At 49.5% G+C, this 57,671-nt stretch carries 55 protein-coding genes and 1 pseudogene (2 of these 56 cut by a window edge); 27 read left to right on the top strand and 29 right to left on the bottom strand.

Features of this window, described 5'->3' with window-relative positions; all coding sequences use genetic code 11:
- From BSPA111_RS01005 to fabI, 3 genes are all read right to left on the bottom strand, one after another.
- Positions 1–1,859, bottom strand: the 5' portion of a protein-coding gene (locus tag BSPA111_RS01005) for an exoribonuclease II (protein WP_183269361.1). It extends 76 nt beyond the left edge of the window; 1,859 of the gene's 1,935 nt are visible here — the first part of the coding sequence; its start codon is at positions 1,857–1,859; its stop codon lies beyond the left edge, outside the window.
- 95 nt (positions 1,860–1,954) lie between these two features.
- Entirely contained in the window at positions 1,955–3,118 is a 1,164-nt protein-coding gene (locus tag BSPA111_RS01000) for a carboxymuconolactone decarboxylase family protein (protein WP_183269360.1), read from the bottom strand.
- A 228-nt stretch (positions 3,119–3,346) separates the two neighbouring features.
- A complete protein-coding gene (gene fabI, locus BSPA111_RS00995) occupies positions 3,347–4,138 on the bottom strand; it encodes an enoyl-ACP reductase FabI (protein WP_183269359.1) in 792 nt (263 codons plus the stop codon).
- A gap of 249 nt (positions 4,139–4,387) precedes the next feature.
- On the opposite strand from fabI, the gene BSPA111_RS00990 reads away from it, so the two are divergent.
- Positions 4,388–4,798 (top strand): SRPBCC domain-containing protein, encoded by a 411-nt coding sequence (locus tag BSPA111_RS00990; protein WP_221200550.1) that lies wholly within the window; start codon positions 4,388–4,390, stop codon positions 4,796–4,798.
- Positions 4,799–4,881: 83 nt separating this feature from the next.
- Here the strand turns inward: BSPA111_RS00990 and sapF are convergent, their stop codons facing one another.
- From sapF to pspF, 6 genes are all read right to left on the bottom strand, one after another.
- Positions 4,882–5,688 carry a putrescine export ABC transporter ATP-binding protein SapF gene (gene sapF / locus BSPA111_RS00985; protein ID WP_183269358.1) on the bottom strand — a complete coding sequence of 269 codons (807 nt, stop codon included), beginning with the start codon at positions 5,686–5,688 and terminating at the stop codon, positions 4,882–4,884.
- Positions 5,688–6,680, bottom strand: coding sequence for a putrescine export ABC transporter ATP-binding protein SapD (gene sapD / locus BSPA111_RS00980; protein ID WP_183269357.1), 993 nt, complete (start codon positions 6,678–6,680; stop codon positions 5,688–5,690). The genes sapF and sapD overlap by 1 nt, the downstream gene beginning before the upstream one ends.
- Positions 6,680–7,570: a putrescine export ABC transporter permease SapC gene (sapC, locus tag BSPA111_RS00975; protein ID WP_183269356.1), complete on the bottom strand. Its 891-nt coding sequence runs from the start codon at positions 7,568–7,570 to the stop codon at positions 6,680–6,682. Before sapC ends, sapD begins: the two co-directional genes overlap by 1 nt.
- Positions 7,557–8,522 carry a putrescine export ABC transporter permease SapB gene (gene sapB, locus BSPA111_RS00970; RefSeq protein WP_183269355.1) on the bottom strand — a complete coding sequence of 322 codons (966 nt, stop codon included), beginning with the start codon at positions 8,520–8,522 and terminating at the stop codon, positions 7,557–7,559. The genes sapC and sapB overlap by 14 nt, the downstream gene beginning before the upstream one ends.
- On the bottom strand, positions 8,519–10,171 hold the full coding sequence (gene sapA, locus BSPA111_RS00965; RefSeq protein ID WP_183269354.1) for an ABC transporter substrate-binding protein SapA: 1,653 nt from the start codon (positions 10,169–10,171) through the stop codon (positions 8,519–8,521). Before sapA ends, sapB begins: the two co-directional genes overlap by 4 nt.
- 250 nt (positions 10,172–10,421) lie before the next feature.
- A complete protein-coding gene (pspF, locus tag BSPA111_RS00960; RefSeq protein WP_183269353.1) occupies positions 10,422–11,420 on the bottom strand; it encodes a phage shock protein operon transcriptional activator in 999 nt (332 codons plus the stop codon).
- A 171-nt stretch (positions 11,421–11,591) separates the two neighbouring features.
- Here pspF and pspA point away from each other — a divergent pair, with 171 nt between their 5' ends.
- The 7 genes from pspA (at position 11,592) to tyrR (ending at position 17,651) form a co-directional block, all read left to right on the top strand.
- Entirely contained in the window at positions 11,592–12,263 is a 672-nt protein-coding gene (pspA, locus tag BSPA111_RS00955) for a phage shock protein PspA (RefSeq protein ID WP_139876487.1), read from the top strand.
- Positions 12,264–12,318: 55 nt separating this feature from the next.
- Positions 12,319–12,546, top strand: coding sequence for an envelope stress response membrane protein PspB (gene pspB / locus BSPA111_RS00950; protein WP_183269352.1), 228 nt, complete (start codon positions 12,319–12,321; stop codon positions 12,544–12,546).
- Positions 12,546–12,905 (top strand): envelope stress response membrane protein PspC, encoded by a 360-nt coding sequence (pspC, locus tag BSPA111_RS00945; protein ID WP_183269351.1) that lies wholly within the window; start codon positions 12,546–12,548, stop codon positions 12,903–12,905. Before pspB ends, pspC begins: the two co-directional genes overlap by 1 nt.
- Before the next feature lie 196 nt (positions 12,906–13,101).
- Positions 13,102–13,320, top strand: a complete 219-nt coding sequence (pspD, locus tag BSPA111_RS00940; RefSeq protein WP_183269350.1) for a phage shock protein PspD — start codon at positions 13,102–13,104, stop codon at positions 13,318–13,320.
- A gap of 122 nt (positions 13,321–13,442) precedes the next feature.
- Positions 13,443–14,840 (top strand): YcjX family protein, encoded by a 1,398-nt coding sequence (locus BSPA111_RS00935; protein ID WP_183269349.1) that lies wholly within the window; start codon positions 13,443–13,445, stop codon positions 14,838–14,840.
- Positions 14,837–15,898, top strand: coding sequence for a YcjF family protein (locus BSPA111_RS00930; RefSeq protein ID WP_183269348.1), 1,062 nt, complete (start codon positions 14,837–14,839; stop codon positions 15,896–15,898). Before BSPA111_RS00935 ends, BSPA111_RS00930 begins: the two co-directional genes overlap by 4 nt.
- 190 nt (positions 15,899–16,088) lie before the next feature.
- Entirely contained in the window at positions 16,089–17,651 is a 1,563-nt protein-coding gene (gene tyrR / locus BSPA111_RS00925; protein WP_183269347.1) for a transcriptional regulator TyrR, read from the top strand.
- Positions 17,652–17,685: 34 nt separating this feature from the next.
- Here the strand turns inward: tyrR and tpx are convergent, their stop codons facing one another.
- A complete protein-coding gene (gene tpx / locus BSPA111_RS00920) occupies positions 17,686–18,192 on the bottom strand; it encodes a thiol peroxidase (RefSeq protein ID WP_183269346.1) in 507 nt (168 codons plus the stop codon).
- A 141-nt stretch (positions 18,193–18,333) separates the two neighbouring features.
- On the opposite strand from tpx, the gene ycjG reads away from it, so the two are divergent.
- Complete coding sequence (gene ycjG / locus BSPA111_RS00915; protein ID WP_183269345.1) at positions 18,334–19,299, top strand: L-Ala-D/L-Glu epimerase; 966 nt, start codon at positions 18,334–18,336, stop codon at positions 19,297–19,299.
- Positions 19,300–19,315: 16 nt separating this feature from the next.
- Here the strand turns inward: ycjG and mpaA are convergent, their stop codons facing one another.
- Positions 19,316–20,023, bottom strand: a complete 708-nt coding sequence (gene mpaA / locus BSPA111_RS00910) for a murein tripeptide amidase MpaA (protein WP_183269344.1) — start codon at positions 20,021–20,023, stop codon at positions 19,316–19,318.
- 278 nt (positions 20,024–20,301) lie between these two features.
- Here mpaA and BSPA111_RS00905 point away from each other — a divergent pair, with 278 nt between their 5' ends.
- Positions 20,302–21,921 carry an ABC transporter substrate-binding protein gene (locus BSPA111_RS00905; RefSeq protein WP_183269343.1) on the top strand — a complete coding sequence of 540 codons (1,620 nt, stop codon included), beginning with the start codon at positions 20,302–20,304 and terminating at the stop codon, positions 21,919–21,921.
- Positions 21,922–21,994: 73 nt separating this feature from the next.
- On the opposite strand, the gene BSPA111_RS00900 is transcribed toward BSPA111_RS00905, so the two are convergent.
- Together BSPA111_RS00900 and BSPA111_RS00895 are read right to left on the bottom strand one after the other, a co-directional pair.
- A complete protein-coding gene (locus tag BSPA111_RS00900; protein WP_034455468.1) occupies positions 21,995–22,093 on the bottom strand; it encodes a YoaK family small membrane protein in 99 nt (32 codons plus the stop codon).
- Positions 22,094–22,100: 7 nt separating this feature from the next.
- On the bottom strand, positions 22,101–23,195 hold the full coding sequence (locus BSPA111_RS00895) for a GGDEF domain-containing protein (RefSeq protein WP_255459237.1): 1,095 nt from the start codon (positions 23,193–23,195) through the stop codon (positions 22,101–22,103).
- Positions 23,196–23,412: 217 nt separating this feature from the next.
- Here BSPA111_RS00895 and zntB point away from each other — a divergent pair, with 217 nt between their 5' ends.
- Positions 23,413–24,396, top strand: coding sequence for a zinc transporter ZntB (gene zntB, locus BSPA111_RS00890; RefSeq protein WP_183269341.1), 984 nt, complete (start codon positions 23,413–23,415; stop codon positions 24,394–24,396).
- A gap of 497 nt (positions 24,397–24,893) precedes the next feature.
- On the opposite strand, the gene ttcA is transcribed toward zntB, so the two are convergent.
- The 4 genes from ttcA to BSPA111_RS00870 all read right to left on the bottom strand — a co-directional run bounded on the left by ttcA (position 24,894) and on the right by BSPA111_RS00870 (position 29,316).
- A complete protein-coding gene (gene ttcA, locus BSPA111_RS00885; protein ID WP_183269340.1) occupies positions 24,894–25,829 on the bottom strand; it encodes a tRNA 2-thiocytidine(32) synthetase TtcA in 936 nt (311 codons plus the stop codon).
- Between the two features lie 406 nt (positions 25,830–26,235).
- Positions 26,236–26,526, bottom strand: a complete 291-nt coding sequence (locus tag BSPA111_RS00880) for a Bor family protein (protein WP_183269339.1) — start codon at positions 26,524–26,526, stop codon at positions 26,236–26,238.
- Between the two features lie 117 nt (positions 26,527–26,643).
- Complete coding sequence (locus tag BSPA111_RS00875) at positions 26,644–27,840, bottom strand: DUF2235 domain-containing protein (RefSeq protein ID WP_183269338.1); 1,197 nt, start codon at positions 27,838–27,840, stop codon at positions 26,644–26,646.
- Between the two features lie 33 nt (positions 27,841–27,873).
- Positions 27,874–29,316 carry a lytic transglycosylase domain-containing protein gene (locus tag BSPA111_RS00870; protein WP_183269337.1) on the bottom strand — a complete coding sequence of 481 codons (1,443 nt, stop codon included), beginning with the start codon at positions 29,314–29,316 and terminating at the stop codon, positions 27,874–27,876.
- 202 nt (positions 29,317–29,518) lie between these two features.
- Here BSPA111_RS00870 and dbpA point away from each other — a divergent pair, with 202 nt between their 5' ends.
- Together dbpA and cybB are read left to right on the top strand one after the other, a co-directional pair.
- Positions 29,519–30,892: an ATP-dependent RNA helicase DbpA gene (gene dbpA / locus BSPA111_RS00865; protein ID WP_183269336.1), complete on the top strand. Its 1,374-nt coding sequence runs from the start codon at positions 29,519–29,521 to the stop codon at positions 30,890–30,892.
- A gap of 282 nt (positions 30,893–31,174) precedes the next feature.
- Positions 31,175–31,705, top strand: coding sequence for a cytochrome b561 (cybB, locus tag BSPA111_RS00860; protein WP_183269335.1), 531 nt, complete (start codon positions 31,175–31,177; stop codon positions 31,703–31,705).
- Positions 31,706–31,758: 53 nt separating this feature from the next.
- On the opposite strand, the gene BSPA111_RS00855 is transcribed toward cybB, so the two are convergent.
- The 3 genes from BSPA111_RS00855 to BSPA111_RS00845 all read right to left on the bottom strand — a co-directional run bounded on the left by BSPA111_RS00855 (position 31,759) and on the right by BSPA111_RS00845 (position 33,676).
- A complete protein-coding gene (locus BSPA111_RS00855) occupies positions 31,759–32,031 on the bottom strand; it encodes a hypothetical protein (RefSeq protein ID WP_183269334.1) in 273 nt (90 codons plus the stop codon).
- A gap of 65 nt (positions 32,032–32,096) precedes the next feature.
- Entirely contained in the window at positions 32,097–32,432 is a 336-nt protein-coding gene (locus tag BSPA111_RS00850; protein WP_183269333.1) for a DUF1883 domain-containing protein, read from the bottom strand.
- Between the two features lie 275 nt (positions 32,433–32,707).
- Entirely contained in the window at positions 32,708–33,676 is a 969-nt protein-coding gene (locus BSPA111_RS00845) for a glycosyltransferase (protein WP_183269332.1), read from the bottom strand.
- 527 nt (positions 33,677–34,203) lie between these two features.
- Between BSPA111_RS00845 and BSPA111_RS00840 the strand changes: the two genes are divergently transcribed.
- The 6 genes from BSPA111_RS00840 (at position 34,204) to BSPA111_RS00815 (ending at position 39,395) form a co-directional block, all read left to right on the top strand.
- Entirely contained in the window at positions 34,204–34,473 is a 270-nt protein-coding gene (locus tag BSPA111_RS00840) for a hypothetical protein (RefSeq protein ID WP_183269180.1), read from the top strand.
- A 936-nt stretch (positions 34,474–35,409) separates the two neighbouring features.
- On the top strand, positions 35,410–35,787 hold the full coding sequence (locus BSPA111_RS00835; RefSeq protein WP_221200549.1) for a RidA family protein: 378 nt from the start codon (positions 35,410–35,412) through the stop codon (positions 35,785–35,787).
- Entirely contained in the window at positions 35,784–36,443 is a 660-nt protein-coding gene (locus tag BSPA111_RS00830) for a transcriptional regulator (RefSeq protein WP_255459195.1), read from the top strand. Before BSPA111_RS00835 ends, BSPA111_RS00830 begins: the two co-directional genes overlap by 4 nt.
- Entirely contained in the window at positions 36,430–37,245 is an 816-nt protein-coding gene (locus BSPA111_RS00825; RefSeq protein ID WP_183269331.1) for a PhzF family phenazine biosynthesis protein, read from the top strand. Before BSPA111_RS00830 ends, BSPA111_RS00825 begins: the two co-directional genes overlap by 14 nt.
- A 313-nt stretch (positions 37,246–37,558) precedes the next feature.
- Positions 37,559–38,161, top strand: a complete 603-nt coding sequence (locus BSPA111_RS00820) for a TetR/AcrR family transcriptional regulator (protein ID WP_183269330.1) — start codon at positions 37,559–37,561, stop codon at positions 38,159–38,161.
- A gap of 79 nt (positions 38,162–38,240) precedes the next feature.
- Positions 38,241–39,395 (top strand): MFS transporter, encoded by a 1,155-nt coding sequence (locus BSPA111_RS00815; RefSeq protein WP_183269329.1) that lies wholly within the window; start codon positions 38,241–38,243, stop codon positions 39,393–39,395.
- A 58-nt stretch (positions 39,396–39,453) separates the two neighbouring features.
- Here BSPA111_RS00815 and BSPA111_RS22550 read toward each other — a convergent pair.
- Positions 39,454–39,561, bottom strand: a pseudogene (locus tag BSPA111_RS22550) (hypothetical protein); the annotation flags it as partial.
- Between the two features lie 503 nt (positions 39,562–40,064).
- Between BSPA111_RS22550 and BSPA111_RS00810 the strand changes: the two are divergent.
- From BSPA111_RS00810 to BSPA111_RS00795, 4 genes are all read left to right on the top strand, one after another.
- A complete protein-coding gene (locus BSPA111_RS00810) occupies positions 40,065–41,582 on the top strand; it encodes a DUF1254 domain-containing protein (protein WP_183269328.1) in 1,518 nt (505 codons plus the stop codon).
- Between the two features lie 26 nt (positions 41,583–41,608).
- On the top strand, positions 41,609–42,901 hold the full coding sequence (locus tag BSPA111_RS00805; RefSeq protein ID WP_183269327.1) for a DUF1254 domain-containing protein: 1,293 nt from the start codon (positions 41,609–41,611) through the stop codon (positions 42,899–42,901).
- Positions 42,902–43,101: 200 nt separating this feature from the next.
- Entirely contained in the window at positions 43,102–43,377 is a 276-nt protein-coding gene (locus tag BSPA111_RS00800) for a metal/formaldehyde-sensitive transcriptional repressor (protein ID WP_183269326.1), read from the top strand.
- 48 nt (positions 43,378–43,425) lie between these two features.
- Positions 43,426–44,544, top strand: a complete 1,119-nt coding sequence (locus BSPA111_RS00795) for an S-(hydroxymethyl)glutathione dehydrogenase/class III alcohol dehydrogenase (protein ID WP_183269325.1) — start codon at positions 43,426–43,428, stop codon at positions 44,542–44,544.
- 65 nt (positions 44,545–44,609) lie between these two features.
- Here BSPA111_RS00795 and BSPA111_RS00790 read toward each other — a convergent pair whose 3' ends face one another.
- Complete coding sequence (locus BSPA111_RS00790) at positions 44,610–44,960, bottom strand: helix-turn-helix domain-containing protein (RefSeq protein ID WP_183269324.1); 351 nt, start codon at positions 44,958–44,960, stop codon at positions 44,610–44,612.
- A 123-nt stretch (positions 44,961–45,083) separates the two neighbouring features.
- Here BSPA111_RS00790 and BSPA111_RS00785 point away from each other — a divergent pair, with 123 nt between their 5' ends.
- Entirely contained in the window at positions 45,084–45,827 is a 744-nt protein-coding gene (locus BSPA111_RS00785) for an SDR family oxidoreductase (RefSeq protein ID WP_183269323.1), read from the top strand.
- 61 nt (positions 45,828–45,888) lie between these two features.
- Here BSPA111_RS00785 and BSPA111_RS00780 read toward each other — a convergent pair whose 3' ends face one another.
- Positions 45,889–46,134 carry a DUF2554 family protein gene (locus tag BSPA111_RS00780; protein ID WP_183269322.1) on the bottom strand — a complete coding sequence of 82 codons (246 nt, stop codon included), beginning with the start codon at positions 46,132–46,134 and terminating at the stop codon, positions 45,889–45,891.
- 209 nt (positions 46,135–46,343) lie between these two features.
- Entirely contained in the window at positions 46,344–46,673 is a 330-nt protein-coding gene (locus BSPA111_RS00775) for an SMR family transporter (RefSeq protein WP_183269321.1), read from the bottom strand.
- 328 nt (positions 46,674–47,001) lie between these two features.
- Between BSPA111_RS00775 and nrfB the strand changes: the two genes are divergently transcribed.
- The 3 genes from nrfB to BSPA111_RS00760 are packed head-to-tail and all read left to right on the top strand — an operon-like array spanning position 47,002 to position 52,870.
- Positions 47,002–49,227, top strand: a complete 2,226-nt coding sequence (gene nrfB / locus BSPA111_RS00770) for a cyclic di-3',5'-guanylate-activated glycosyltransferase NrfB (RefSeq protein ID WP_183269320.1) — start codon at positions 47,002–47,004, stop codon at positions 49,225–49,227.
- On the top strand, positions 49,224–52,004 hold the full coding sequence (locus BSPA111_RS00765) for a tetratricopeptide repeat protein (RefSeq protein WP_183269319.1): 2,781 nt from the start codon (positions 49,224–49,226) through the stop codon (positions 52,002–52,004). Before nrfB ends, BSPA111_RS00765 begins: the two co-directional genes overlap by 4 nt.
- On the top strand, positions 52,004–52,870 hold the full coding sequence (locus BSPA111_RS00760) for a DUF4434 domain-containing protein (RefSeq protein WP_183269318.1): 867 nt from the start codon (positions 52,004–52,006) through the stop codon (positions 52,868–52,870). Before BSPA111_RS00765 ends, BSPA111_RS00760 begins: the two co-directional genes overlap by 1 nt.
- A 1-nt stretch (position 52,871) precedes the next feature.
- On the opposite strand, the gene BSPA111_RS00755 is transcribed toward BSPA111_RS00760, so the two are convergent.
- The 5 genes from BSPA111_RS00755 to BSPA111_RS00735 form a co-directional block, all read right to left on the bottom strand.
- Positions 52,872–52,994 carry a DUF2474 domain-containing protein gene (locus tag BSPA111_RS00755; protein ID WP_183269317.1) on the bottom strand — a complete coding sequence of 41 codons (123 nt, stop codon included), beginning with the start codon at positions 52,992–52,994 and terminating at the stop codon, positions 52,872–52,874.
- A complete protein-coding gene (cydB, locus tag BSPA111_RS00750) occupies positions 52,994–54,007 on the bottom strand; it encodes a cytochrome d ubiquinol oxidase subunit II (protein WP_183269316.1) in 1,014 nt (337 codons plus the stop codon). The genes BSPA111_RS00755 and cydB overlap by 1 nt, the downstream gene beginning before the upstream one ends.
- The gene (locus BSPA111_RS00745; RefSeq protein ID WP_183269315.1) at positions 54,007–55,407 is read right to left on the bottom strand and encodes a cytochrome ubiquinol oxidase subunit I; all 1,401 of its coding nucleotides are present in this window, start codon (positions 55,405–55,407) and stop codon (positions 54,007–54,009) included. Before BSPA111_RS00745 ends, cydB begins: the two co-directional genes overlap by 1 nt.
- Positions 55,408–55,556: 149 nt before the next feature.
- Positions 55,557–56,477, bottom strand: coding sequence for a LysR family transcriptional regulator (locus tag BSPA111_RS00740; RefSeq protein WP_183269314.1), 921 nt, complete (start codon positions 56,475–56,477; stop codon positions 55,557–55,559).
- Positions 56,478–56,513: 36 nt separating this feature from the next.
- On the bottom strand, positions 56,514–57,671 hold the 3' portion of the coding sequence (locus BSPA111_RS00735) for an MFS transporter (protein ID WP_183269313.1). It continues 396 nt past the right edge of the window; only the last 1,158 of its 1,554 coding nucleotides appear in the window; the start codon falls outside the window, past its right edge; it ends in the stop codon at positions 56,514–56,516.

The following is a 57,671-nucleotide window of genomic DNA, read 5'->3' as shown; positions in this document are numbered from 1 at the left end:
ACTTTGAATGCGACTTCACCTTTGATTTGAACCGTGCCACTTTCCTGGCTGCAAACCAGTTCGTCACGAACGGCGTGCAGGAACGGGGCAGGGATAAAAGCAACCGCGCCGTTATCAACCAAGCGAACACGCATCCCGCCACGGCTGACATCAATGATTTCAGCAGCAAATCGAGTATCCGTTCCAGCTTTGTCTTTCAGGAAGCGAGCATATAACCAATCACCGACATCACGTTCTGCCATGCGGTTCAGGCGGCGACGCTCAGCCATCTGTACGGTAATTTCATCCTGTGGACGTGCTGCGGTTTCACCTTTGATGATCGCTTTTAACAGGCGGTGGTTGATCATGTCGCCGTATTTACGAATAGGTGAAGTCCAGGTTGCATAAGCTTCCAGGCCAAGACCGTAATGCGGGCCAGGCTCGGTGCTGATTTCAGCAAACGACTGGTAGCGACGAATGCGGCTGTCCAGGAAACTGGTGGGTTGTGCATCGAGCTCACGGCGCAGTTTGCAGAAGCCGTTCAGGGTCAGCACTTCTTGCGCATCAACTTCCAGTCCATGGCCTTGCAGCATGGTTGCGAGTTGTTCAGTATTCGCTGGGTCAAAACCGGTATGGACGTTATAAACACCGAAACCGAGTTTTTCACGCAGCACAATTGCTGCGCAGACGTTGGCGGCAATCATTGATTCTTCAACGATGCGGTTCGCGATACGACGTGGCTCCGCGACGATATCCAGCACTTCGCCTTTTTCACCCAATACAAAGCGGTAATCAGGGCGATCTTTGAACACCAGCGCATGGGTACGACGCCAGTCAGCACGACTCTGGCAAACACGCTCTAACAGACGGATTTGCTTAGCGATAGCCTCGCCTGGTGGCTGCCAGTCGCCTTTTTCTTCCAGCCAATCGGAAACATCGTCATAAGCCAGTTTGGCTTTTGATTCGATAGTGGCCACGAAGAAGTTAATTTGATCGTCAATCGTGCCGTCTTGCGCGATAACCATGCGGCAAGCAACGACAGGACGCGTGACATTTGGACGCAATGAACACAAGTCGTCAGACAACTCGCGTGGTAGCATCGGGATGTTAAAGCCCGGCAAGTAGTTGGTGAACGCGCGAACTTTAGCAATATTGTCAAGCTTGCTGCCTTCAGCAATCCAGGCAGTAGGGTCGGCTATAGCAACAGTCAATTGCAACTTGCCATCGGCAAGCTCTTCCACGAACAGCGCGTCATCCATATCTTCGGTGCTGGCGCTATCAATGGTAACGAAATCCAGGGCGGTTAAATCTTCACGCACCAGGCCTTCATCCAACATTTCAGTCGCTACACCGTTAGGGGCTTCGCGCTCCAGATTGTGGCGTGACAGTGTCACCCACCATGGCGCAAGGTGATCGTCGCCGAAGGTGATGAACTGCGTCAATTCAGCGTAGAAACCACGGTCGCCTTTAAGCGGGTGGCGCTTCATTTCTGCAACGGCCCAGTCACCATTCTGGAAATCATGCGTCACGTTACGATCGGCGCGACACTGAATCGCATCGCGTAATAACGGATGATCCGGCACGATAGACAGGCGGTCGTCTTTACGTTGTACACGGCCAACAAACCGGCTGAGGAACGGTTCGATAAGCTCTTCTGGCTCAGCGGTTTCGCGGTCCTTGTCGGTGTGAATCACCGCGCTCACGCGGTCACCATGCATCACTTTTTTCATCTGCGGCGGCGGAATAAAGTAACTTTTCTGGGCATCCACTTCGAGGAAGCCAAAGCCTTTTTCCGTGCCTTTAACCACGCCTTCAACACGTGGAGTTTGGGAATGCAGTTGCTGTTTAAGCTGCGCGAGCAGCGGGTTATCCTGGAACATGTTTTTTAGTTTTCGTGGCCAAAAGAGCGGCTGACAGTTTTACGCGAAACCACCCTTTGCGGCAAGTGATGATTACCCTAAAAGCATGGGATATCCTATGCCTGGATGGCATTTCCCAGCCCAATTTTTAGTCGATTTAGCCAACCGTATAATGCAGAACACACCAGCAATCGCAATGCCTCATTCTTGCTAAAACCTTGCTCGAATAAGGGTTGAAGCTGGGCGGCGCTGAAACTACCCGGTGCGCGAGTTAATACACGTACAGCCTGAATAATTGCACGCTCCCGAGGATGATTGTGACTCCAGGCCTGTAACGCACGTTCCCCATTGCGTATCGCCTCGGGCAGAGCATTTTCCCCATGCCAGTGATCCGTCGCATCGCTAAAACAACTGACACTGCCGTTTATGCGCGCCGTCAGCAGGTTCACCAGCACGAGATCGTCATGAGTTGCTGCATTGGGTGGGAATAACAGGTGGGTTAGCTGACTCAGGACAGAAAGCGGCGGCGCATCATGAGCCAGCAGCCAACTCAGTGGGTTTAAAGCACGTTGTGCCAGGCTAACGTTCACCACTTCCAGTTGATATGTGTTCGCGTAACGTTGCTCGACAGGCGGTAATCCGGGCTGCCACAATTTATCCCCCTCAAGAAATAACTCCGCAGTGGCATCCTGTTGGGTATCAAGCCCGGGAATCCAGCGTACAGGTAGGCCCTGATGCGCATGGAAGAGAGCAATCACACGCGCCTGAAAGCCGATAAACCCGATCAACTGGTTAAAAGTCACTATGTCATTCACCGATAGGGCAACTTCATCGAGCTGTTGACGCGAAATATCATCAATCAATGTTGGCTGGCTGGCCAACTGGCGTGCGTACTGGGTAATTTGTGTCAGGCGGCGATTGCTTTCACGCGAGGAGTCAGGCCCTGGTTGTGGGGCAAGTCGCGCTGCGTAATGGTTACAAAGCCGCTGCACGCCATACACCTGTGCAACCGTAAGTGCGGTACTCAACCGGTCATAACTGCTTAGGGTGTGTAAACGGGTGACAGGGCTGTTGTCAGGCAGCAGAGCGTCTGCGGCATCACGAGCCACGGAAAGCCAGGCAGCTTCTGCTGCGCGTTGTTCAGCACTCAATTCCAGGTCGAGTAAAAAACGGTCTTCGAGGTAAGCGGCCTCGGGAACTAGCGGTAATACGGCGTCACTGCGGCTGGACTGAGTCTCATGATACCAGTGGCCTTTGCCAGAGATTCGGCGTTGTTCCATGGTCGTTCCTTGGTCAAAGAGTTTACAAGCCTGGGGGAAAACCCTGACGGCCTGATTCGCTGCTTTATCCTGGCGTAAGCGTGGGAGGCGACAAAAGAATGATCGGTGATAATAAATATCGGAAAGGTATAACTAACAGAAATTTGTCGTGCAGAGGGGCGGATGAAAAGGGGGGAGTGGCGTGATGATAACGGGGCGGACTGATGTCCACCCGCGTTGCGAACCGAATTAGTCTTTCAGTTCCAGTTCATTCATTGCAGCGATGCTGAAACCGCCGTCAACGTGCAGAACTTCACCTGAAACACCGGCAGACAGATCTGAACACAAGAACGCTGCGGAGTTACCCACATCTTCAATGGTCACAGTACGACGAATCGGGGTAACCGCTTCGCAATGTGACAGCATTTTACGGAAATCTTTAATGCCAGACGCGGCCAACGTACGGATTGGACCCGCAGAAATGGCGTTTACGCGCACACCTTCAGGACCCATCGCGTTCGCCATGTAGCGCACGTTAGCTTCCAGAGACGCTTTAGCCAGACCCATCACGTTGTAGTTAGGGATTGCACGTTCAGCACCCAGGTAAGACAGAGTCAGCAGAGCAGAACCTGGGTTGAGCATTTCGCGGCAAACTTTAGCCATCGCGACAAAGCTGTAAGAGCTGATGTCATGAGCGATTTTAAAGCCTTCACGGGTAACCGCATTCACGTAGTCGCCATCTAACTGGTCGCCAGGTGCGAAACCGATAGAGTGAACGAAGCCGTCAAACTTCGGCCAGGTTTTAGCCAACTCAGCAAACATTGCGTCGATGCTCGCATCTTCAGCCACGTCGCACGGCAGCACCAGGTTTGAACCCAGATCAGCTGCGAAGCCTTCAACACGGCCTTTCAGTTTTTCATTCTGGTAAGTGAAAGCCAGTTCAGCCCCTTCACGGTGCATCGCCTGTGCGATACCGTAGGCAATGGAGAGTTTACTGGCGACGCCAGTGATCAGAATGCGCTTACCGGTAAGAAAACCCATAGCTTTGAATCCTTATAGTTTCTGCTTATTTTATGACTGTAAAATCATTAAGTTACGATTGATTAGTCACAATTTTTCAACACGAAAGTGAAATTATATCCCACTCGGCGTCTGTTGTGTCACCTTATTTTTACGACCCTTACTGACTGGTTATCACGTCACCAGAGGTCGGAACAGCCAGAGTATGATTAACGTACTACGCTTTAGGGGATAATTTTTGTGTCCTGGTCACCCAGCATGTGGAGCGTAATGATGAAGATCAATGTCGAAACACGGGTTGACGCGCCCGTTGAGAAGGTTTGGCAGGCTTATATCGATCCGGAAGCCATTAAGCAGTGGAATACCGCATCTCCCGACTGGCACACGCCGACGGCAGAAGTAGATTTTCGTGAAGGTGGGCCATTCTCATTTCGCATGGAAGCCAAAGACGGCAGTATGGGTTTTGATTTTGCAGGTGTTTATACCCAGATTGTGCCGTATGAATTAATCGAATATCAGTTTGGTGAAAGAGAAGCGCGGATCGAATTTACGCCAGCAGAACACGGCGTTGATGTGCGTCTGGAATTCGACCCTGACGGCCAATATCCCGTTGAGCATCAAAAGAATGGTTGGCAGGCGATTCTGGATAATTTTGCGCGCTATGTTGAGGCGCAGTCCTAATGTTTGCAGGGAGGATAGTTTTATCCTCCCTGCAAACCGTCTGGCGTATGCCGGGTGAGCGAAGCGTCACCTGGAATTAATCGTTACCGGTCTTTGCGCCACGCATCTGCCGTCAGTGCCTCGCCAAAGTGGCTGGCAATCAGGCGTTTGGTCAAATCGTGGAGCGGGGAGGCGAGAACATCAGCAGTACTTCCTCGTTCCACCACTTCGCCCTGATGCAACACCATCACCTGGTCGCTGATGTGTTTCATCATGCCGATGTGCTGCGTCACGTAGATGTAGGCTATGCCCTGTTTTTCCTGAAGTTCTAACATCAGATTAATCAACTGCGAACGCATCGACATATCGAGCGAGGCGAGCGCTTCATCGGCAATAATGACTTTCGGACGCAGTATTAATGCCCGGGCCAACCCCAAACGCTGCTTTTGCCCAGGAGCAAGCATGTGCGGATAATAACTGGCATGGTCCGGAAGTAACCCCACCATTCTTAGCGTCTCGATAATCTGCTTCTGGCGCGCTTCCGGCTCCAGGTTGGTGTTCAGACGCAGCGGGAAATCGAGGATCTGTGAAATGCGCTGGCGGGGATTCAGCGAAGTGCTGGGATCCTGGAAAATCATACGAATATGCTGGCTTCGGTAGGTGTAGTCACCGTAATGCAGCAAATGGTCGTTAATGACCACTTCTCCCGTCGTCGGCTCCACCATGCCCGCGAGCATTTTAGCCAGCGTGGATTTGCCTGAGCCGTTTTCGCCAATAATCGCCAGCGTTTGTTTTTCACGTAAGGTGAAACTCAACGGTTTTACTGCGTCGACGTGCTGACGACGGAACAGGCCCGTGCGGTAACGAAACGTTTTACTTAAGTTACGGACTTCGAGTAGCGTTTCGACCATTACTGACTCTCCATATTCAGCGGGAAGTGGCAGGCATAAAGATGTGTTTTAGCCCCGGTCAGGCGAGGTGTTTCGATGCATTCACGTTGCGCATAAGGGCAACGAGGCCCGAGTCGACAGCCCATCGGCAGATGTTCCAGTAACGGGATAGCACCAGGCATCGTATTCAAGCGGCTTTTATGCGGCATTGAACGACCAAAGTCGGGAATGGCACGGATAAGCGCCTGAGTATACGGGTGATGCGGGGTGGTAATCAGTTCTTCACTGGGCGCACTTTCCACCGTTTGTCCGCAGTACATCACGTTAATTCTATCCGCCCACTGGCTCAGCATTTGCAAGTCGTGGCTTATCAGCAAAATTGTCGTGTTGTTGTACTGATTCAGGCGCGTCAGCAATTTGAAAATCTGCAATTGCGTCGTCGGTTCCATGGCGTTTGTCGGCTCATCGGCAATCAACAAACGTGGCTGGTTTGCCAGCGCAATAGCGATCATCACCTTCTGACACTCACCGTCTGTCAGTTCGTAGGGATAACTGCGCATTGCATCTTTATGGTCTTTAATTCCGACGCGGTGTAACAGTTCGATGGCTCGGCGTTTACGCCAGCCAAAACGTTTCCACCAACGGCCTTTAAACGTCCAGCCGGGGATGTTTTGCATCAACTGGCGACCCACGCGCTCGGAAGGGTCTAAACAGGATTGTGGTTCCTGGAAGATCATCGAAACGTTATGTCCAACCAGACGTCGGCGCTCTCGTCCGCTCAGGCGTAACAAGTCGATGTCATCAAAACGCATACGGTCCGCGGTGACGCGCCAGTTGTCTTTCGTGACGCCGCAAATCGCTTTTGCAATCAGGCTTTTGCCGGAGCCGGACTCACCCACCAAACCGCGGATTTCCCCTTCATTCAGGGTCATACTGACACGGTCAACGGCCTTGACCCACCCCTCGGAAGTCATAAATTCGATGGTGAGATTTCGGATATCAAGTAATGGCATTATTGCACCCCCGCATTGATTGCGCGGCGTAATCCATCGCCCAGCAGGTTGACCAGTAACACACTGATCATTATAGCAACTCCGGGCAACATCACGGTCCAGGGCGCCACATAAATCAACTCCAGTGCATCACCCAACATCGCGCCCCATTCTGGCGATGGAAGCTGGGCCCCTAAATCGAGAAAACCTAACGCAGCAATATCCAGAATGGCCATGGAGAGTGCGCGGGTGATTTCGGTAATCAGGATTGAGGCGGTATTTGGCATGACCGCAAACCACAGAATATTGAGCGTTGAAGCGCCGTCCAGACGAGCGGCAACGACGTAATCTTTTTCCAGTTCGTCATGCACGGCACTATAGACCGAACGCACCATTCGCGGCAGCAGCGCCAGCCACACGGCAAACATGGCGTGAACCAAATGCGGGCCAACAAACGCCACGACGATGATGGCCAGCAGAAGGGTAGGAATCGATAACAACGTATCCAGAATGTGGTTCAGAACCGCAGAGCGCAGGCCATGTGTGGAGCCTGCAATGACACCCAGAATGATCCCGAATACGGCAGCGGCCAGCGTCACAACAAACGCGCCACCGACGGTCGGCGCCGCACCACTTAACAAGCGGCTTAATACATCGCGCCCAAGGTCATCCGTACCGAGGAAGAACGACACATCGCCATAGCGTGACCAGGACGGTGGTAACAACTGATAACCCAGGAATTGCTGGTCGATCCCATAAGGGGCGAAAACGCTGCCAAACACGCACAACAGTACCAGCGCGCCGCAACCATACAGGCCAATCATCGCCGTGGTGTCGCCGTAAAATTTTCGCCAGGTCAGTCGCAGCGTACTCGGCGGGCGCTTCTCGCGATAGACGCTATCGTAAGGCATACCATTCCTTATGTGTCAGTGGGTTAGCCATAGCCCCCAAAATATCGGAGATAACGTTCACGATGATTACCAATGAACCAATGACCATCACGCCAGCAGAAATGGCCGTGTAGTCTTGTTGACGAATGGCGTTGATAAGCCATCGTCCAAGCCCCGGCCAGCTGAACACCACTTCGGTGATCATCGCCAGCGTTAACATCGTTGAAAACTGTAACCCCAGACGCGGGATCACCGGAGGCAGCGCATTGTGAAGCACGTGGCGATGCAAAATGGTCAGTCGCGATAAACCGCGTGTCGCCGCCGCTTTAATATAGTTTTGGTCAAACACGTCAATGGTGCTGAGGCGCATTAAACGAATCACTTCAGTGGTCGGGGCGACGGCAAGGGTGGCGACCGGTAAAATCATATGGCGTATGGCGCTGATGATCATTTCGTCACGATACGGCGAGTCAGATAGCCAGGCGTCAACCAGCGCAAAGCCAGTGACCGACTTCACTTCATAGAGTAAATCGAAACGGCCTGAAACGGGTAGCCAGCCTAACGTCAGTGAGAAAAACATCGTCAGTAGCAGCGCAAACCAAAATACCGGAATCGAAAAACCGACCAGCGCCAGAGCACTGATAAGCTTATCCTGCCATTTGTTATGCATGATCCCGGCCAGCATCCCCACAGGAATACCGATGAGCAGTGCCAGGCCAAATGCCAGAAAACAGAGTTCCATGGTAGCTGGGAACACGATACTCAACTGTTCGTTAATCGACTGACCATTAATACTTGATACGCCGAAATCCCAGTGCAGGATACTTTCAAACCAGAACACCCACGCGTTCCACAGCGACGCTCCTTGCAATGGTGCGTGCGGCGTGAAGTAGTTGAGGCTAAAGCCAATAAAGGTCAGAAAAAACAACGTCACCAGCAGCAACAGCAGGCGGCGCAAGGTATAGATGATCATGGTTTTTTCACCTCAACATTTTCACGGAAAACACCCGCAAACGATGCGTTACCAAACGGACTCAGCACCAGCCCTTTAATGTCGTAGCGATAGGCTTGCAGGCGCAGCGATGATGCCAGAGGCAGCACCGGTAACTGCTCTGCCAGAATATCCTGCGCTTCCCGATAAGCCTCAATACGCGACGCCAGTTGTTGAGAAGACAACGCTTTTTGCAGCACTTCATCAAATTCAGGATTACACCAGCGAGCATAGTTGGTCTGCGAACGAATCGCTGCGCAACTTAGCATCGGGCGAAAGAAGCTATCCGGATCGTTACTGTCAGTGGCCCAGCCCGCGAGGGTAAGGTCGTGGTTCATATCCATCAAACGAGCTTCCTGGAAGCGACCTTCGACCGGCACAATAATCACTTTCACGCCAATTTGGGCCATATCCGCCTGAATAAGCTCTGCCGTTTTCAACGGACTTGGGTTCCACGCCTGCGAGCTGGTTGGCACCCACAAGCGCAACTCCAGATTATTGATCCCCAGCGCTTTTAATTGCTGACGGGCTTTGGCGGGATTGTATTCGGTGATTTTGGAGTCGCTGTCATAGGCCCATGATGCGCGAGGCAAAATAGACGCGGCAGTTTCAGCGGTACCGTAGTAAATCGACTGCATCAGGCGCTGGTTATTAATCGCCAGTGCCAGCGCATGGCGAACTTCAGGATTATTTAATGGCGCTTTATTGGTATTGAACGCCAGATAAGCAATATTCATCCCCGGACGCAACGTAAGACGCAAACGCGGATCATCACGCAAAATCGTCAGCTGGCTGGCGGCAGGATAGGCGAGTACATCGCATTCGCCGGTGATAAGTTTCGACAAGCGTCCCGTACCGCCCGAGCCCAAATCCAACACCACTTGCGGCATTAACGGCACGCCGCGCCAGAATTTAGGGTGACGCGCGAGGCGAATATACTGCCCGGAACGATATTCGCTAATCTGGAACGGGCCGGTGCCAACCGGTTCGCGGTCCATCATCTCTTTTCGATCGGACTTAGCCAGTTGCGCGGCGTATTCCGCAGACATAACGGATGCGTAATGCGTTGCCATGTGCCACAGGAACGACGCATCTGGTTTTTCAAGACGGAACTCAACGGTATTGCTGTCCAGTTTACGGATGCTTTTTACGGAGTCCGGGAACTGAAGGCTGTCAAAATAAGGGTAATTGCCGCCGTTTACGCTGTGCCAGGGGTGGTTGCGGTTAAATACACGCTGGAAACTGAACACCACATCATCAGCATTAAGTGCACGAGTCGGTTTAAACCATGGTGTCGTCTGGAATTGAACATTAGGGCGTAGATGGAAACGGTAGGTTGCGCCGTTATCCAGCACTTCCCAGCTTTCGGCCAACTCAGGTACAAGGCGGTAAGTATAAGGATCAACATCTAATAACCGGTCATACAACTGTGCGGCAAGGGTGTCCACAGTCAACCCGCCGCTCGCCATCTGCGGATTAAAGGTGTTGACCTGACCGCTGACACAATAAACAAATCCGCTGTTACGGATATCTGCTGGCTTTTGGACAGGTGTTACCGCTGGGGGAGCAGCAAAAGCTACGCCACTCAGGCAGCTAACTGCCAGTAACAGGGAAGATACAATTGCGCGCATAAGTTTTTGAGTTTTCACGGGTGATAGCCAAAGTGTATCGTACTCTTGAGGGCTTCCCAAAATATGTCAGGCTATTTTGCTTTTTTTATAAACAATGCCTGCAAAAAAGGCAGGGGAATGCTGTTTTTTACAGCGTTTACGGCCTTCAGTGAGCCACTTCAAGCCGCATCGTTTGGTGAATAAAACGGCGTAACGCTCCACGAAAACAAAAGCTGAGTTGGCCAGCCATTCGTACGCTGGCTCATTTTTATCAGGATTCAGATTGCATAATCTGGTGTTTTTTGAGCAAAGCACGCAGTTGATGGTAAGTCAGTCCGAGCAAATCAGCGGCCTTACGCTGATTAAATCTCGCCTCTTTGAGGCTTTGTTCCACCAGCATTTTCTCTTGTTCATTTTGCCAGGCACGCAAATCCATCGGTAAAATCAGTGGGTTTTTATCATTCTGCGCGGACGGGGCGGGTTGCCGTGCAAACGGGTCAAGAATGACGTCGTCAACGGGCTCATCGCTTGTGCCATGGCGATAAACTGAACGTTCCACCACGTTTTTCAGCTCACGAATGTTGCCAGGCCAGCGGTAATTAAGCAGCGTTAATTGCGCTTGCTCAGTAAATCCGGGGAACAGGGGCAGTTGTAGCTCGCGGCACATCTGAATCGCAAAATGCTCGGCCATTAACATGATGTCGGGCTGGCGCTCGCGTAATGGTGGGAGTTTGACGACATCAAATGCCAGTCTGTCGAGTAAATCGGCGCGGAACTTGCCTTCCTCTGCAAGTTTTGGCAGATCAGCGTTGGTTGCGCAAACCAGACGCACATTCACCTGTAACGGCTGACTCCCGCCGACACGCTCCAGTTCGCCATATTCCACCACGCGTAGTAGCTTTTCCTGCACCATCATTGGCGCGGTTGCCAGTTCATCCAGAAACAGCGTACCTCCATCGGCACGTTCAAAACGTCCCGGATGACGTTTTTGCGCACCAGTAAAGGCACCTGCTTCATGCCCAAACAGCTCGGAATCCAGCAAATTATCATTCAGAGCTGCGCAGTTAAGTGAAATAAACGGCCCTTGCCAACGGCGCGACAGGAAGTGAAGGCGGTTAGCAATCAACTCCTTACCGGTACCGCGCTCACCAATCACTAACACGGGCTTTTCAAGGGGGGCCAGCCGCGAGACTTGTTCCAGAACCTCAAGAAAACTGTTTGCCTCGCCAATCAGGTTATCTTTGCTATCTGCCATGATTAAATTAACCAATAGTTAGTGAATTTAACCACTATAACCGTTATGAATGATGAGTCAAATTTAATCATTTTCTTTAAAATCAATGAAATAAAAAGTTGGCATGCCCATTGCAGTGTGTAATTCGTGAAACTGTTTTGAGCAAGGTGCCAGGCACCTGAAATAATGACTAAAGAGGATTGAATTATGGGTATTTTTTCTCGTTTTGCCGACATCGTGAATGCCAACATCAACTCACTGCTTGAGAAAGCAGAAGACCCGCAGAAGCTGGTGCGCCTGATGATTCAGGAAATGGAAGACACGTTGGTTGAAGTACGTTCAACCTCAGCACGTGCGTTGGCTGAAAAGAAACAGCTTTCCCGTCGTGTAGAACAAGCGACCGCACAGCAAGCTGAATGGCAGGAAAAAGCGGAGTTGGCGCTGCGTAAAGATAAAGAAGATTTGGCTCGTGCAGCGTTAATCGAAAAACAAAAAATGACCGACATGATCGCCACCCTGGAAGATGAAGTGGTACATGTTGATGAAACCCTGGCGCGTATGAAAAAAGAGATTGGCGAGCTTGAGAATAAACTCAGCGAAACCCGCGCGCGCCAGCAAGCATTGACGCTGCGTCATCAGGCGGCATCTTCTTCCCGTGATGTTCGCCGCCAGTTAGACAGCGGAAAAATCGACGAAGCGATGGCACGTTTTGAATCCTTCGAGCGCCGTATCGATCAGATGGAATCTGAAGCGGAAAGCCACAGTTTTGGCAAACAAAAGAGCCTCGATTCGCAGTTTGCTGAACTTAAAGCAGACGATGAAATCAGCGAACAACTGGCTGCGCTGAAAGCTAAAATGAACAATCAGGATCGTGGTTAATTTTTAGCAACTGCGGCGTATGCCGCAGTTCGCCTGACTTGTAAAAGGAGTACACATGAGCGCGCTTTTTATTGCCATCCCGTTAACGATTTTTGTGTTGTTTGTCGCCCCCATCTGGCTGTGGTTGCATTACAACAACCGCGCTGAAAACGGCGGGAATCTTTCTCAGGGCGAACAACAACGATTGGCACAACTGACTGACGATGCTCGTCGTATGCGTGAACGTATTCAGGCGCTGGAGCAGATCCTGGATGCAGAACATCCGAACTGGAGAGACAAATAATGGTTAATTCATTTTCCGGTCGTAAATTATGGCGTATCCCAGAAAAAGGGATGGTGAAAGGGGTGTGTGCCGGTATCGCACAATACCTTGATGTTCCGGTGAAACTGGTACGCCTGATTACTTTTTTAGCGATGATTTTTGGCCTGTTCTTTTTTGTCATCGTGGCCTACATCGCCCTGACTTTCATTCTTGATCCTATGCCTGCGGGTGCAGACCAGGTAAAGCCGCAACCGACTAGCCGTGATTTACTCGACGAAGTCGATGCCCAATTAGCGGCGGGTGAACAACGTTTGCGTTCTATGGAGCGCTATATAACCTCTGATACTTTCACGTTACGTAGCCGTTTTCGTCAGTTGTAAACCATCCTCACCCTAACCCTCTCCTTGAAGGAGAGGGAATAGACCGGATTTCTCCCTTGAAGGTGAGAGGACGTACATTTTTCTCCCTTGAAGGTGAGGGGATGTACATTTTTCTCCCTCTCCTGGGGGAGAGGGCCGGGGTGAGGGCGACCAGGCAAGATCACAGCACCATTTCAACACTCGGAGACTCAATCCCATGGCAACATTTCGCACCACGGCGCAGAAAGCCAAACCCGGCCTGAAAATTGTCGGCAAATTAGTGTTGCTGACGGCCCTGCGTTACGGTCCGGCAGGTGTCGCGGGATGGGCGGTTAAGTCCGTTGCGCGTCGTCCGCTGAAAATGCTGCTGGCGCTGACACTCGAACCACTACTTGCCCGTGTTTTACGTAAAATGTCGGCGCGCGTTGCAAAGTAAGCTTTTCTCCACGTTTTTGATTTCCCATTCATTTGTCATTGATTCGGCATTAACAACCCATATTTATTACAATCAATGAAGATTCTCCTCAGTTGAGGGCGACGATCGCAACCAGGATGCATATGAAAAGAATCAAAAATGAATTTAATGCCCTGATGAACCGGGGTGTGGACAGACATTTACGCCTTGCCGTTACCGGTTTAAGCCGTAGCGGCAAGACGGCATTTATCACCTCGATGGTGAATCAATTATTAAGCGTGCATAACGGTGCGCGTTTACCACTGCTAAACGCGGTGCGAGAAGAACGCTTACTCGGCGTAAAACGCGTGCCGCAGCGGGATTTAGGCATTCAGCGTTTTACTTATGATGAAGGCCTGGCGCAGCTTTATGGCTCACCGCCGAGCTGGCCGACGCCAACCCGTGGCGTCAGTGAAATGCGCCTGGCACTCCGCTATCGCTCAAACGACTCGCTGCTACGCCATTTTAAAGACACCTCAACGTTGTATCTGGAGATAGTCGACTATCCAGGCGAATGGTTGTTGGACTTACCGATGCTGGCGCAAAATTACCTGTCATGGTCGCGCCAGATGACCAGCCTGCTAACGGGCGACCGCGGTGAATGGTCAGCGGTTTGGCGTAAGTTATGCGAAGGGCTGGACCCACTGGCGCCAGCCGATGAGAACCGACTTGCCGAGATTTCAGAAGCGTGGACGGAATACCTGCTGCGCTGTAAGCGTGAAGGGTTGCACTTTATCCAACCGGGTCGTTTTGTCTTACCCGGCGATATGGCGGGCGCACCGGCGCTGCAATTCTTCCCGTGGCCGGATGTGGACGATGTTGGTGAATCTAAACTCGCTCAGGCTGACAAAACCACCAATATTGGCATGCTGCGCACGCGATTTGATTACTACTGTGAAAAAGTAGTGAAAGGATTTTATAAAAATCACTTCCTGCGTTTTGACCGGCAAATTGTGCTGGTGGATTGTTTGCAACCGCTCAACAGCGGCCCGCAGGCGTTTAACGATATGCGTCTTGCACTGACACAATTGATGCAAAGTTTCCATTACGGACAGCGCACGCTGTTCCGTCGTCTGTTTTCGCCTGTCATCGACAAATTATTATTCGCGGCCACTAAAGCCGACCACGTCACCGTTGATCAACACGCCAATATGGTGGCGCTGCTTCAGCAACTGGTACAGGACGCCTGGCAAAATGCAGCCTTTGAAGGTATCGACATGGACTGTATGGGACTTGCGTCAGTGCAGGCAACACAAAGTGGTTTGGTCGATGTGAAAGGGGAACAAATTCCGGCGCTACGCGGTAATCGGTTGAGCGATGGTGAGCCGTTGACTGTTTATCCAGGCGACGTTCCGGCACGTTTACCGGGTAGCGCATTCTGGGAAAAACAGGGTTTTCAGTTTGAACAGTTCCGCCCACAAGCCATGGATGTTGACCGGCCGATGCCACACATTCGGATGGACGCGGCACTGGAGTTTTTAATTGGGGATAAATTGCGATGAACGAACCATTAAAACCGCGTGTCGATTTCGCGCAACCACTGGATGTGGAAAAAGAACCGAGTTTTAAAGCCGCACATGCTTTTAGCGAACCTGAAGCGGAAAAATTTATTCCAGCCTTAAACTCGCTGGACGAAGTGGAAGACGAAGGACAGGCCGAAGCGGTTATTGAAGCCGCACTACACCCAAAACGCAGCCTGTGGCGGCGCATGGTTCAGGTGGGACTTGGACTGTTCGGCGTCAGCGTGGTAGCGCAAGGGATTCAGTGGACGCACAACGCTTTTGTTACGCAGGACTGGATAGCGCTCGGCGGGGGGATTGCTGGAGGGTTGATCATCGCCGCGGGTGTCGGTTCGGTAGCAACTGAATGGCGTCGTTTATGGCGCTTGCGCCAGCGAGCAGATGAACGTGATGAAGCACGTGATTTGATGCATAGCCATGGCATGGGAAAAGGGCGGGCATTTTGTGAAAAACTGGCGCGTCAGGCTGGGCTTGATCATGGGCATCCTGCATTACAACGCTGGTACGCGGCGATTCATGAAACGCAAAATGATCGCGAAGTGGTTGAGTTGTACGCCCGTTTGGTGCAACCCGTTCTCGATAACCAGGCGCGGCGGGAAATTAGCCGTTCGGCAGCTGAATCGACCTTAATGATCGCGGTTAGCCCGCTGGCGCTGGTGGATATGGCCTTTATCGCCTGGCGTAATTTGCGATTAATTAACCGTATTGCCACGCTGTACGGCATCGAACTGGGTTATTTCAGCCGCATCCGCTTGTTCCGTCTGGTGTTATTGAATATCGCTTTTGCGGGGGCCAGTGAGCTGGTGCGCGAAGTTGGGATGGACTGGATTGGCCAGGATCTCGCGGCGCGACTTTCCACACGAGCCGCACAGGGGATTGGTGCTGGACTACTGACGGCGCGTTTGGGGATCAAAGCGATGGAGCTGTGCCGTCCGTTACCATGGATTGACGGTGATAAACCCCGGCTGGGGGACTTCCGTAAACAGTTGCTGGTACAACTCAAAGAAACGATGAGTAAATCATCCGCACAATCTAAGTAAATTAGTGGATGTCGCTGCACTAATCCCGAAACAGTAGTTTTTCATAGGGTAAATTGGGGCTGCGACATCCTGTAACACAAATCTCGCAAACCCTGCATTTATCTGTCAACTTTTCCTGACACATCATATACGTCTGGAGTATTATTGGCGCACTCAATGACTCCGCTTAATGCAATTGAAGGACATCTCCATGCGTCTGGAAGTCTTTTGCCAGGACCGCCTTGGTCTGACTCGAGAATTACTTGATTTACTAGTGCTGCGTAGTATCGATTTGCGAGGTATCGAAATTGATCCCATTGGGATCATCTACCTCAATTTTTCCACTCTGGATTTCGACTCATTTAGCAGCCTGATGGCTGAAATCCGTCGAATTCCTGGCGTGAGAGACGTGCGCACGGTGCCGTGGATGCCGTCAGAGCGCGAGCACCGCGCCCTGAGCGCCTTGCTGGAAGCGCTGCCAGAGCCGGTTTTGTCGCTGGATATGAAAAGCAAAGTGGAGATGGCGAACCCGGCAAGTTGCGCACTGTTTGGGCAAAACGAAGATAAGTTGCGTAACCATAACGCAGCAAGCCTGGTGAACGGTTTTAACTTTATGCGTTGGCTTGAAAGCGCGCCGGTGGAGTCGCATACCGAACATGTGGTTATCAACGGGCAAAATTTCCTGATGGAAATCACGCCGGTTCATTTAGATAACGAAAACGAAGGTACTTCGCTTGTCGGTGCGGTGGTGATGCTGCGTTCCACGGTGCGTATGGGCCGCCAACTGCAAAATCTTTCTAATACCGATGTGGGGGCATTCAGTCAGATTGTCGCCTTCAGCCCAAAAATGCGCCATGTCGTCGATCAGGCGCATAAACTGGCAATGCTTAACGCACCGCTGCTGATTGTGGGTGATACCGGTACGGGTAAAGATCTGCTGGCACATGCCTGCCATCTGGGTAGCCCACGAGCACAAAAACCTTACCTGGCACTGAATTGCGGTTCGATGCCGGATGATGTGGTTGAAAGCGAGCTGTTTGGCCATGCACCAGGCGCTTATGCTAATGCCGTCGAAGGTAAAAAAGGCTTCTTTGAACAGGCGAACGGTGGTTCTGTTCTGCTGGATGAAATCGGTGAAATGTCGCCCCGCATGCAGACTAAATTGCTGCGTTTCCTCAACGATGGAACATTCCGTCGAGTGGGAGAAGAGCATGAAGTGCATGTTGATGTGCGGGTGATCTGCGCCACGCAAAAGAACTTGATCGAGATGGTGCAAAAAGGGGAGTTCCGCGAAGACCTCTATTATCGTCTGAACGTTCTGACGCTGAATCTGCCACCGCTGCGTGACAGGCCGCAAGATATCATGCCGCTGACTGAACTGTTTGTTGCGCGATTTGCCGATGAGCAAGGGGTGCCGCGTCCAAAACTGGCTAACGACTTGAGCAACGTGCTCACGCGTTACGGTTGGCCAGGTAATGTGCGTCAGTTAAAAAATGCGATTTATCGCGCACTAACGCAATTAGAAGGTTACGAGCTTCGCCCACAAGACATTCTGCTCCCTGATTTTGATACAGCGAGTTTGGTGGTTGGGGAAGAGGCGATGGAAGGATCGCTGGATGATATTACCAGCCGCTTTGAACGTTCAGTGCTGACGCAGCTTTATCGCACCTATCCAAGTACGCGTAAGCTTGCTAAACGTCTTGGCGTTTCGCATACCGCGATTGCTAATAAATTGCGTGAATATGGATTGAGCCAAAGAAAAACGGAAGAGTAATAACAATGCCCCCGGTTCTCGGGGGCATTCACACTTAAGCCTGAAGGGCTTCCAGTGCTGCGGCATAATCCGGCTCGTTAGTGATTTCATTCACTAACTGGCTGAATACCACTTCATTTTTCTCATTCAGAACGACGACTGCACGTGCAGTCAGGCCTTTCAGAGCGCCTTCAGCAATACCCACGCCATAAGCCTGCTGGAATTCCGGGTTACGCAGTGTAGACAGCGTAATCACGTTGCTCAGGCCTTCAGCGCCGCAGAAGCGAGACTGTGCAAATGGCAGATCGGCAGAAACACACAGAACAACGGTGTTATCCATCTCAGTCGCCAGTTGGTTGAATTTGCGCACGGAAGCGGCACACACGCCGGTATCGATGCTTGGGAAAATGTTCAGTACTTTACGTTTTCCATCAAACTGGCTCAGTGCAACATCAGAGAGATCTTTTGCTACCAGAGAAAAAGCTTCAGCTTTGTTGCCAACTTGTGGGATCTGACCTGCAACCGCTACAGGGTTGCCCTGGAAATGAACGATTTGTGACATGTTTGATTTTCCTGTTTACATATAATTAACGCCGCGAACAGTGTATGTCAGTATTCATCGTCTGAATATAAAAAACTGATACTGCAAGTGAAAGTGTTCTCTGGCTATACTCAGCGAAAGTCCTGGCGCACTGGAAAACTAATGAGAACAGTTAAGGTTTATCAAGAAGCATGGCCTCTTCACACGCCATTTGTGATTTCTCGCGGCACCCGCAGCGAAGCCGTCGTGGTGGTCGTGGAGCTTGAAGAAGATGGGATTAAAGCAGTCGGCGAGTGCACGCCGTATCCACGCTACGGAGAAAGCGCGGTTTCGGTACTGGCACAAATTACCGCCATTATTCCGCAGCTCGAAAAGACGTTAACACGTGAACAATTACAAGAACTGCTTCCGGCCGGTGCGGCGCGAAATGCAGTCGACAGCGCTTTGTGGGATCTCGAAGCACGGCGAAGTCAACGTACCCTTGCGTATGCCGCAGGTGTTGAGCTTCCAGAATTAATCACGACTGCGCAGACTGTGAGCATTGCTGAACCAGAGCAAATGGCGGCGGCGGCTAAAATATTGTGGGATAAAGGCGCGCGTTTGCTGAAGGTCAAAATTGATGACCGATTAATCACCGAGCGTATGGTTGCTATCCGTGCCGCAGTACCCGAAGCGGTGCTGATTGTGGATGCCAACGAAGCCTGGCACAGTGACGGGTTGGCTGCGCGTTGCCAATTGTTGGCCGATCTTAATGTGGCGATGCTTGAGCAACCCTTACCTGCGGGGCAAGACAGCGCACTGACGAACTTTATCCATCCATTGCCTATCTGCGCTGATGAAAGCTGCCACACTCGCGAAAGCCTGGCGGAGCTGAAAGGGCGCTATGAGATGGTCAATGTGAAACTGGATAAAACCGGAGGGTTAACGGAGGCGCTGGCACTCACTCAGGCTGCTCGTGAGCAAGGTTTTGATGTGATGTTAGGCTGCATGTTATGTACCTCGCGGGCAATAGCTGCCGCGTTGCCGCTGGCAGCTAAAGTGCGTTTTGCCGATCTCGATGGGCCAACGTGGCTGGCGGTGGATGTCACCCCAGGGTTGCACTTCGAAACCGGCAAACTCTATCCGTAATTAGTCCGTTACGGCTTTACTTTTGCCAGTGTAAAAGCCCCATCATGGCATGCAGATACCGCTCACTCGCTTCGTCAGCTGAGATGGGCGGGAATTCTGCGGTAATGCACGGCAGATCTAAATCTGCACACCAACTGCCAAACGAACCCGGCGTCTCGTATCCTACGCTTGTGACCAGCGGCAACTCAAACTCTTTGGCAAGCCATGCGCCCAACGGGGAGTTATCTGGATCTTCTATGCATCCTAAAGGATCGTGGAAGGAGACAACCCAGGCAGGTTGCAAGGTATGAATCAACTGGCAAAGGGCGGCAGTTTCCGGCTCAGACCCCGGTTTGTTTCCGGTGGACAACACCACATCACGTTTATCCGCGCTGCTGTTCCAACGATAAACCGTTTCTCCCGATTTCCAGTTCGCAGCAGGGAAGTTACGATTTAAATCAACCCCGTTGGCGTTGGCGCGTAAACCAAGCTGGCAGCCGTCTGGATTCACGGCAAGAACCACATGGTGGTGGCGGTGTTCCGGCTCGAGCGTGCGTAACGCGCATGACAGAGTGACCATCGCAGCATTTTCATCGCCATGCGTTCCCGCAATAATTAACCCGCTGCGTTGTTCACCCGGTGTTGCCGGGAACCAAATCAATGGTGCGCCAAACACAGATTTCCCATAACGTTCGGAGCCGTGTGGCAAATGGCCGCGTTGTGAGCGAGGACGGTGGCCTGACATAATGTTCCTTAAAGTGCTTTGATTTTTATTGTTGATAGTAATAGCAGTGATTTAAAAAAAACTCATCTGAAACAAACTTATGTCAGCCCTGTTGTGAAACTTCTCAAACAGATAACCGTGCTGTGGCTAAGCGATCGACAAAAACAGTGCTCAGAAGGGATTTTCATCACGTAATTTATTTTTGTTATTGGCAAAACAGTTGATTGCGCTACATTGTTTGTCTATCCCTGGTGCAAGCGTAGTGCTATCCCAAACAAAATTATTCATAAGGGTAAACAATGAAAAAGCGTTTTTTGACTACTTGCTGCGCGATAGCCACCGCCAGCCTTTTTTCCACCTCCTGGGCGGCAGATGTTCCTGCAGGTACAAAGCTTGCGTCTGACCAGAGCCTAGTGCGCCATATCAAAGATGAGCCAGCCTCTCTGGACCCGGTAAAAGCCGTGGGTTTACCTGAAATTCAGGTTATTCGCGATCTGTTTGAAGGGTTGGTTAACCAAAATGAAAAGGGGCAACTGGAACCCGGTGTTGCGACCAAATGGCAAAGTAATGATAACCGCACCTGGACATTTACCTTGCGCGATGACGCTCACTGGTCAGATGGAACGCCGGTCACGGCACAAGATTTCGTCTATAGCTGGCAGCGTTTAGTTGATCCGAAAAATACATCCCCATTTGCCTGGTTTGCCGCACTCGCTGGCATCAATAATGCGCAAGCTATCATTGATGGAAAAATGCCTGCAGATAAATTGGGCGTGACGGCAGTCGATGCCAAAACATTGCGCATTCAATTAGATAAACCGGTGCCGTATTTCCCTAATCTGACCGCCAACTTCTCGTTCTATCCAGTACCTAAAGCGGTGGTGGAGAAATTCGGTAACGACTGGACCAAACCGGGCAATCTGGTGGGGAATGGTGCGTATACGCTAAAAGATCGTGTGGTGAATGAAAAACTGGTCGCGGTGCAAAATAAGAATTACTGGGATAACAGCAAGACGGTGATAACCCAGGTCACATTTGTCCCAATTAATCAGGAGTCGTCAGCGACAAAACGCTACCTGGCGGGGGATATCGATATCACCGAGTCTTTCCCAAAAACGCTCTACCAAAAACTGCTCAAAGATATTCCAGGCCAGGTTTATACGCCGCCGCAATTAGGAACGTATTATTACGCGTTTAATACCCAGAAAGGCCCAACCGCTGATGCGCGCGTGCGTCTGGCACTCAGTATGACCATAGACCGTCATATTATGGCTGATAAAGTATTGGGCACCGGTGAAAAACCGGCGTGGCGCTTTACCCCTGATGTTACCGCAGGCTTTAAACCAGAACCTTCTCCATTTGAGCAAATGAGCCAGGAAGAGGCCAACGCTCAGGCGAAAACATTGCTGCGGGCGGCGGGCTATGGCCCCAACAAACCGCTTAATCTGACGCTGCTGTATAACACTTCGGAAAACCATCAAAAGATTGCTATTGCAGTGGCTTCGATGTGGAAGAAGAATCTGGGCGTCGATGTGAAACTGCAAAACCAGGAGTGGAAAACCTATATCGACAGCCGTAACACCGGTAATTTTGATGTGATTCGCGCATCCTGGGTCGGTGATTACAACGAGCCGTCTACCTTCCTGTCACTGCTAACGTCTACTCACAGCGGTAATATTTCGCGCTTCAACTCGCCGGAATACGACAAACTTATGCAGCAGGCAAGCCAGGAAACAACGGATGCTGCGCGTAATAAAGATTACAACCAGGCTGAGAGAATCATTCAGGAACAAGCGCCGATTGCTCCGATTTATCAATACACGAATGGTCGCTTAATCAAACCATGGCTGAAAGGGTACCCAATTAATAACCCTGAGGATGTTGCTTACAGTCGTACCATGTACATTGTGGCGCACTGATAGAATTAATGGTGAATGACGCTAAGCTTATCCGCCAGACTGACGGGGCGGATAAGCTTTTGCGAAACGTGTATCAGGAGGCGGAAGTGGCGTAGCCGCCAACAATAAACCAGGTGATGAACACGATCGCAGCAACAATTATCGCGATAGGAAACAGAACACCAATTTTCATTTTTATCTCATTTGTCAGTTTGAAAAATTTGCCACTGGTTGCGGCCCGTTTCTTTGGCCGCATACAACGCGGCATCAGCTTCTGCAATAAAGCGTGTCGCGGTGGTTGCAGGCGTCAAACTCGTGATGCCCTGGCTTATGGTCACGTAAGGTGCGACCGGTGACTCCGCATGGAGTATCCCCAACATGTGTATGTTTTGCTGAATTCGTTTTGCGACGTCAACTGCTTGCTGCTCGGTGGCATCAGGCAGCAACATGATAAACTCTTCCCCGCCAAAACGCGCCGCCACGTCCTGTGTCGAACGGGTGGCTCCCTCCAGACATTTTGCAATACTCCTCAGACATTCATCACCCGCCTGATGGCCGTAATGGTCGTTGTATTTTTTGAAGTAGTCGACATCCAGCATAATCAACGACACCGATGTATTGCACTGCAGGTGACGCTGTATCGCCTTATCCAACAATAAATGGAAAGAGCGGCGGTTGGCGAGGCCGGTAAGAGGGTCGTGATTCGCCAGACTCTGCAACTGCTTAATCAGCACTCTGTTTTCTTGTTCGCGACGAATAGCCAGCACGAACCATCCACGTAAAATCCTGCGTCCGGACTCAAAAAGGCATGCCAGCAGCACGTAGAGTACGGCATTTAGCACCGTCAGATCGGATGGGTAGACAAAATTGCATACCAGAATAACCAGCCAAATTGGCAGGGTGAAACTTAGCAATACTCGACCATCAAAATAGAGCGAAATCAGAGCGGTGAAAATCAGTAACGCCGCAAAGGGAAAAACAATGCGCGAATCGCCGCTGGCCAGGAGTATGTAAAAACAGCCGACCCATAATGCGCTGATGCAAAGCAGCGTGCCGTGCAGGAATTGGCTCAGCCATTCCGCATATTGGTCATGCGCCATACGCAAAATAAAAATGCCTGACGATGACAAGGCGAGAACCAACCCCATGACCGTTTCGAGTTCCGGGAATAAATGCGTAATTTGGGCGATTGATTGTACTGGCGTAAAATAATGACGGCCTAAAATAAACAGGCAGAACAATAGGTTAATCCATAGAAACCATCGCCCGCTCACCGTTATCGCTCGCTGTCGCATGCTCTTAAGGCGAAAGTCTAAGTCAGGGGTAGCCTTACGTCTTTCTTGCAAATCATTCTCCGTATGCCGATTTGGCATGACTGTATTTAAAAAGCCAACATAAATGTAACATTTTTTATCCTGAAAATTCAGCGTGTTTGCCTGTTTTTCCGAGTTACATAGCAAAAGAAGACGGCTAGACTGACAATAGTATTGTGGTCACACGTGGAGAAATGCAGTGGAAACCATTAAGGGACATCAGTTGATTGTGCCGGATGCCGTATTTGCCTGGCAATTAGATGGCAAAGGCGGTGTCGATACCATCGAGGATAACGACACCATTGATGCTGAGCATCCTGGTTGGTTGCATCTGAATTATACCCATAGAGACAGTGCCAACTGGCTTGCGACAACGCCCGTGCTGCCAAATTATGCTCGTGATGCGTTGGCGGGGGAAAGTTTACGCCCGCGTGTGTCACGCATAGGAGAGGGTACGCTCATTACTTTGCGCTGCATAAACGGCAGCACGGATGAACGACCAGACCAACTTGTCGCCATGCGTTTGTATATTGATGAGCGGCTGATTGTCTCAACCCGCCAGCGCCAGGTGCTGGCTCTGGATGATGTGGTCAACGATCTTAAAGAAGGCGCAGGTCCCGTCGACAGTGGTTCGTGGCTGGTGGATGTTTGCGATGCGCTGACCGATCATGCCAGCGAATTTATCGAACAGCTGCACGATAAAATCATCGACCTTGAAGATAACCTGTTGGATCAGCAAATTCCGCCTCGTGGTTATCTTGCGTTACTGCGTAAACAATTGATTGTGATGCGCCGTTATATGGCCCCTCAACGTGATGTTTACGCCAGGCTCTCCAGCGAACGTTTACCGTGGATGACCGACGATCATCGCCGTCGTATGCAGGATATTTCTGACAGGTTAGGGCGCGGGCTGGATGAAATTGATGCGTGTATCGCACGAACCGCGGTTATGACCGATGAAATCGCGCAGGTTATGCAAGAAGCGATGGGGCGACGCACCTATACCATGTCATTGATGGCGATGGTCTTTTTGCCCAGCACATTTTTGACCGGATTATTTGGGGTGAATTTAGGCGGTATCCCAGGCGGCGGCTGGCATTTTGGTTTCAGTATGTTCTGTATCATGTTGGTGGTTCTTATAGGCGGTGTTGCCTGGTGGTTACATCGTAGTAAATGGCTGTAAAATTTAACATTTTTTACATCTGCCAGACTATAAAAGGCGGCGATAATTGAGCGAGGTCAATATATGGAACGTCGGTTCAAGGCAATATCTCTCTCGCAGGTGAATGCAACGTCAAGCGATGGGCGTTGCGCTCCATATTGTCTTACTTCCTTTTTTAGAATTACTGCATAGCACAATTGATTCGTACGGGCCGACTATAAGTCGGCTTTTTTTTGTCTGCGATTCTAGCCGCCATACTTCAAGCTGTATGTGCGTTGGCTACGTTTGCCTGCAACTCGAATTATTTTGGGTATATGCTTAAAGGGAGACAAAAGTGGAGGAAATTATGAGCGCGTATATCAGAGATTCCATTCCGACAGATCCTGCTCCCGTGCCAGAGCACATTCCCAAGCCGCAACCTCTCCCTGAACCGTTAGATCCCGACCCAAAACCGATTATTGATCCACCGCCGTTCAGGTAGAAGATTCCCTCTCTCAGGCGAGAGAGGGATGAGAGGATTACTTGATTTCGAGAATATCGAGGCGTTGCAAAGGTGCTTCGTTGTCATCTTCTTCTGGCTGCCAGCCCACAGGTTGCATTGGCAGCTCTTCGCGGTCAAAGGCCAAATCGCCGCCATCAACAACTTCTGCACCGTGCGTGATACCAGCAAAATCAAACAATTCGGTGTCACACATGTGCGAAGGCACCACATTTTGCATCGCGCTGAACATGGTTTCGATACGGCCAGGATAGCGTTTATCCCAGTCACGTAGCATATCGCCTATCACCTGGCGTTGCAGATTTGGCTGAGAGCCACACAAGTTGCATGGAATAATTGGATATTCACGCGCGGTAGCAAAGCGCTCAATGTCCTTTTCGCGACAGTAAGCCAGTGGACGAATCACAATATGCTTGCCGTCATCACTCATCAATTTTGGTGGCATGCCTTTCATCTTGCCGCCATAGAACATATTCAGGAACAACGTCTGAAGGATGTCGTCGCGGTGATGTCCCAGCGCAATTTTCGTCGCGCCCAACTCAGTGGCAGTGCGATAAAGAATGCCGCGGCGTAAACGAGAGCACAGAGAACAGGTGGTTTTGCCCTCTGGGATCTTATCTTTCACAATGCTGTAGGTGTTTTCTTCGACGATTTTGTATTCAACGCCGATGCTTTCCAGATACTGCGGCAGAATATGCTCAGGGAACCCCGGTTGTTTCTGATCAAGGTTAACCGCAACCAGGCTGAAGTTGATTGGCGCGCTCTGCTGCAAATTGCGCAGAATTTCCAGCATGGTGTAGCTATCTTTGCCGCCAGACAGGCAGACCATAATGCGGTCGCCTTCTTCAATCATATTGTAATCAGCGATCGCTTCACCCACGTTACGACGCAGGCGTTTTTGTAATTTGTTGAGGTTGTATTGCTCTTTCTTGGTAACGTCTTGTTTGTCTTGCATTTAATTGGCACTCTAACGCTAAAAGGGGCGCCACAGGGGCATGGCTAGCTACATGGCGTGTATGGTACGGATTGCGGCGACGAATGTCAGCACGAATTGCAGTAAAAAACACCCTGTGAAGCACGGTTAGCGTTATCTCAGCATTTGGGAAACTCAGCCAGTCGCTGTAATTTTATCAAGGAAAGCGAGCAGATGAGCTGGTACATCGAAGGCATTAATGAGCAACATTAACCAGACCAGCGACAGTATCACCAGGATGGCACTGGCTATTTTGAATGCCCAAATCAGTGGGAATCGTCTTTTCAAGAAAGTCTGACAATTATCTGGTGGTATCATTCGGAAGGGTAATTATTAATATGTTGAAAGTAATAAATTAAATGCCGGTGAATGACACCGGCAATCTGGCTTATTTAGAGCAGTACACGCGAGCTTCGCGTGGGGTATAAATACCAAAGGTAATAAAGCCCAGGAAACCATTGACGAAGGTCTGTTGAACTTCAGTTCGTACCACTTTATCAGCACCACCACATACTGCCGCAGCATCAACCGTTTTGGCTTGGCCAATTCCGCTGACAAAGAAGTGATGCGTCGTGGTTTGCTGTGGTTTCTCAGCAATATCTTTGTTTATGGTAAATGTCTGCTGTGCACAACCCGATAACGCCACTGCCGCTACAATCGCAATCGCTAACTTTTTCATTTTCCTTACATCCCTATTTTTATATGTGAACTGCGCGTAGCTTCGCACTGTAATAAAGGGATGTGAAGTCTTGTTGGTAAGTGAGTAAGATTTATCTTAATTCTGTTTCATTTCCGTTTATACAATGAAAATATCGACGCCCGGTTTCCATTGGCTATCAAAAAATGACACCAGCGATGCCGGGCGATAAATTTGCATGCCCCATTGGCCTTTACTGTCCTGAACGGGTAATGGGTTAGGGTAGTTAACTCGGGAAATGGCTGAGTGATGGATGGCCAAATCAGCAGATGCCGGTCTTTTAAACTTGCGCACACTCAGCGAATATTTAATCTTGTACCATTCACAATGGATTTGCCCACAGAAGTCAGCTACCCAGTTATCGGCTTGCAGTTTTACACCCAGATTAACCAGTTCATCCCGCATCCATAAATATGCGCCATTAGATAAGCCATTACCATTATTAACGCTACTATAACCGCCGCCGACATCAGCATGAATGCCGGGGAAGAGTACCTGTATAATATCTTTCCTTTGATCCCAATAGGTCGGGGTGAAATCCCGTCGCATTTCATCAATGGCTAACGCCTGTCTGCCGTATTTAACGTGTTCACCGAGGCTGGTATCGGTAAAACGATAAACATCCACGCGCTCATCATTCCAGTATTTGGGAATACCTAATGCTCCTACTGTTTCCCAGACCGCGACGGCTTCAATAGGGACAAAATAGAGCATCTTATTAGGGTCGATTTTATCGTGAAGAAAGTATGGCGCATCACGGATGATCTTATCCAGTAAATCACCATCGACATTAGAATGTTCCCGATAGCTTCTCCATACGGCGGTGCCTAGTCGATACGCCTCCTCTTTATCATTACTCAGGTCGTATTGTGTCGCATCGAGCAGGCCACATTTACCAATCATTCCAGCCAGCGCTCGCACCGTATACGCACCACGACTAAATCCAACCAGATAGATCTTGTCCCCTTTAGCGTAATTTCTGCTGATGAAGGTATAACCGCGCACAATACGCTCCACCATTCCCGCACCAAATACACCGCCCATAATTTTTTCTAGCCAATTATTAGAGTCGCCGACACCATGCAGATATTTGCTGACCTGGTAAACCACCCCTGATTTTGTGGTGGCGACCTTTTCTTGCTCATCGCGCAGAAACATGTCCGGTGCATCTGCTGTACCGTCAAGTTCTGAAAATAGCCGCAGAACATTAGTCCGGTCAGGAATGCTATCGCCATTATCGTCATTTCCTGGGCCGTTCCAGGTTCCGTCAGCACAAAATATAATGTTTTTGCTCATGTCTGGCCTCATTCAAATCAGAACAGGATGGTGCTATTTAAATATAGAGCTAAAGCTACTGATATCTTTATTATCATTCCATTTTGTTTGTACTTCTTCTTTCATACAATCATTAAACCATGAGACGAAATTATCAATGTGTCTGCCGGTTCCTTTTGGATAGCAGTGCATTTTCCAGCGATTGGCAGACGCATTATCAACGCGCAATGATCCTGCATTATAGGCTGCGGCAACTTTAGGCGGGTCAAAATGAGTCACGTAACGCTGATGGGCAATATATGCCGTTCCGGCTTCAATAGATGTGGCGGGGTCAAGCAGGTCGTCGCCGGTAAGTGAAGGACGTCCCAATGCGCCGCGGGCAGTTTTGACCAGTGTTTGCATTAACCCAACGCTTTCGTCATGGATTTGCGGTTCCGCGCGTCTGGCGTTCCTGTCACCACCACTTTCTGTTGCGATAGTGGCGATGATCAGTTCAACGGGAACACCGTACATTTTCGAGGCTTGCACGCAATACGGGCCATACAGATCCCATATTTTCTCAACGGTGGTCGGTTTACCTTGTGTGCCTGACGGGGTGGTCCCCTGAATTGAAATCCCGTCTTTCTGCAAATTCCAGCTCACACCGCTGCTAATAAAGTCATGCGGGGCGGCCAGTTCACTCCATGTGTCATTGAGCAGGGTTGGTTTCGCGGGAACAGGAGGAGAGGCGATATCGTCAGAACCACGGGCGCTGGAGCGGGGGAGCTCCTGCTGCGGTTTTTCCTGAGGCGCATTAGATGCGGTGTTGTTCGCGACAGCCGCATTCGTCTCCAGTGTTTTCGCAACACTTTCACCGAGGTTTTTAAAGCTGCTGGCCATCTCAATGCCTTTCTCTTTTGACCCCTGGCTGCTGCCCCAATAATATCCAACGATATTTGATGCTAATCCATTGATAAAGCCGATAACAGTTCCGATGATCCCAAATACAGCGGTGACGATACTCTGTTTTTCATTGGGAATTTGTACGCCAGGAATCAGTAAAAGTAATGAAATAATAATAACGACCAGTAATCCACTCATCGCAATCCAGACAATCTTAATGCCTGAATTAAAGATATTACCGGCAATACCCGAATTAATTTGGAAATCCTGGATGCTTTGTTTTTCCTGCAAAGCCAGTTCAGCGAAGCGTATCCCTGAAGTTATCTCATAGTGCTTGAGGCTTTCTTCAGCACTTCTCAGATCTGTAACGATAGAAGGGGACGTTTGGTTATTTTTGATGACATCAATGATCTGTTCAGGTGTCATGGCCGCAGGGTTTATCGAGTTTCCGGCATTATCGCTTTGTTGAGCCACATTACCGGGCAAGTTTTTGCTCAGAATACTGGACACCACCGTAGCGGCTATAAGGTTCAGTGGTGGAGGCAGGCTAAGCGCGGTCAATAAAGTAGGGGCAACGCTTCTGATTAATAGCTTAATGTTGTCAGGAATATTCATGCTACAGCTCATGACGTGGGTGACCATGAATAAAGTTAAATTCTGAACTTGACCATTAACCCTCATCTGTTTTCATGATTTTAAATGACTCACTAACCATCGCCCTGAAAATGCAAACAAAACGTCAGCAGCGTTACCCCCTCAAATCTGCTAACATGCGCGCCAGACGCTGTCTGACAGCCCATTAATTGAGAGTATAATTGTGACATCTTTTTCTACCCTAAACGTTCTGCCTGCAGAACAACTCGCCAATCTCACCGAACTTGGTTATCACACCATGACGCCTGTTCAGGCGGCTGCATTACCCGCGATACTGGCTGGGAAAGATGTCCGTGCACAGGCAAAAACCGGTAGTGGTAAAACGGCAGCATTTGGTTTGGGCTTGCTGCAACATATTGATGCCAGCCAGTTTGTTACTCAATCTTTGGTGTTATGTCCAACACGCGAATTGGCCGACCAGGTGGCTAAAGAGTTACGCCGTCTGGCGCGTTATATGCCAAATATCAAAATATTGACACTGTGCGGTGGACAACCGTTTGGTGCGCAACGCGACTCTCTGCAACACGCTCCGCATGTGATTGTGGCAACGCCTGGCCGTTTGCTCGATCACCTGAAAAAAGAGACCGTTAATTTAGATGCTCTGCAAACGCTCGTGCTGGACGAAGCTGACCGCATGCTGGACATGGGTTTTGCCGATGCCATCGATGATGTCATTGGCCATGCGCCGCAAGACAGACAGACATTACTGTTTTCCGCAACGTGGCCAACGGCGATTGCAGCCATTAGCTCTCGAGTGCAGCGTACGCCAGAAACGATTGAAATTGATTCTGTAGACGAATTACCGTCTGTCGAGCAGCAGTTTTATGAAATCTCCCGCAGCGGAAAAATCAGTCTGTTACAGAAATTACTCAGCAAGCATCAACCTGCATCTTGTGTAGTGTTCTGTAATACCAAAAAAGATTGCCAGGCCGTTTGTGATGCGTTGACTGAAAGCAACCAAAGTGTGCTGGCGCTGCACGGTGATATGGAACAACGTGACCGTGACCAAACGCTGGTTCGCTTCGCAAATGGCAGTAGCCGTGTGCTGGTAGCAACAGATGTTGCTGCGCGCGGGCTGGATATTAAAGCGCTGGAAATGGTCATTAACTATGAATTGTCATGGGACCCGGAAGTCCACGTTCACCGCATTGGCCGTACCGCACGCGCAGGTGAAAGCGGCCTGGCGATTAGCCTGTGTGCTCCGGAAGAAGCACAACGTGCCAGCGTGTTAGCTGAAATGCTTAATTTGTCTCTGAACTGGCAATCCGCTCCAACGGGCGGCAGCATTAAGCCGCTTGAAGCGACAATGGCGACGCTATGCATTGATGGTGGCAAAAAAGCGAAAATGCGTCCGGGCGATATTCTCGGTGCATTGACCGGCGATATGGGGTTGGATGGGGCGGATATCGGCAAGATTGATGTTCATCCGATGCATGTCTATGTCGCGATTCGTGAGTCTGTGGCGCGTCATGCGTGGAAGCAACTACAGCAAGGTAAAATCAAAGGCAAATCGGTTAAAGTGCGCTTGCTGAAGTAATCCTGAAAACCCTCTCCCGAACACGACAGCGTCTCGGGAGAGGGAGTGCATTCACAATCTCTACGCCATCTTTTCCCCACGGAATGTTTTGGCCTCTTTCTCGGCATACACCGCAATTTTCTTGCCGTTGACCCCAACGAATTGTGGTGATGGTTCAGAATTGAGGGGGGCGCAAACCGATGTTGTTAAGAACATTGAGAGGGAATTTCATCAGATGTTAATGATTTTTAGAGGGATTGCCGCTATCCTGGAAAAATCATTGTGACAAAGCAGGGCACTCAAATGCGTAGCAAATATACCGCGTTGCAGATAACGCTTCATTGGCTGGTTTTTTTACTGGTAGTGGGGGCTTATTGCGCGATGGAACTGAAAGGTTTTGCACCTCGTTCTTATCGGCCAATCTTTAATGCCACTCATGTTACCTGCGGGATCAGCGTCTTCTTTTTGATGATTGCACGTCTGCTGGTTCGCATTAAATACCGTGCTCCAGCGATAACGCCGAAGCCGCACCCGGCAATCACCGGGGTGTCGCATTTAGTACACACCATCATCTATTTGATGTTCATTACTCTGCCAATCCTGGGTTTCTTAACCGTGTACTTTAAAGGCAGCGACTGGTCGGTATTTGGCATTTCGATGCCACATGCGATAGAGCCTGATGAGGATATGGAGTTCACCATCAAAAGCTACCACGAACTCATCGCTAATATTGGCTACTTCGTTATCGGCATTCATGCTTTTGCGGCACTTTTTCATCATTATGTATGGAAAGACAATACCTTGCTGCGCATGATGCCAGGTAAAAAGGACTGAGCTTCTTCCCGGACCAGTACCCCACTTGAATAGTGGGGTCGTAAGGAAATACGCTACTGGTACTCAGCAAACCCTCGGTCTGATTCTGTTTGACCAACATATTCAAAAGGCAGCAGTTGCACTATTCGCTCATCATAGTGCCAGCCTTGTGCATCCCTGTTGATGGTGTGACCAGGAGTAAGGCAAACATCTGTTACGCAACGTACAACAGCATATTTACCATCATCGAACGCAACTCTGTGAATACAAACTGGAGGAATAACAGAGCGTAAACATCTCACTTCCAGAATCGATCCTGCTCTTTTTTGTTCCGTATGCTTTTTCATCTTGTCCCCCTTGCGGGAAATCTGAATCAGAAATTAAAGCCTAAAAAACTGGAGTTCCCACCGTTTCAGGAAGAAATCCCGAGAGGCGAGGTGAGAGCACGTTCCTTCGTTTCGTAAAGGGAGAAGGCGGCAAACTCAAATACGGGTTTAATGATACTGATGTTGTAATCCAGCTTCAGAAACGGAAATGAACGCGCTTCTAGCAGAACATTCCAATATTGGCTGCCGGGAATTTCGATGACTGCGGGCCAGGCTTTGTAGTAACCCCCGAAAAACTCGGCCCCTTTTTGCTGTTGATACGAACTGTAGCCATGATCAGACATCACCATGACCATTGCTGGAAGTGAGCAGGTGATATTGAGTAACCATCCAGCTTCGAGATAAATGCGATTGCGGGACATGACAGACACCTTTTGTCGTTACCACTGCATGCGTAACCGTGAGATACACTGGCTGTCAGTTCAGAATGGGGCTGGAGGCTGAAGTCAGGATAGGTCATTCAGAACCCATATTTACAGTCCATTATGGTTAGAACACAGTAATGCCGGGTAGTTCATTTTATGAACAAACGTATGTCTGTTTTGCGAGTTACAATCTGGCTTAAAGGGCACCTCACATTCATTTCGAGTGCCTTTTAAGCCAGAATGGACCTCATACCAACGCAGAAAAATTGGAGCTATTTCTTTCTCAACCTTACGACAGTGCTGAGATAAAAAGGCAGAATGAGAATTTGAATTTTTCTGGAAATTCTGAATTCATTTATAAAAGGCATTAATGCTTTTTGTAATTTCCGCTGTTCTTGAAGTGAAAAAATCGCATGCTTATTCTTAATGAGCATGTATTTTATAAAGTTAAACACTCTTTGAACCGTTGGGAAAAGTATTGCTTTTGTTTCAGGCCTTTCTTTTGAAAGCTCAGATAATGTTGTTGCCACGTAAACTAAATCAGAAATATCGTTTTGTCTAAAGGTCTGCGTGATACTTTTCTTATGAAAACGATACCAGATCAGTGATTTGTTAATTCCAAAAATGCATTTGCTTTTTAAATACAAAGCAGGGACTGTGCTCATGTCCTCATACAACCGGCCTTCTGGAAATTCAATGCCGTTCTCAATAAACAACGATTTCTTATAGACTCTGGCCCACGGATACCATTTGCACCGTTGAAATGCAGGTTTCAGTTGTTCAATAGACACAATCCGCTCTTTGCCAGCAAAAACTGCACAATCAATGTGCTCGACTATATTTGAAATCTCACTTTCAAACTGATCAGCATTAAACTCGATAATATCAATCGTTGAATCATTAAGTAGCGGTGGAATTTCTGACCAAAAATCCTGATGGTAAAAATCATCTGAATCCAGCAGTGAAATATATTCACCAGACGCAATACTTAGCCCTTTGTTTCTGGCAGCAGATAACCCAGCATTTTCTTGATTGATAACGATCAGATTTTTTTCAGGATAGCGCTGTGAAGTCTTTATTATAATTTCGTTGCTGTTATCCGTTGAACCATCATTGACAATAATTATCTCCACATCACTTTTAGCATAAGGGAGGACAGTTTCCAGACATTCTTCAATAAAGTCAGCAGCGTTATAGCATGGGATGATAATGCTTAATTTCATCAAAGTATCGGCGCTCATTTTTTGTTCTATTTTTTGAAATGTTGCGACATTTTAGCACTGACTCATACGCGCTGCGAAATTTACAGTATGGGTGAGGGTTTATGTGACCCGGTGGGAGTTTGCAACTGACTGAATGTGGAGATGAAGCAGGATCATCTTGAGAAAGCTGAAAAGATAAAATCCCTCGTTTTAGCTGTATAACGAACCGGTCAGTTTTCGGGTTTCGCTGAGGCGGTTTTTTTGATATCTCGTCTGCATCCTCTCCCATAACTACCTGATTCTGTTGCTACGATGAGCATGAGACTGGAACGGAGCAACAGGCATTATCGCTTTTGGATACTGAGGCGGTCTAAATCGACGTTAAAAGCATGACAGTTAGAAGGTCAGATTTTCGCTTTGAACTTAATTTTATTTCGGGCACTTACTGGAAACGGGCCAATAATTTGTGAACTCCGATCAACTAAAATACACATGCAGATGTGTACAAGAACTAAATCAGGCCGGATATATTATCTAATCATGACCTCCTCCATATGGAGCATCAAATGCCAGATTACTGTTTTTATAAAAAAGGTAAGCAAATCGTTGTACTTGAAAGATCAGACGTGGACGAAGCCTCTCAACTCACGGCTCAGGGTTATGAAAAACAATTTGAAGAGGTCAGCGCCACTGATGAAAAACACGCGCTTGCCCGTTTTGCTGATATCCGCAGGGAAAAATGCATAGATCACCATAACTTCTTTGCCGGTGCAGGATCGCTGCCTTTGATCGGAGTCCTGACGGCCGCCGCTAATTATCTATTTCGGAAAAAATAGCCTGGGCATAAATGCCGTTTAGGATGGCAGCGGAACCGGTTTCGCTCCTCGCTACCATTTGCTCTGTGCCAGAAGCTGACATGACAAATAATGAATAGTGATTCGATACCGTTTACGGTTACAGATTGAAGAATTTGACCAGCAGACAGGAATCAGTAATGGCACGAAGAACCGAGCTTAGAGGAATAGCTAATTCACTTAATGGAAGCTTTGTCAGCCGAAATAACGAGTTCGGTGGATATTGGTCTATAGGTCAGTTAAAGCTATTCGCTAAAGAAAGAGGGCTCACCTCCGTGGGGTTTTCATTCCCCGTGCATAAGCACAATGCCAGCGTTGACTTGATGAATCACATAGCACGGCGCTACACATCCTTACTGGCTGAACTTTTAGTGATACAGCGACTTCCTGACTCCTGGGTTAAAGATGTTAGCATTACGGTCGACTTCGGCACTCCTGTTGAAGCTACCCAGTTACATGACATCCCAACACTGGGCGAACCTTTCAAATGCCTTTGTCAGATCGTTGATGATAATGGCCGTATCTATTCCTCAATCATCTATGGCCGTTGTCAGCCTCATTCCGCTACGAGGGAGTTGCGATCGCTCCGCGAACTATTGCCTTAGGCCATCAGATACTCAGAAGAATGACCTCATACCCGACAGCAGCTGTTGTTGGCTGAGCAGTTTATGGTGTCCAGAGGGCGCACAATGACATGTTCAAATACCGGAACGCACGGTGCCTGAAGGGATCTGCTTACAGCTTAACTTACGGCAATTGGCTGCCCGATCATGAGGGTATAGAAAGTATCTACTAACGACCTTCAACAAAAGTAATCTAACCCGAACTGGTAATCAACATTTGTTGAAAATTGAAATTGTGTTTATTTCTACATTGGCTTGATGCTATCCTGACGACACTTTTTACTCGCCGGACAAGATGATGCTGATAACACGTTACCCAACAACGAAACCATTCCCTTTCTCTGACATGGTGGCATCGCAGGGATTTCTGTTTTTGTCGGGGCAGGTGTCAATGACAGCCGAAGGAGAGCCTGTCTACGGTACCGTTACGGAGCAGACTTTAAATATCATGCACGCTGTAACCAAGACGCTAAATCGCGCAGGGGCGAGCCTGAATGATGTTGTTCGGGTGCAGGTCTGGTTAAGTGACATGAAGTATTTTGCAGAATTTAATCGGGCATACGGCAGTTTCTTTCACGAAGTCTACCCATCAAGGACCGTGACCAGCAGTACTCTGGCTTTTGGTATGGATGTCGAAATTGAGATTCAGGCGACAAACCCCGGGAACAAATGATGACATACGAACGAGAAGCCCTGATTAACGTTCTGTCGGCTGCACTGGAAGCACTGAGAACCACACTGCCTTTAAATACTGAAGCTGTACTGCATGACCTTACTCAACCAGAGGCGTCAGTGGTAAACATTATTAATGGGCATGTCAGTGGGCGAAAAATTGGAGATGCTCTTCTCAAGGGACCCGAGGAGGATAAAGGGTTTCTGGGATTGTTTGACGTGCCAAAGCAGACATCAAGCAAGGTTTTCAACGGTTATACGACGACGACTTCTGGCGGAAAGGTCTTAAACAGTGCCTCCACACTGTATTACAACTCAGATGGGACGCCTTTGGTTGCCTTTTGTATTAACGTCGATACTGATGTTGTTACTCGTCTGATGCGTGATCTTGAATATTTGGTTCCTTCGCCGCTGGATTCTGCCGAACAGGAAAACACGCTTGCAGGCGTTCCTGAAGAGTCACTTGATGAGTTCCTTTCCCGTTATCGGATGACCGGTTCTGAAAGTCAGAAAGAGTACAGAATGAGAGTGGTCTCCGAAGTTCATGCGATGGGATTTTTCAAAATAAAAGGAAGTGTTAATCACCTTGCGAAGATGCTCGGGGTGACCCGGTTTACTATTTATAATTATCTGGAAAAACTGAATGCAAAATCATAATGCAAATAGCATCCCTTTTTATCAGGTTGATGCCTTCACATCCCAGGCGTTTGGCGGCAACCCTGCAGGTGTTAGTCCTCTCACTGAATGGCTCAGTGATGAGACGCTGCAAGCGATCGCCATTGAAAATAATATCTCTGAAACCGCTTTTTTCGTCCCGGTAGAGGATGGCTATCACTTGCGTTGGTTTACGCCTGGCTGTGAAGTTGATCTGTGTGGCCATGCCACACTGGCGACAGCATGGGTTCTGTATAACAAACTGGGTTACACCGGTGAATTGGCGCGCTTCCACACCCGTAGCGGCGTGCTGACGGTCAGCAGGCACGGTGAGGAATATTGTATGGACTTCCCGGTGACCTGGCCTGAACCTATCGCTATAACACCGAACCTAACTGAGTCACTTGGCATCAGTGAAAAGGACATTATCGGAGTCTGGAAAGCTCCAGATATTATTGTTCTGCTCCGGGATAAGGCCATCATTGATACGATGGAGCCGGATATGAATAAGCTGGTGCAAATCAAGGCGCGTGGTGTGGTCTGTACCGCAGAGGGAACCAATGATGGACCCTTTGATTTCATCTCTCGCTGGTTTGGGCCACAGGTGGGTGTCAATGAGGATCCGGTTACCGGATCAGCGCATACCTGGCTTGTGCCTTTATGGTCAACTCTGCTCAATAAAACCGAATTCTGCGCTCAGCAGGGGGGAGCACGTAAAGGGGAGCTGCGCTGTGTGTTGCGTGATGATCGTGTAGAGCTTTACGGTTCTGCCCGCATGACCATCGAAGGGCGGTTCTTCCTTTGACAGTGATCTACACAAGATAGAAGGGACATCATTACTGCAGCGATGTGTTGTCTGAACGTCATCTTGAAAGACGGACATCGGTACCAGAAAGCGGGGATTATGCTGGGTGACTAGAAGAGGGGCGCATTACTTTGCCGAGCAGGGATTCTAACAGCAGTGGCAGATGAAGCGGGAAAACTAAAGCTGTGGTGCGTGGCAATTCATAAGAAAATCTGTCTGCGCATCACCGCTGATTTTCTTATGAAAATTATTTGACTGATCGTTCCATAATCAATACTATGCCGCTTCAACTCATTTCAAGTCCCCCATCCCTATGAGTGCTGAAAAACCAACCTTTCCAGGTCGTCCACGTAAGTTCGAAGATCAGGATGTCATTGATGCTGCCGTTGCTGTTTTCAGCGCCAATGGCTATGCGGGTACATCTGCGCAAGATTTATGCGATGGTACAGGATTAGGGCGGGGAAGCTTATATAATGCCTTTGGTAGCAAGCAAGCTCTGTACGAGCAAGCGTTGTTACGCAGCCATGAACAAACTATGTCAGCACAGTTATCAATACTCACACAATCTGGCCGGGTAAAAGAGCGGTTACATACCCTTCTGCTTTGGGGTATTGCCGAAGATCTTTCTCAGCCAGAACAGCATGATGCCATGGTCTTATTTTCAGCCCTGGAGATGGGCAGTAAAGATGAAGCCGTTGCCAGTCTGAATAAGGAATATCGTCAGCGCTTAGAGCAAACGCTGGTCGCCGTTTTTATCGAAGGCCAACAAAGCGGCGAGCTTGGCAATAGAGCATCCGCCGTTGAAATGGCAAGAGGCTTTATGGCGGGCTATTACGGTTTACGTGTACTCAATAAAAACATTTCAGATAGAAAAATCCTCGAAGATGTTGTCGCTGGTCTGTTAATCAACTTATAAATTAAAGCGTAAAAGTCCATTAATTATCATCATCCATTTTTGTAACGTTCATTCCAATACAGGGAGAAAATAAAAAACCATGCCATTAGTCGTCTATATTTTAGGGTTGGCCATTTTTTCATTAGGTACAGCAGAGTTAATGGTGGCGGGTATGATGACCACGCTATCTGAAGCATTTGGCGTTACTGTCGGTGAAGTTGGGCATTTGATTTCGTATTATGCATTCGGTGTGATGCTAGGTGGCCCAGTATTAACTTACGCTTTTCTTAAATTTAAAGCCCCATACCGGGCAACGTTATTATGGATGCTAGGACTCTATGTTATCGTGCAGGGGTTAAGTGTCTTTGTCTCTGACTACAATGTGTTAGTTACCATTCGAATCGTTACGGGTATTTTGTGCGCGGGTTGTTTAAGCCTTTCACTAGCGACAAGTATGGCCCTTGTGTCTGTAGAAAATCGCCCAAGGGCAGCATCAATAGTGATCGCAGGCTTTATGGTATCCAATGTCTTCGGTGTCCCTATCGCGACAATCATTGACCAATACTGGGGCTGGAAAATGAGCTTTGGGTTGGTCGCAGTCCTGGTATTGATATGTTTGTTGGTCTTAGTACGCTTATTACCGCAAATGACAGGCGGTGGTGCTATTAAAATGGCCGAAGAGATAAAGGCATTTAAAAATAAAGCCTATTGGAAAGCCTGTACGACCAGCTGTTTAATTTTAGGCGCAAGCTTTGCGGCATTCAGTTATTTCGTGCCGGTTCTGACGGATGTCAGTGGATTTACAATGCAAACGGTCCCCTTCATTCTGATGCTTTATGGGCTAGCCAATATTATCGGAAATATGGTAACGGGACGTCTTGCATATCGCCATAGTTTAGCTGTTATGGTTGTCGGCTTAACAATATTGAGTATTTCTTTGCTCGGCATGGCTCTATTTGTTCAATATCAGGTTATTGCTATTCTGGCTGTTATACTCATCGGTTTATCAGGTGTGCCAATGAATCCGGCAATGATGGCAAGAATTGTCAGCGTGGCACATCCAGGCCCAATGGTTAATGCCGTTCATACTTCCGTTATCAATATTGGATTAGGTGGCGGTTCTTATTTGGGTGGGATGGCAATTTCATCAGGATTCGGTTTACGATCAGCTTTATGGATTGGAATGGTATTAGCGGTTCTGGCTTTATTATCCGTATTACCTTATATCCGTCGCAGTAAACAAGGCTGGAGTTAATAGGTTCTGAAGATAAAAACGCCCCGATTATAAATAATCACGGGCGTCGATTTAGCCGTTAAATTTTATTCAAAACTATCAGGCCCTTATCATCGAATGGGATCTGCGTGTCGGGGTCTTTATCCATCCGGTTTTTGCTCTGCTGATCGCCATGTTTGATGCTTACAATGCCGGGAGTTTGGTCGCATCCTGCCAGGGAAGGTCATCGCGAAATATTTTATACGCTTCGCTCGAAGGACGCTGAGAAAGCGGCAGAATTACTCGCAGCTCATCTCAGTGAAAGCCGCCTTCGCCTACTAGAATCCATCATTTCAAGCAGACATAGCCTGAGGGCAAAAGGTATTCTTATATCCTGACCATGAGGCAAATTTCACACCTCATGACAAAGTTCCGCTCCTCGCTCTAAGCGGACCTCCAGCCCGGTTAGCTTGTACGCTGCGTGCCAAAAGCGGACCAGGTAACACAATATGCCGCCCCCCCTGCATCTACTTTGCGATGCAGACCCTCAGGTCATTCTTTCCTACAAGCTTGATATCTTCTGCCTGGTTACTCTTATGGAATAGATCATAACAGGTAGCCGTCCAGGGAGACGTTTTCGCCACATAATTTCAGGTTGTCCTATAGTCATAAAGATATGTTCTGAAACAATCAATTATGCGGAGATTTGCTATGCCAATTTCGCGCCGAGACTTTTATAAACTGGCACTAGGTTCAGCTGTCGGTCTTGCCGTACTGAAGAACAGTTCAACAGCCCTTGCACAAGGCATTTCCCTGAAAAAACCGCTTCCTTATGGCGCTGGACAGCCAGGCGAAACTGTCGGAGGCCTGCCCCCGCAGGGAGCCGTCAGTTCGGTAGAGGATTTTGAATACCAGATAAAATATCAGCGTGCTTTTGAAGCCGTACTCTGGAACATGCCAGCAGTGGCTATCTACAGCTTTCGCCGCGCAGCGTTTGAAAACTTAGGGCTGAAAGATAACGATATTATTGCCTACTCAAAACCGGCAACGCCACATCTGGAAGCCATTACGGCAAACAGTACCACACCTTACATCACTGCATTTACTGACCTGCAACAAGGCCCTGTCGTGCTGGAGCTCCCGCCAGCAGGCGCAGATGGCAGTTTGTATGGCCAGATTGTTGATGCATGGCAGTTTACCATTGCTGATGTGGGGCCCGCAGGACTTGATGGCGGCAAAGGGGGGAAATTCCTGCTGACCCCACCGGGTTACAACGATGCGATTCCGGAAGGTTATTTACATGTTCCATCACCAAACTTCCGCGTAGCGTTTGCTTTCCGTTCGGTCCAGGCTCCCGGGAAAACGACTGAAGACGCATATCATTACTCTAAGCGTATGCGGATGTATTACCTCGCCGAAGCCGCAAATCCACCACAACAAAAATTTGTCGACCCTGGTAACAAACGCTATCCAACACTGCCGTACTATGACGAGCGCCATTTTGATGATCTTCATGCGGTTGCCAGTGTTGAACCCGTGCGCGAGCAGGACAAAGTCATGCTTGGGATGCTTTCATCGCTGGGTATAGGCCACGGTCTTAACTTTTCTCCTGATGAGAAAACCAAAAAAGCAATGCGCCAGGCGGCTATCGATGCCTGGTTCTATATGCAGTATTGGTACGATAATTTCCCGAAAGAGAAACTCTACTGGCCAGACCGTCACTACGCCTCTCTGCTACAGGCGGATGACAACAAGACATTCACCTTTATTTATGAAGATCGTATCGACCTGATCAATCGTGCAGCCGAGTATTTCTGGTGTACCTATATGCCGAAAATACTGAGTGATAGCCCGGCAACTCAGTATCTGATGTGTATGGCCGATAAAGACGGCAACCTGCTGGAAGCGGGTCAGACCTACAAACTCACCGTACCCGCCAAAATGCCGGTAAAACAGTTCTGGGCATTGACCGTTTACAACCGCGATACCATGTCCTTTATCTACAGTGAAAGTGAGCGCACGACACTCTCTTCTTACGATCTCGGGAAGATGAAGGAAAACACCGATGGTAGCGTCACGCTATATGTAGGGCCGAAGGCACCTGAAGGTCTGGAAAATAACTGGATACCAACCAGTGGTAAACGTCCATTACCAGCAATGCGTTTCTATGGTCCGACCGATGAACTGAATCTAAAAACATTCAAACTAGCTGATTTCGAACGCGTATAAACAAATCATCATTACCGGAGCATGTTATGAAGAAGTTAATCCTTGCCGCCGCTTTGTTCGGCGTTACGCTGCCTGCTCTGGCGCAGATCAGCGATAAAATGGCTGAAGATGCTTATATCTATGGTTTTTCTATGGATGAGGCCTACAAATTCTTTTATAACACCGCGGTGAAAACTGACACACCGCTGAACCGTTTCCAGAATATTCGTCACCTCGCGGATGACACTTACACCGACCATCCGACCATTAATAATGACACCTTACACCTTCAGGGTTGGCTGGACGTAAGCGCTGAGCCGGTCATTGTCAGCGTACCGGATATGGACAAAGGTCGTTATTGGATCCTCCATACGATGGATATGGGACATTACACGACGTCGATGATCGGCTCCCGTACGCGTGGCACCAAAGGTGGGCACTTTATGTTTGCTTCCCGAACCTGGAAAGGGGAAGTGCCGCCCAGCGTGACCGAGGTTATCCGAGTGGATTCAGATATTCTGAAGCTGATGGGGCGCATCATGGCCACCGACCTGGAGGACACTAAAGACGCGTTGAGCTACATGGACGACTGGAATATCCGTACGTTGTCCGCGTACCTTGGCGAGTCCGGTCCAAAAGCGACAGTGCACAACTGGCCGGATCCTGCAAAAACCACCTGGTTGCAGCGTGTGAACTTTGTTCTGTGCGAAGGAGATATGAGGACTGCGGACAAAAAATGGATAGATCAGTACAAGGCTGCAGGTATTGAGCCCTGTAAAACGGATTTCACCCCAGAGCAGGTCACTGCTGCGAAGAAAGGTGAAGAACTGGGTATGGCTCATCTGAAACAGTTACTGCCGACAATGACATCTTCCAAGGGCCTGCTGGGGACGCGTGAAGAACTGCAAAACCAGAAACGAGATCTGTTTGCTGAAGGCACCCTGATTGGACAATGGGGGCTGCCACCTGAAGAGTCTGTTTACCTGCAGATCAATAAAGGCTCTGACGGCCAGCCGATCAATGGTTCGGAGGGTAAAAAATACCGCCTGCACTTCAAAGCGCCAAATGTGAGTCAGTTCTGGTCCTTTACCGTCTATGGAACCGACAACATGTTGATGGCGCACAATGACATTAATCGTCACAGCCGTGGTGACCGTTCACTTAAGCCAGATGCTGATGGTTTATACACCATTGACCTCAGTGCCAAAGGTGATGCTAATAATCCTAACTGGCTGCCAATTCCTGAAAAAGACGCATATATCATTATGCGTCTGTATGGCCCAGATCAGGCTGCGATAGACGGTAAATATCCGACACCCACGCTGGAAGTGGTGAAATAAGAGGATAACCAGTTTCATCTTACTATTTAGTAAAACCCCCCGATACCTTCAGTATCCGGGGGTTTTTAGTATCTGAGTTCATTACGAACTATCAAGATACAGACACTGAAAAGCATCGGGATTAATAATCAAAAATATAATGTTATTAATAATCTGAAAATTAAAATACAATACCCCCCTATAGTATAAAGAGGCCCGCTATGCCACATTCACCTGAAGACAAAAAACGGATTCTGACTCGCGTGCGGCGAATACGCGGGCAAACGGAAGCGATAGAGCGCGCGCTGGAAAATGGGGATCCTTGTATCGCTATTTTGCAGCAAATCGCAGCCGTGCGTGGCGCGGCCAATGGCCTGATGGGCGAAATGTTGGAAATCCATCTGAAAGACGAACTGGTCACGGGGGAGACATCCGAGGAGCAGCGTACTGTGCGCATGGCAGAAGTCAGCCAATTACTCCGCTCTTATCTAAAATAACCTACATCTAAAATAAAATTCACACTCACCTGACGACGGAAGAAGAATATGAAATCACGTGCTGCTGTTGCATTCGGTCCGGGAAAGCCTCTGGAAATCGTTGAAATTGATGTCGCACCGCCACAAAAAGGCGAAGTGCTGGTCAAGATTACTCATACCGGTGTGTGCCACACCGATGCGTTCACTTTATCGGGCGATGATCCGGAAGGTGTTTTCCCGGCCGTTCTGGGGCATGAAGGCGGCGGAATTGTAGTGGAAGTGGGTGAGGGTGTGACCAGCCTGAAACCTGGCGATCACGTTATTCCTTTGTACACCGCTGAATGTCGCGAGTGTAAATTCTGTAAATCGGGTAAGACCAACCTCTGTCAGGCGGTACGCGCCACCCAGGGCAAAGGCTTGATGCCAGATGGCACCACGCGTTTCTCTTACAATGGCGAACCGATTTACCACTACATGGGTACCAGTACTTTCAGCGAATACACCGTGGTTGCAGAGATTTCACTGGCGAAAGTGAACGAACAAGCCCCATTAGACAAAGTTTGTCTGTTGGGATGCGGTGTCACCACCGGGATTGGTGCGGTTCACAACACGGCGAAAGTGAAAGCGGGTGATACCGTTGCCGTATTTGGCCTGGGTGGCATTGGGCTGGCGGTGATTCAGGGGGCGGTACAGGCAAAAGCTGGGCGTATTCTGGCAATCGACACCAACCCAGAAAAATTCAAACTGGCCACTGAAATGGGAGCTACAGACTGTATCAACCCTAAAGATCACGAAAAGCCGATTCAGGACGTGATCGTTGAGATGACTGATGGCGGTGTGGACTTCAGCTTTGAATGTATCGGTAACGTCAATGTGATGCGTTCGGCCCTGGAATGCTGCCATAAAGGCTGGGGTGAGAGTGTCATTATCGGTGTTGCAGGCGCAGGCCAGGAAATCAAAACGCGTCCTTTCCAACTCGTCACCGGTCGAGTATGGCGTGGTTCAGCATTTGGTGGTGTAAAAGGGCGTACCCAATTACCGGGCATGGTTGAGGACGCGATGGCTGGCAAAATCAATCTCGATCCTTTTATCACTCACCGGATGCCGCTTGAACAAATTAACGAAGCGTTCGATTTAATGCACGAAGGGAAATCGATTCGTACCGTTATCCATTTTGGCGATAAATAACCGCTAAACTGACCCTCGCTGATTGCTTTGCTGAGTGAATTGGCGAGGTTTTTATGTCCCCAAAATCACGCTTCAAGATGCTCGCCATTTTCCCGCATCCATTGCGCAAGTGAGTCCAGTGTCGGGCGCAGTGACTTTCCTAACTCGGTTATCTGATATTCAACTCTCGGCGGGACCTCCGCAAACACTTCTCTTGTCACCAACATCCTCGATTCAAATTGCCTTAATTGCCGTGTTAGCTCTTTTTGAGTGATGGGATGCACCGCGCGCTGCAAGTCACTAAAGCGCACCGGCTGGTTGATAATGATGAGTCGATAAAGAATGGGGATGGCCCATTTCCCGGAAATGAGATTCACAAAACTGACCATCGGGCAGCTTTCGCTGGCGACGGGTATTGTCGAAAAATTTTTTCTCATGCTTCCCCCTTGTGGATGGTCAATGCTTCCCATTACGTTCCTTAGTATCCAATTGGTGCCTACTATCCAAAGGATACTATAGCGGAAATAATGCCCGTACCCGTCATTTAAAAGGCAAAGACAATGGGCAGACTTGAAGGCAAATACGCATTAATTACAGGTGGTACCAGCGGAATCGGTTTTGAAACGGCACGGCAGTTCATCGCCGAGGGGGCAATCGTCGCGATAACCGGGCGTAATCAGGCTGCATTACTTGCCGCGAAAGAAGTACTGGGCAATGTGCAAATTATTAATAGCGATGCAGGTGATATCCACCAACAGCGAGCACTGAGCGAGCAACTGGCGCAGTTATGGCCACGGCTGGATGTGTTGAATGTGAACGCTGGTGATGTCACGCATCATTCGCTGGAAGAATGGGATGAAAGCAGTTACGACAGGCTGATGAATACTAATCTCAAAGGCCCTTTCTTCTTGATCCAGGCTTTACTTCCGATGCTGTCTAACCCGTCTTCGGTGATTGTCTGTGGTTCGGTCAGTGCGCATATCGGCTTACCACAAAGTAGTGTGTATGCCGCCAGTAAAGCAGCAATCTTGTCTCTGGCTCGCACACTTTCAGGTGAGTTAAAGGCAAAAGGTATTCGGGTTAATGGATTAAGTCCTGGCCCCACTGAAACCCCAGCACTCAGCAAATTGGGCAATGGGGCGTCTGACCAACCATTGCGCGACGAAATCCGTGCCCTGGTGCCAGTAGGTCGCCTGGGCAGTACGCTTGAGCTGGCCAAAGCTGCCGTGTTTCTCGCGTCTGATGAGTCTGCTTTTATGGTGGGCAGTGAGCTGCTAATGGATGGAGGTGTGAAAAATATTTAACCGAACTCAGTTCGATTTAAGGGATGACATCATCGCGTAAATCGGACTGAGTTAAGAATCGCTACAGTTGATAAGTGCCCGGACGGCGTTCATTGACGTGGAAATGTTGCTCACGAAAATCGGCGGCAGAATCTTCGGCGGCCTGACGTATTTCATCGCTATCGGCCTGATGGCGTAGCAACATGTCAGCACTTTTGACGACCAAATACAGGTGACCGTGAGTTTGGGCGGTCGTTTGGCCAGAGAACAGCGCCGCACCGACCAGTAACAAAATCATCCCCAGTTTTGACCGTAATTGTTTAACCATAATCATCAACCTCGTTAACGTGACGGGCACACTGTATAGATAATTTCGATCAGTTACTATTCAACTTTTAGAAAAAAAGCAAAATTATTGTCAGCAATGTAAAAGAGTTGTTTGTTAACTTTTGGTTTACGATTTGTTGATTAAAGGCATGCCATGCTGCAAGCCTTTTGCCAGTGAAAAGGGCGCAGCATGGGCATTAAAAGAGAGGATTAGTGGGCGACTGATTTTGAAAACAGGTTAATGACTAACACGCCCAAGATGATCAGTGCCATACCCGCAATCGCAGGCCAGTCGAGTTTTTGCCCCAGGAATATCCAGCCCACTGCACCAATCAACACGATCCCGGCACCTGACCAAATCGCATAAATAATCCCGGTAGGGATAGTGCGCATGGTGATGGATAAACAATAAAACGCCACCCCATAAAACAGAATGGTGATAACACTCGGCCATAAACGGCTAAAACCTTCCGATAGTTTAAGTGAGGTGGTTGCAATCACCTCGGCAATAATGGCCACAATCAGCCAGAGATAAGTCATGTCCGTTTCTCCCACAGATATTCAGCTCGACAATGTAAAGTTCAAAGCCATTTCAGGCAAGAAATTGGCATCCTCAATATTAAAAATTCTCATTTTCATTAACTTGTTTAATCTGCTGTAACAATTAGAAAAGTCAGTGAAAAATTCTAGTCAACTCCCTCATGATATAATTTTAATGATTTAAAGAGTTGCCTTTAATAGATTAATGCACTTTCCGTGTTTACCTGATTGTTTTATGATACCGGTAACATGCGGAACCTTATTGCTTACCCGTCAGGCCTCGTATGGAAGAGTTCAGTGGGTTTTACATGGCCTTTGGGGATTTAGAATGGACTGGTTTGTTGATTACTTTTCAACGTATCTGTACGGATTGAAAGTCATCGCTATTACTCTGGCGATACTGATGCTAATAAGCGGAATTGATGACTTATTTATTGATATCGTCTACTGGCTTCGCCGTGCATGGCGCTCAGTAACGGTCTACCGTAACAACGATTATCTGGACTACAAAGCCCTGTATGAGCCGCAAGAAAAAGCGCTGGCTATTATGGTACCCGCATGGAATGAAACGGGCGTTATCGGTAACATGGCGCGACTTGCCGCCAGTTCTCTTGATTACGAGAATTATCATATTTTCGTCGGCACCTATCCGAACGATCCGGATACACAACGCGATGTCGACGACGTTTGCGCACGCTTTCCGAATGTCCATAAAGTCGTGTGCGCCCGACCTGGCCCCACCAGCAAAGCGGATTGCCTGAATAACATTCTCGACGCTATTTTGCAGTTTGAACGCAGCGCCCGTTTTAATTTCTCCGGCTTTATTCTGCACGACGCGGAAGATGTGATTTCTCCACTCGAATTACGCCTGTTTAATTATCTGGTCGACCGAAAGGATCTCATTCAGATCCCGGTATATCCGTTTGAACGTAAATGGACTCACTTCACCAGCCTCAGCTACCTGGATGAGTTTTCCGAACTGCACGGTAAGGATGTTCCGGTACGCGAAGCGTTAGCGGGGCAGGTTCCGAGTGCAGGTGTGGGCACCTGTTTTAGCCGTCGCGCGGTGTTAGCGCTGTTGGCCGACGGTGACGGCATTGCGTTTGATGTGCAGAGTTTGACGGAAGACTACGACATCGGTTTCCGTTTACGCCAAAAGGGCATGGAAGAAATTTTCTGCCGCTTCCCGGTGATGGACAAAAACGACACTACCCGAAAGCCGTTTGGTCAGCGTGCCCGTACCGCCAACGTTATCTGCGTGCGTGAATATTTCCCTGATACCTTTGCGACGGCAGTGCGACAAAAGTCGCGCTGGATAATCGGCATTGTCTTCCAGGGATTTAAAACACACCGCTGGAGCTCAAATCCGGTATTGAACTATTTCTTATGGCGGGACCGTAAAGGGGCAATCGCCAACTTTTTAAGTTTTGCCGCAATGCTGGTGATGCTGCAACTGGTCGCCATCATGATTTATCAGCGCTGCGTTGATGGGGCATGGCAATTCTTGTCTATCTTCGTGGGAGGAACCTGGCTCACCACGCTGCTGTGGATTAACTTCGGTCTGATGACCAATCGCATTATTCAACGCATGATTTTCGTCACCGGCTATTACGGAATGAGGCAAGGTTTGCTGGTGATCCCACGCCTGTTCTGGGGGAATCTGATTAACTTTGTGGCTAACTGGCGCGCCATTAAGCAGGTTATTCAGCACGGCGATCCGCGTCGCGTTGCATGGGATAAAACCACGCACGATTTCCCAACCGTCAGCGAGCAACGCTCCACCCAACCATTGGGTTACATCCTTGTGGATTCCGGTGTGATTACCCGTCAGCAACTTGAAGAAGCTCTGCAAAACCGCATTCCCGGCCTGAAATTGGGCGGCAACCTGGTACAACTGGGCTATATCACGGCGGTTCAGCTTGCGGTCGCGCTGGCAAAACAGGCTGAAGTACCGATGGAATCTATTGACTCCCTCACTCTCGATCCGCAACTGATCAACAGCATCCCGGCAAAAGTGGCACAACACCATGCAGTACTGCCATTGCGTATCGAAGGTGAGAACCTGATTCTGGCCTGTGAAAACACCCTCGATCCGGTTTCTCTCTCGGCGCTGAGTCGCAAAGTTGGCCGTCCGGTCAAATACGTTGTGGTGCCACGCGGTCAGGTTGTGATTGGGCTGCGCTATTGGTACGGCCAGGAAGCGTTACTGAAAGAAAAACAATTACTGGATAGTGCGGTAAGTGAAGATCTTCTCACCGAGTCACAAGCGGCTGAAATCTGGGATAAGTATGTCTCCGGGCAACTGCTGTTTGCGGAAGTGCTGACCACAGAATCCCACCTCAATGAGGCCGTTTTGCGCGCGGTGCTATTGCGCTATGAGCGCAGCGATTTGATGTTTGGCGAATACCTGGTGCAAGAAGGTGTGGTCAGCCAGAACGTGGTGGATCACGCGCTGGAACAGCAGAAGAAACTGCAACCCTCACTCAGCAAGTTGCTGCTGAAAGCAGGTATCAATCAATTGCAACAGGCACGCCTGGCAGGGGAAGCAATATGAACATTCGCCTGAACCCCCTGGCCGTACTGATCTGCGGTGCACTGATTATGACACCCGCATTCGCCACAGAAGAAGGATCACAACAGGATCTGGGCTTAAACGATTACCGCTACTTCAAGGTGTATCCGCATATCGAGCGGGCGCATCAGGCCATGAAAGCCAATGATGAAACGCGGGCCCTGAGCAGCTTTGAACATGCGCATGAAATGGCGCCTGAAAGTGTGCGCCTGACATTGTGGCTGGCAGAAGCTTATCGCTATTTTGGGCACGATAAGAAAGCGCAGGCATTTCTGAAAGATGAACTCAGGAAGAAACCACACAACCCCGATTTACAGCGGGCTCTGGCGGCGATCCCCGTTCCCGAACCGCAGATTAACACCCTCGGAGATCTGCTGGCGTTGCAGAAGCAGTGCGACGCTGAGCCAACCGTAGATTGCCGCAGTAAAGTGGGTAACTATGCTATCAAGTTCAATCAGTTAAGCATCGCCCGTGCTCAACTCTCAGACCCGACATTTCGTCATACCCATGCCGCTCAACAACTCACCAATAACTACATACAGCGTGCGATTTTCAGGCAGCAGTGGACAGCGGCAGACCAGGGTTACGCACTGTTAGACAGTGATGCCACATTGAGTGAGGCTCAATACCAGCAATGGTTTGCCATCTTGTTACATATGCGGCGTGACCAGCGAATTTTGGATTTACAAAGTCAGGGCGTGATGAATAGCCCGGGTATGCAACTTGCCTATGCTCAGTCGCTGGCTGAACGTCACGCGCTCATGCCACTGCGTCATTATCTCACCAGCCGTAAACCGGCGTTTAACCATCCAGCTGAGGAGCGGAACTGGCTGCGTTTACTGGCAACTTACTGCAAGGAACCCGGTAAAACGGTGGCCAACTGGACGGTCAAATATCCAGAAAACCAACAGTATGTGTTATCAACGTTAGTCCCCATCCGTATCCAAAAAGGCGACTGGCAGGGGGCAAACGCACTGCTAAGTAAAATCCCGGACGATCAGGGGCTTGATCAGCGCCTGGCGTTGAGTCTGGCACGCAACGACACGCAAACCAGCCTGCAGGTGATCCGCTATATCAGCCAGACGCGCGATTTATCTTCGCAGGAGCTGGAAAATATCAGCTACCAGTTGGTCGTCATGGATCAGGGAAAAATGGCAGTTGAATTGCTACTGCGCTACTGGCCATTTGCGCGGGCGGGCAGGTTGCAGAATTCGCTATCGACGCGTTTGTACACCCAACTTGCGCTTCATCCTGACGGGTTGTCTGCCGAGAGCCGAATGCGACTGGAAAAACCGTTACCTACGGCCACACAGCGTATGGCTCAGGCGCGTCTGTTCCAGGGGCAAGAAAACTGCGCCATCGTCCGAAATTTGTTGGGCGACATGTCGGCCGAGTATGACGCGCAAAGCTGGTCACATCTGGCGCAATGCTATCCTGACCGGCCAGGTCTTGCCCTGTATGCCGCGCAACAAGCGCTGGCGCGTGACCCATCACCGGTTTATCAACGACAAGTGGCTTACCTGGCGTATGCCGCGGAAGATTATCAGTTAGCACAGACCAGTTGGTCACGCATACCCACCAGCGCCCTGTTGGATAACGATGTGTTGGCCGCAGCACGCGCCGCCAAACTCTCAGGTAACGATAAGGCGTTTGATTATTGGCAGGATGTGGCCTGGCATCGTGGGATGGCGGAGCTTAAATTCGACTCAGCACCGACACAAGATGATGCCGCACGTGGTTTTGTGTTGTTAGCGCAAGGTAAACATTCTGAAGCCCGTGACGCACTGGAAAAAGCCCGTGTTTCATATCCCGACTCGCCGGAAATCCTGCGTCAGCTGGTCTATCTCAACGAGCGACTGGATGATAAACCTAAAACGCGCGAGTACAGCGAACGGGTGGTGGATGACATTGATAATTCCCTCACGCCGCAACAACAGTTGAGCGATAAACAGAAAGAAGACCGCTTTGAGTTCCGCCGCATCCATGAGGACAGCGATCGTCGTTGGACCTTTACTTACGATGGTTCTTTCGGTTTGACGCCGAACTCCATGAATAGCGGTGGCAGCAGTAGCAGCGCCCAGCAGGGAAAAAGTTATCGTAGTTATGAACAATTTGAAGCGGAGTACCGTATCGGTAAAAACCAACTTATCGACGGCGATCAGCTTTCCGTTTACAGCCGAATTTTTGCCGGTAGCGAAAATGACGGCGAGAATAACTTTATGCCGGTCTATGAGCCGATGCTCGGCCTGGGCGTGCGCTGGAAACCGCTGCGTGACCAGGTTATTTATCTGGCGGCTGAACAGCAAATTCCCCTCGGTAATCACGACGGCAAAACGGATGTCATGCTGCGGGCCAGCGCGTCGTTCTTCAATGGCGGCAAATACAGCGATGACTGGCATCCCACCGGAAATGGCTGGATGTCGCAGAATTTGTATCTGGATGCGGCGCATTTCGTGAAAGCGGACTATCAGCTATATACCGCAGATTACCGCATGAGCTGGCACCAGAAAGTGAATGGCCACCAAACGGTCGAGCCATACTGGCATGCACAGTATAACGCCAGCACCGACACACCTTATCGCGATAATACGCTGGGTGGCGTCGGGGTGCGGCTGAATACCTGGTTTGGTGAAACGCACTACACGGCTTTCCCGCACAAGGTCAGCGTGGGTCTGGAATATCAACGCGCATTTTCCGGCCATAACCGCGACACTGATTCCAAAAACAACCTCTTCCTGACCTTAGGAGCTCGCTGGTAATGATGAAAATCCTTTTAACCACGTTGCTTCTGGCAGCCCCGACTGCCAATGCCATGAATGCAGTGATGTATCAACCGCAACTGCGCGATACCACCGTCTCCGACGCGCAGTGGCAACATGTGTTGAGTCAACTCAAAGGGCAGGGAATTGATACGCTGGTATTGCAGTGGAGCCGTTACGACGAGGCTTTCACTGGCGGGGAATGTCGCGCCTGGCTTGAGCATAAAGCGCAACTTGCTCTTTCTGGCGGCCTGAAGCTGGTTATCGGTCTGGCGGCAGATAGCCAGTTTTTTGAGCGGCAAAAACAGCCTGGTCCGGCACTTGAAAACTACCTCAACCACTTGCGCGCTAATGATGTAGCGGTGGCAAAGCGCTGGGTAGACGTGTTGGGTGCGCAGTCGATATCTGGCTGGTATATCAGCAGTGAACTCGATGATCGGCGCTGGCGCGACCCACAAATGCAACGGTTAGCAGAAGACTGGATGAAGAAAACGCGTTTGTCGCTGGCCGCCGTTGCGGATAAACCCGTTGCGGTCAGTAGCTTCTTTGCCGGAAACATGACGCCTGATTCATACCGCAAATGGGTCACGACCTTGAGCCATAGCGGCGTAAAAGTCTGGGTGCAAGATGGTGCGGGAACGCAGATGCTGACGGAGGCTGAGCGGGCGTTGTATCTGCAAGCGCCCAGCGCCGGGAAGGTTATCGAACTGTTCCGTCAGGACAAACAGTCCAGGACGTTTAAAGCGACTCCAGCACCCGCGGCATATCAACAAAAATGGCTGGAAACACCTGTCCCGCAAGGGCAGGACAGAGTCTATTTCTCACTGCGTTATATGAGTGCGGCCAACGGCGTGTTGGCCCACTAAGTTAAGAGCGGAAACCGGCTGCATTCATCAGCAGCCGAAAACCCATCCCAACGGCGGTCAGTGCTAAAACACTGCCGCCCCACAACACTACCATCCACATCAAACGCATACCCGTCTGTTTCATCAGTGATACCCCTCACCATGCTGTACTTTTCCGCGGAAAACGTAATAACTCCAGAAGGTGTAAACCAAAATAATCGGGATGATAAACAGCGCACCCACCAGCATAAATCCCTGGCTTTGCGGCGGTGCAGCAGCCTGCCAAAGTGTAATTGACGGCGGGATCAGATACGGCCAAATGCTGATACCCAACCCGCTAAAGCCGAGGAAAATCAACCCCAATGTCAGCAAAAAAGGTGTGCTGTGCCAGCTGTTTTCGCGACCCACTGACGACCATATCAAGGCGCTGCACACCAGCACCAGTAACGGCACCGGCAACAGGAAGTAAAGATTCGGCAGGCTAAACCAGCGTGTTGCAATTTGCGGATGTGCAAGTGGCGTCCAGATACTGATAACCGCGATGATCACAAGCATCACAATCAGCAGTGGCTTCATCAGTTTACGCATGGTTTTGAGCAGAGGATCTTCACTTTTCATCACCAGCCAACTGGCGCCCAGCAGCGCATAGGCCACCACCAGACCGATGCCGCAGAACAGATTAAACGGCGTTATCCAGTCGAGCTGCGAGCCGCTAAAAGCACGCCCGGTGACCGGAAAACCAGAGATAACCGCGCCAACCACAATGCCCTGGCAAAATGTCGCGACGATTGAGCCACCGATAAACGCCTTATCCCAGAAGGGGCGATGCCCAGGCGTGGCTTTAAAGCGGAACTCAAAGGCCACACCTCGGAAGATTAGCCCAAGCAGCATTAGCGTCAGTGGAATCGTTAACGCATCGACAATCACCGCGTAAGCCAGCGGGAAGGCGCCGAACAAGGCCGCACCGCCTAACACCAACCAGGTTTCATTGCCGTCCCACACAGGCGCGACACTGTTGACCATGACATCGCGATCTTCTGCATCACGGACAAACGGGAACAGGATACCGATACCGAGATCAAAACCGTCCATCACGATGTACATCAGGGTGGAAAATACAATAATCACAAACCAAATGACTGACAGATCAACGCCCATTAGCGTAACTCCTCGGTGGTTTCTGATACCGCTGAAAGCGGGCGAGAAGGGGTACCGTGTGCTGGCGGCGTGTCGTCATTAAACGGCTGCGGGCCTTTTTTGATTTGGCGAATCATATAGCTGTAGCCCACGCCAAACACCGACATGTACACCACAAAGAAGGTCAACAGACTGATGCTCATCTGCAAATTTCCATGCGCTGAAACCGCATCTTTGGTGCGCAGCAAGCCATACACCACCCACGGTTGGCGGCCAACTTCCGTGGTCACCCAACCGGCAAGAATGGCAATCAGCCCGGACGGACCCATCCACAACATAAATTTCAGGAACGGGCGGCTGTCATACAAACGGTCGCGATAACGCAACCACAAGCTGAACACGCCAGCCAGAATCATCAGCATGCCAAGCCCCGCCATAATGCGGAATGACCAGAACACCATGGTGGAATTTGGCCGGTCTTCTTTCGGGAACTCTTTAAGCGCCGGGACTTGTTTATCCAGACTATGGGTGAGGATCAGGCTGCCGAGCGCCGGGATTTCCAGCCCGTAACGCGTGCGTTCTTGCTCCATATCTGGCCAGCCAAACAGCAAAAGTGGCGTGGGTTCGCCTGGTATATTTTCCCAGTGCCCTTCAATAGCGGCAATTTTCGCAGGTTGATGCTTCAGGGTATTCAGGCCATGCATGTCACCAATCATCGCCTGTAACGGGGCGACGATTAACGCCATCCATAAGGCCATCGAAAACATCGTTTTAATCGCCGGAGTTTTATTACCGCGCAACAAATGCCAGGCCGCAGAGGCCCCAACAAAAAACGCACTACTCAGAAATGCCGCCACCGTCATATGCAACAGGCGATAAGGGAATGACGGGTTAAATATCACCGCGAACCAGTCGACCGGTACCACCTGCCCATTGAGGATTTCAAACCCTTGCGGTGTCTGCATCCAGCTATTGGACGCCAGGATCCAGAAAGTGGACATCAACGTGCCCAGCGCGACCATACAAGTAGCAAAGAAATGCAGCCCAGGCCCCACGCGCTTCCAGCCAAATAGCATGACGCCAAGGAAACCAGCTTCCAGGAAAAAGGCCGTCAGGACTTCATAAGTCAGTAGCGGCCCGGTAATGCTGCCCGCAAACTGCGAAAAACCGCTCCAGTTGGTGCCAAACTGATACGCCATCACCAGGCCGGACACCACGCCCATGCCAAAGTTAACGGCGAATATCTTCGACCAAAAATCGTAAAGCGAGCGATAAACGGGATTTTTTGATTTCAGCCACAACCCTTCAAGCACCGCCAGATAACTGGCAAGCCCAATGGTGATGGCCGGGAAAATAATATGGAAGGAGACCGTAAAAGCGAATTGGATCCTTGCCAGATGAAAAGCGTCTAAATCGAACATGCAGTACTCCGCATAAATATTTATTCGATTCGATTGTAAGCCGCGCCACATCTGGGTTGTAGGAACAGACTGCCACCATAAAGCTATAACAGTTTTAGTCTTCCTGGAGTTCTTCCCCAAAAAGGTATGAATGAATTTTGGATTTCACATCAACTTTTAAGGTTGTTCTCCAGGGTTCCAGGAAGGTGTTCCACTAAATAGTCCAGGAAGGCGCGTACGGCTCGGTTCATATGCTTTCTACTTGGGAAGACGGCATGAATAATGTGATTGTGCGTGGACCACTCTGGCAAAACATGCACCAGTTTCCCTTCTGAAACAGCCTGGCTGGAGATGGATTTTGGAATTAATCCAATACCAATCCCCTGAATGGCGGCTTCAAGTTGCACTCTTGGGTTGAGGCAAAACAGTACCGGCCGATGTTTAATCGTAACGACTTGCCGCTGTGCGTTTTCCAGTTCCCATTTAAGCTCGCCTTCTTCTCTGTCCATTACTGAGCTGATAGTGCTCATATTTGCCAGTTGTTTGAGCGTTTCAGGAAGGCCTTCTCTGGCGAGAAACGCCGGGCTGGCAACTAATTTTAAATGGCTAGTTGCCAGTGTTCGAACAATCAAACCTGGCTCGCTATCAATTAAACGGTGCGCACGAAGCGCAAGATCGATTCGTTCTTCTATCACCTGCACAGGGCGGTCCGTCGCATCAAGATAAACCTGAATCAGAGGAAATGCGGACATAAATCCAGGAAGAATCGGTGCGAGATGATACTGCGCCAGCACTGATGGGCTGCTAATGCGGATGACGCCAGAGGGCTGAGTCACGTGATTGGACAGCGAGTCATACGCCGCATTTCCTTCTTTGACCATCTCCGCAGCATGCCCATACAATAATCTACCCGCCTCGGTCAGTGCGAAACTACGAGTACTGCGCTGGATAAGCCTGACTTTAAGGCGATCTTCCAGATGGGCCACACGGCGACTCAGCAATGATTTGGTTATTCCGGAAACTTTTTCCGCGCGGGTAAAACCGCAGTGTTCTGCAATAAGATAAAAATAGTAAAGATCGTTAAAGTCCATTCGCAGCCACCTGATAAAAAAGCCCGGTTAGTATAACTAGCGCATCATTTTCTGGATGCCCATTATCAGGGCTATGACCAGTCCGCAGCAAAAAATGATGTGATAAAAATCGAGACTGGCAAGGATGATGGCCTGCTGTTTAACCTGTAGGGCAATCCAGGCTAACGCCATATCGTTCGCCTGCGAAGTGCCAACACTGTTGGCATAGATCTGGCTAACTTTAGCGAGCGTTTCCCGATAAGCTGGATTGTAAGGCGTGATAAACGTATTGAGTATGCTGAAGTGCAGCGTCTCCCGCCATTGCATGCCGACCGTCGCAATACTGATCCCTAATGCTGTGGAAAACTGGGCTGCCATGTTTTTAATCTGGTTGGCGTGGGAAAACACGGTTTCGTTGTGCTGAACTTCCCGAAAGGTTTGCATGGCAGTTGTCGCCATCACCATCATGATAAAGACGCCGTTAAACAGCAATGCAGGGAGAATATTACCGATTAAACTGGCATTCGGTGCCAGCTCACTCATTAATCCTGCATAAACCGCCAACGACAAAAATCCCGCTACAAAAAATTTCTTCGCCCCTGGTCGCTTGGGCAAAACCAGGCTCATGCCCAACCATACCACCAGTGCTGATGACAGCCCAACCGAATACCAGGTACCAATTGAATTCCAGCTATAGCCCATTCCACCTTGTAAAAGTTGCGGAATAAGATAGTTATTAAGGCCAATCATCAGATAGCAAAACGAGAAAAGAATAATCCCCACCATATAATGGCGGTTTGAAAACAGCTCTTTCACCATCAACAACGGAACACCGTTAAAACGCACCATACTGGAGAAAAAGTAATACAACGCACTCAATCCGGTGATGGCAATAATGCACAGAATCAGCAGGTTGCTGTAAAAATTATAGTTAGACTGCTGTAAAACCCACAGCACGGTAAATGCCCCCGCCGAGAGCGATATTAAAAGAAATGGGTGAGACTGGCTTTTTAGCTCGCTGTCGGGGACTTCGTCCGGTAAGCATAGGCTGGCGCTGATAAATGTCACCGCTGCAACGCCAATCAAAATGATAAAAATCCCCGACCAGGTATCGTCACTGACCGCAAGTGAGGCGAGGAAGGGAGCAAGTGCGGTGCCAGCTCCCAGCCCGGTGGCAAAGGCTCTGACACCCGAAAACCGCAGGGGGCTTGGGGG

It is taken from the genome of Buttiauxella sp. A111, assembly GCF_014189855.1.
Lineage (GTDB): Bacteria > Pseudomonadota > Gammaproteobacteria > Enterobacterales > Enterobacteriaceae > Buttiauxella > Buttiauxella selenatireducens.
This window is presented reverse-complemented; position numbering and strand designations above follow the sequence as displayed.

What these genes read in the sequence shown, in the direction of transcription:
- pspD (WP_183269350.1), top strand. Translation starts at nt 13,102, where the DNA reads ATGGCAACATTTCGCACCACGGCGCAGAAAGCCAAACCCGGCCTGAAA.
- BSPA111_RS00840 (WP_183269180.1), top strand. Translation starts at nt 34,204, where the DNA reads ATGCCAGATTACTGTTTTTATAAAAAAGGTAAGCAAATCGTTGTACTT.
- BSPA111_RS00880 (WP_183269339.1), bottom strand. Translation starts at nt 26,526, where the DNA reads ATGAAAAAGTTAGCGATTGCGATTGTAGCGGCAGTGGCGTTATCGGGT.
- BSPA111_RS00800 (WP_183269326.1), top strand. Translation starts at nt 43,102, where the DNA reads ATGCCACATTCACCTGAAGACAAAAAACGGATTCTGACTCGCGTGCGG.
- BSPA111_RS00740 (WP_183269314.1), bottom strand. Translation starts at nt 56,477, where the DNA reads ATGGACTTTAACGATCTTTACTATTTTTATCTTATTGCAGAACACTGC.
- BSPA111_RS00990 (WP_221200550.1), top strand. Translation starts at nt 4,388, where the DNA reads ATGATGAAGATCAATGTCGAAACACGGGTTGACGCGCCCGTTGAGAAG.
- BSPA111_RS00835 (WP_221200549.1), top strand. Translation starts at nt 35,410, where the DNA reads ATGATGCTGATAACACGTTACCCAACAACGAAACCATTCCCTTTCTCT.
- ttcA (WP_183269340.1), bottom strand. Translation starts at nt 25,829, where the DNA reads ATGCAAGACAAACAAGACGTTACCAAGAAAGAGCAATACAACCTCAAC.
- BSPA111_RS00795 (WP_183269325.1), top strand. Translation starts at nt 43,426, where the DNA reads ATGAAATCACGTGCTGCTGTTGCATTCGGTCCGGGAAAGCCTCTGGAA.
- BSPA111_RS00820 (WP_183269330.1), top strand. Translation starts at nt 37,559, where the DNA reads ATGAGTGCTGAAAAACCAACCTTTCCAGGTCGTCCACGTAAGTTCGAA.
- sapF (WP_183269358.1), bottom strand. Translation starts at nt 5,688, where the DNA reads ATGGTCGAAACGCTACTCGAAGTCCGTAACTTAAGTAAAACGTTTCGT.
- sapA (WP_183269354.1), bottom strand. Translation starts at nt 10,171, where the DNA reads ATGCGCGCAATTGTATCTTCCCTGTTACTGGCAGTTAGCTGCCTGAGT.
- BSPA111_RS00935 (WP_183269349.1), top strand. Translation starts at nt 13,443, where the DNA reads ATGAAAAGAATCAAAAATGAATTTAATGCCCTGATGAACCGGGGTGTG.
- cydB (WP_183269316.1), bottom strand. Translation starts at nt 54,007, where the DNA reads ATGGGCGTTGATCTGTCAGTCATTTGGTTTGTGATTATTGTATTTTCC.
- ycjG (WP_183269345.1), top strand. Translation starts at nt 18,334, where the DNA reads ATGAGAACAGTTAAGGTTTATCAAGAAGCATGGCCTCTTCACACGCCA.
- BSPA111_RS00870 (WP_183269337.1), bottom strand. Translation starts at nt 29,316, where the DNA reads ATGAATATTCCTGACAACATTAAGCTATTAATCAGAAGCGTTGCCCCT.
- BSPA111_RS00745 (WP_183269315.1), bottom strand. Translation starts at nt 55,407, where the DNA reads ATGTTCGATTTAGACGCTTTTCATCTGGCAAGGATCCAATTCGCTTTT.
- BSPA111_RS00930 (WP_183269348.1), top strand. Translation starts at nt 14,837, where the DNA reads ATGAACGAACCATTAAAACCGCGTGTCGATTTCGCGCAACCACTGGAT.
- BSPA111_RS00785 (WP_183269323.1), top strand. Translation starts at nt 45,084, where the DNA reads ATGGGCAGACTTGAAGGCAAATACGCATTAATTACAGGTGGTACCAGC.
- BSPA111_RS00845 (WP_183269332.1), bottom strand. Translation starts at nt 33,676, where the DNA reads ATGAGCGCCGATACTTTGATGAAATTAAGCATTATCATCCCATGCTAT.
- sapB (WP_183269355.1), bottom strand. Translation starts at nt 8,522, where the DNA reads ATGATCATCTATACCTTGCGCCGCCTGCTGTTGCTGCTGGTGACGTTG.
- pspB (WP_183269352.1), top strand. Translation starts at nt 12,319, where the DNA reads ATGAGCGCGCTTTTTATTGCCATCCCGTTAACGATTTTTGTGTTGTTT.
- mpaA (WP_183269344.1), bottom strand. Translation starts at nt 20,023, where the DNA reads ATGTCAGGCCACCGTCCTCGCTCACAACGCGGCCATTTGCCACACGGC.
- BSPA111_RS00755 (WP_183269317.1), bottom strand. Translation starts at nt 52,994, where the DNA reads ATGAAACAGACGGGTATGCGTTTGATGTGGATGGTAGTGTTGTGGGGC.
- BSPA111_RS00790 (WP_183269324.1), bottom strand. Translation starts at nt 44,960, where the DNA reads ATGAGAAAAAATTTTTCGACAATACCCGTCGCCAGCGAAAGCTGCCCG.
- BSPA111_RS00810 (WP_183269328.1), top strand. Translation starts at nt 40,065, where the DNA reads ATGCCAATTTCGCGCCGAGACTTTTATAAACTGGCACTAGGTTCAGCT.
- sapC (WP_183269356.1), bottom strand. Translation starts at nt 7,570, where the DNA reads ATGCCTTACGATAGCGTCTATCGCGAGAAGCGCCCGCCGAGTACGCTG.
- pspA (WP_139876487.1), top strand. Translation starts at nt 11,592, where the DNA reads ATGGGTATTTTTTCTCGTTTTGCCGACATCGTGAATGCCAACATCAAC.
- BSPA111_RS00875 (WP_183269338.1), bottom strand. Translation starts at nt 27,840, where the DNA reads ATGAGCAAAAACATTATATTTTGTGCTGACGGAACCTGGAACGGCCCA.
- BSPA111_RS00905 (WP_183269343.1), top strand. Translation starts at nt 20,302, where the DNA reads ATGAAAAAGCGTTTTTTGACTACTTGCTGCGCGATAGCCACCGCCAGC.
- BSPA111_RS00805 (WP_183269327.1), top strand. Translation starts at nt 41,609, where the DNA reads ATGAAGAAGTTAATCCTTGCCGCCGCTTTGTTCGGCGTTACGCTGCCT.
- BSPA111_RS00855 (WP_183269334.1), bottom strand. Translation starts at nt 32,031, where the DNA reads ATGAAAAAGCATACGGAACAAAAAAGAGCAGGATCGATTCTGGAAGTG.
- BSPA111_RS00895 (WP_255459237.1), bottom strand. Translation starts at nt 23,195, where the DNA reads ATGCGACAGCGAGCGATAACGGTGAGCGGGCGATGGTTTCTATGGATT.
- BSPA111_RS00775 (WP_183269321.1), bottom strand. Translation starts at nt 46,673, where the DNA reads ATGACTTATCTCTGGCTGATTGTGGCCATTATTGCCGAGGTGATTGCA.
- BSPA111_RS00830 (WP_255459195.1), top strand. Translation starts at nt 35,784, where the DNA reads ATGATGACATACGAACGAGAAGCCCTGATTAACGTTCTGTCGGCTGCA.
- BSPA111_RS01000 (WP_183269360.1), bottom strand. Translation starts at nt 3,118, where the DNA reads ATGGAACAACGCCGAATCTCTGGCAAAGGCCACTGGTATCATGAGACT.
- BSPA111_RS00850 (WP_183269333.1), bottom strand. Translation starts at nt 32,432, where the DNA reads ATGTCCCGCAATCGCATTTATCTCGAAGCTGGATGGTTACTCAATATC.
- tpx (WP_183269346.1), bottom strand. Translation starts at nt 18,192, where the DNA reads ATGTCACAAATCGTTCATTTCCAGGGCAACCCTGTAGCGGTTGCAGGT.
- BSPA111_RS00780 (WP_183269322.1), bottom strand. Translation starts at nt 46,134, where the DNA reads ATGGTTAAACAATTACGGTCAAAACTGGGGATGATTTTGTTACTGGTC.
- sapD (WP_183269357.1), bottom strand. Translation starts at nt 6,680, where the DNA reads ATGCCATTACTTGATATCCGAAATCTCACCATCGAATTTATGACTTCC.
- fabI (WP_183269359.1), bottom strand. Translation starts at nt 4,138, where the DNA reads ATGGGTTTTCTTACCGGTAAGCGCATTCTGATCACTGGCGTCGCCAGT.
- BSPA111_RS00765 (WP_183269319.1), top strand. Translation starts at nt 49,224, where the DNA reads ATGAACATTCGCCTGAACCCCCTGGCCGTACTGATCTGCGGTGCACTG.
- BSPA111_RS00815 (WP_183269329.1), top strand. Translation starts at nt 38,241, where the DNA reads ATGCCATTAGTCGTCTATATTTTAGGGTTGGCCATTTTTTCATTAGGT.
- BSPA111_RS00825 (WP_183269331.1), top strand. Translation starts at nt 36,430, where the DNA reads ATGCAAAATCATAATGCAAATAGCATCCCTTTTTATCAGGTTGATGCC.
- pspC (WP_183269351.1), top strand. Translation starts at nt 12,546, where the DNA reads ATGGTTAATTCATTTTCCGGTCGTAAATTATGGCGTATCCCAGAAAAA.
- tyrR (WP_183269347.1), top strand. Translation starts at nt 16,089, where the DNA reads ATGCGTCTGGAAGTCTTTTGCCAGGACCGCCTTGGTCTGACTCGAGAA.
- BSPA111_RS00760 (WP_183269318.1), top strand. Translation starts at nt 52,004, where the DNA reads ATGATGAAAATCCTTTTAACCACGTTGCTTCTGGCAGCCCCGACTGCC.
- nrfB (WP_183269320.1), top strand. Translation starts at nt 47,002, where the DNA reads ATGGACTGGTTTGTTGATTACTTTTCAACGTATCTGTACGGATTGAAA.
- BSPA111_RS00900 (WP_034455468.1), bottom strand. Translation starts at nt 22,093, where the DNA reads ATGAAAATTGGTGTTCTGTTTCCTATCGCGATAATTGTTGCTGCGATC.
- cybB (WP_183269335.1), top strand. Translation starts at nt 31,175, where the DNA reads ATGCGTAGCAAATATACCGCGTTGCAGATAACGCTTCATTGGCTGGTT.